54 protein-coding genes (1 of these 54 running past the window's edge) are annotated in these 57,263 nt (G+C 61.2%); 20 read left to right on the forward strand and 34 right to left on the reverse strand.

From position 1 onward, the window contains the following. On the forward strand, positions 1-222 hold a 222-nt coding region (locus tag LB558_RS23465; protein ID WP_224699724.1), incomplete at its 5' end, for a Crp/Fnr family transcriptional regulator. 16 nt (positions 223-238) lie between these two features. Continuing rightward, positions 239-505 (forward strand): DUF6894 family protein, encoded by a 267-nt coding sequence (locus LB558_RS23470; RefSeq protein WP_224699725.1) that lies wholly within the window; start codon positions 239-241, stop codon positions 503-505. Between the two features lie 773 nt (positions 506-1,278). Here LB558_RS23470 and LB558_RS23475 read toward each other — a convergent pair. Together LB558_RS23475 and LB558_RS23480 are read right to left on the reverse strand one after the other, a co-directional pair. Further along, positions 1,279-1,572: a helix-turn-helix domain-containing protein gene (locus tag LB558_RS23475; RefSeq protein WP_224699726.1), complete on the reverse strand. Its 294-nt coding sequence runs from the start codon at positions 1,570-1,572 to the stop codon at positions 1,279-1,281. 2,179 nt (positions 1,573-3,751) lie between these two features. Beyond that, positions 3,752-4,171, reverse strand: coding sequence for a hypothetical protein (locus LB558_RS23480; protein ID WP_224699727.1), 420 nt, complete (start codon positions 4,169-4,171; stop codon positions 3,752-3,754). A gap of 556 nt (positions 4,172-4,727) precedes the next feature. On the opposite strand from LB558_RS23480, the gene LB558_RS23485 reads away from it, so the two are divergent. Further along, complete coding sequence (locus LB558_RS23485) at positions 4,728-4,982, forward strand: MAPEG family protein (RefSeq protein ID WP_224699728.1); 255 nt, start codon at positions 4,728-4,730, stop codon at positions 4,980-4,982. An 83-nt stretch (positions 4,983-5,065) separates the two neighbouring features. Here LB558_RS23485 and LB558_RS23490 read toward each other — a convergent pair whose 3' ends face one another. The 6 genes from LB558_RS23490 to LB558_RS23515 form a co-directional block, all read right to left on the reverse strand. After that, positions 5,066-6,052, reverse strand: a complete 987-nt coding sequence (locus tag LB558_RS23490) for an ABC transporter permease (RefSeq protein WP_224699729.1) — start codon at positions 6,050-6,052, stop codon at positions 5,066-5,068. A 4-nt stretch (positions 6,053-6,056) separates the two neighbouring features. Further along, entirely contained in the window at positions 6,057-7,061 is a 1,005-nt protein-coding gene (locus tag LB558_RS23495) for an ABC transporter permease (protein ID WP_412033494.1), read from the reverse strand. After that, on the reverse strand, positions 7,058-8,605 hold the full coding sequence (locus LB558_RS23500; RefSeq protein ID WP_224699730.1) for a sugar ABC transporter ATP-binding protein: 1,548 nt from the start codon (positions 8,603-8,605) through the stop codon (positions 7,058-7,060). Before LB558_RS23500 ends, LB558_RS23495 begins: the two co-directional genes overlap by 4 nt. Before the next feature lie 60 nt (positions 8,606-8,665). Then, complete coding sequence (locus tag LB558_RS23505; protein WP_224699731.1) at positions 8,666-9,646, reverse strand: ABC transporter substrate-binding protein; 981 nt, start codon at positions 9,644-9,646, stop codon at positions 8,666-8,668. A gap of 98 nt (positions 9,647-9,744) precedes the next feature. Next, positions 9,745-11,364 (reverse strand): GMC family oxidoreductase, encoded by a 1,620-nt coding sequence (locus tag LB558_RS23510; RefSeq protein ID WP_224699732.1) that lies wholly within the window; start codon positions 11,362-11,364, stop codon positions 9,745-9,747. Beyond that, entirely contained in the window at positions 11,361-12,083 is a 723-nt protein-coding gene (locus LB558_RS23515; RefSeq protein WP_224699733.1) for an FCD domain-containing protein, read from the reverse strand. The genes LB558_RS23510 and LB558_RS23515 overlap by 4 nt, the downstream gene beginning before the upstream one ends. A gap of 222 nt (positions 12,084-12,305) precedes the next feature. Here LB558_RS23515 and LB558_RS23520 point away from each other — a divergent pair, with 222 nt between their 5' ends. Beyond that, positions 12,306-13,409 carry a mandelate racemase/muconate lactonizing enzyme family protein gene (locus tag LB558_RS23520; RefSeq protein ID WP_224699734.1) on the forward strand — a complete coding sequence of 368 codons (1,104 nt, stop codon included), beginning with the start codon at positions 12,306-12,308 and terminating at the stop codon, positions 13,407-13,409. 1,186 nt (positions 13,410-14,595) lie between these two features. Here the strand turns inward: LB558_RS23520 and LB558_RS23525 are convergent. Genes LB558_RS23525 through LB558_RS23535 form a run of 3 tightly spaced genes read right to left on the reverse strand, consistent with a single transcriptional unit; the run spans position 14,596 to position 16,009 of the window. Next, complete coding sequence (locus tag LB558_RS23525; RefSeq protein ID WP_224699735.1) at positions 14,596-14,760, reverse strand: hypothetical protein; 165 nt, start codon at positions 14,758-14,760, stop codon at positions 14,596-14,598. After that, a complete protein-coding gene (locus tag LB558_RS23530; RefSeq protein ID WP_318011666.1) occupies positions 14,757-15,185 on the reverse strand; it encodes an NAD-binding protein in 429 nt (142 codons plus the stop codon). The genes LB558_RS23525 and LB558_RS23530 overlap by 4 nt, the downstream gene beginning before the upstream one ends. Next, positions 15,182-16,009 carry a DUF2243 domain-containing protein gene (locus LB558_RS23535; protein WP_224699737.1) on the reverse strand — a complete coding sequence of 276 codons (828 nt, stop codon included), beginning with the start codon at positions 16,007-16,009 and terminating at the stop codon, positions 15,182-15,184. The genes LB558_RS23530 and LB558_RS23535 overlap by 4 nt, the downstream gene beginning before the upstream one ends. A 307-nt stretch (positions 16,010-16,316) precedes the next feature. On the opposite strand from LB558_RS23535, the gene ctaD reads away from it, so the two are divergent. Then, positions 16,317-17,975 (forward strand): cytochrome c oxidase subunit I, encoded by a 1,659-nt coding sequence (gene ctaD / locus LB558_RS23540; RefSeq protein WP_224699738.1) that lies wholly within the window; start codon positions 16,317-16,319, stop codon positions 17,973-17,975. 64 nt (positions 17,976-18,039) lie between these two features. On the opposite strand, the gene sdhD is transcribed toward ctaD, so the two are convergent. Further along, positions 18,040-18,429, reverse strand: a complete 390-nt coding sequence (gene sdhD, locus LB558_RS23545; protein ID WP_224699739.1) for a succinate dehydrogenase, hydrophobic membrane anchor protein — start codon at positions 18,427-18,429, stop codon at positions 18,040-18,042. Positions 18,430-18,932: 503 nt separating this feature from the next. Beyond that, complete coding sequence (locus LB558_RS23550) at positions 18,933-19,451, reverse strand: metallophosphoesterase family protein (RefSeq protein WP_224699740.1); 519 nt, start codon at positions 19,449-19,451, stop codon at positions 18,933-18,935. Between the two features lie 650 nt (positions 19,452-20,101). Between LB558_RS23550 and LB558_RS23555 the strand changes: the two genes are divergently transcribed. Beyond that, a complete protein-coding gene (locus LB558_RS23555) occupies positions 20,102-20,326 on the forward strand; it encodes a hypothetical protein (protein ID WP_224699741.1) in 225 nt (74 codons plus the stop codon). A gap of 170 nt (positions 20,327-20,496) precedes the next feature. On the opposite strand, the gene LB558_RS23560 is transcribed toward LB558_RS23555, so the two are convergent. Continuing rightward, positions 20,497-21,045, reverse strand: coding sequence for a hypothetical protein (locus LB558_RS23560; RefSeq protein WP_224699742.1), 549 nt, complete (start codon positions 21,043-21,045; stop codon positions 20,497-20,499). Between the two features lie 9 nt (positions 21,046-21,054). Continuing rightward, a complete protein-coding gene (locus tag LB558_RS23565) occupies positions 21,055-22,230 on the reverse strand; it encodes a zinc-dependent alcohol dehydrogenase (protein ID WP_224699743.1) in 1,176 nt (391 codons plus the stop codon). A 1,068-nt stretch (positions 22,231-23,298) separates the two neighbouring features. On the opposite strand from LB558_RS23565, the gene LB558_RS23570 reads away from it, so the two are divergent. Continuing rightward, positions 23,299-24,177: an SIR2 family NAD-dependent protein deacylase gene (locus LB558_RS23570; protein ID WP_224699744.1), complete on the forward strand. Its 879-nt coding sequence runs from the start codon at positions 23,299-23,301 to the stop codon at positions 24,175-24,177. 35 nt (positions 24,178-24,212) lie between these two features. Continuing rightward, a complete protein-coding gene (locus LB558_RS23575; protein ID WP_224699745.1) occupies positions 24,213-25,400 on the forward strand; it encodes an NADH-quinone oxidoreductase subunit D in 1,188 nt (395 codons plus the stop codon). 193 nt (positions 25,401-25,593) lie between these two features. Here LB558_RS23575 and LB558_RS33250 read toward each other — a convergent pair whose 3' ends face one another. From LB558_RS33250 to LB558_RS23600, 5 genes are all read right to left on the reverse strand, one after another. Next, entirely contained in the window at positions 25,594-25,764 is a 171-nt protein-coding gene (locus LB558_RS33250; protein ID WP_412033495.1) for an SPW repeat protein, read from the reverse strand. A 504-nt stretch (positions 25,765-26,268) separates the two neighbouring features. Continuing rightward, positions 26,269-27,036 (reverse strand): NADH dehydrogenase ubiquinone Fe-S protein 4, encoded by a 768-nt coding sequence (locus LB558_RS23585; RefSeq protein WP_224699746.1) that lies wholly within the window; start codon positions 27,034-27,036, stop codon positions 26,269-26,271. Positions 27,037-27,107: 71 nt separating this feature from the next. Further along, entirely contained in the window at positions 27,108-27,617 is a 510-nt protein-coding gene (locus LB558_RS23590) for an Hsp20/alpha crystallin family protein (protein ID WP_224699747.1), read from the reverse strand. Between the two features lie 71 nt (positions 27,618-27,688). After that, positions 27,689-28,162 (reverse strand): Hsp20 family protein, encoded by a 474-nt coding sequence (locus LB558_RS23595; protein WP_224699872.1) that lies wholly within the window; start codon positions 28,160-28,162, stop codon positions 27,689-27,691. 230 nt (positions 28,163-28,392) lie between these two features. Next, positions 28,393-28,743 (reverse strand): hypothetical protein, encoded by a 351-nt coding sequence (locus LB558_RS23600; RefSeq protein WP_224699748.1) that lies wholly within the window; start codon positions 28,741-28,743, stop codon positions 28,393-28,395. 286 nt (positions 28,744-29,029) lie between these two features. Between LB558_RS23600 and LB558_RS23605 the strand changes: the two genes are divergently transcribed. The 3 genes from LB558_RS23605 (at position 29,030) to LB558_RS23615 (ending at position 32,644) form a co-directional block, all read left to right on the forward strand. Then, positions 29,030-30,370, forward strand: coding sequence for a Do family serine endopeptidase (locus LB558_RS23605; RefSeq protein ID WP_224699749.1), 1,341 nt, complete (start codon positions 29,030-29,032; stop codon positions 30,368-30,370). 958 nt (positions 30,371-31,328) lie between these two features. Then, positions 31,329-31,670, forward strand: coding sequence for a cyanophycin synthetase family protein (locus LB558_RS23610; RefSeq protein WP_224699873.1), 342 nt, complete (start codon positions 31,329-31,331; stop codon positions 31,668-31,670). Then, on the forward strand, positions 31,652-32,644 hold the full coding sequence (locus LB558_RS23615; RefSeq protein WP_224699750.1) for an alpha/beta fold hydrolase: 993 nt from the start codon (positions 31,652-31,654) through the stop codon (positions 32,642-32,644). Before LB558_RS23610 ends, LB558_RS23615 begins: the two co-directional genes overlap by 19 nt. On the opposite strand, the gene LB558_RS23620 is transcribed toward LB558_RS23615, so the two are convergent. The 5 genes from LB558_RS23620 to LB558_RS23640 form a co-directional block, all read right to left on the reverse strand. Beyond that, positions 32,634-33,116, reverse strand: coding sequence for a DUF2269 family protein (locus LB558_RS23620; protein ID WP_224699751.1), 483 nt, complete (start codon positions 33,114-33,116; stop codon positions 32,634-32,636). The two genes, LB558_RS23615 and LB558_RS23620, sit on opposite strands and share 11 nt — an antisense overlap. Then, on the reverse strand, positions 33,116-34,402 hold the full coding sequence (locus LB558_RS23625) for an SDR family oxidoreductase (RefSeq protein ID WP_224699752.1): 1,287 nt from the start codon (positions 34,400-34,402) through the stop codon (positions 33,116-33,118). Before LB558_RS23625 ends, LB558_RS23620 begins: the two co-directional genes overlap by 1 nt. A gap of 1,082 nt (positions 34,403-35,484) precedes the next feature. Next, positions 35,485-35,658, reverse strand: coding sequence for a hypothetical protein (locus LB558_RS23630; RefSeq protein WP_224699753.1), 174 nt, complete (start codon positions 35,656-35,658; stop codon positions 35,485-35,487). Between the two features lie 410 nt (positions 35,659-36,068). Further along, positions 36,069-36,659, reverse strand: a complete 591-nt coding sequence (locus LB558_RS23635) for a Crp/Fnr family transcriptional regulator (RefSeq protein WP_224699754.1) — start codon at positions 36,657-36,659, stop codon at positions 36,069-36,071. Positions 36,660-36,884: 225 nt separating this feature from the next. Continuing rightward, positions 36,885-37,202 (reverse strand): ArsR/SmtB family transcription factor, encoded by a 318-nt coding sequence (locus tag LB558_RS23640; protein ID WP_224699755.1) that lies wholly within the window; start codon positions 37,200-37,202, stop codon positions 36,885-36,887. 1,115 nt (positions 37,203-38,317) lie between these two features. Here LB558_RS23640 and LB558_RS23645 point away from each other — a divergent pair. The 3 genes from LB558_RS23645 to LB558_RS23655 all read left to right on the forward strand — a co-directional run bounded on the left by LB558_RS23645 (position 38,318) and on the right by LB558_RS23655 (position 43,213). Further along, a complete protein-coding gene (locus tag LB558_RS23645) occupies positions 38,318-39,805 on the forward strand; it encodes an ATPase domain-containing protein (protein ID WP_224699756.1) in 1,488 nt (495 codons plus the stop codon). Then, positions 39,805-40,842: a sensor histidine kinase gene (locus tag LB558_RS23650; protein ID WP_263495387.1), complete on the forward strand. Its 1,038-nt coding sequence runs from the start codon at positions 39,805-39,807 to the stop codon at positions 40,840-40,842. Before LB558_RS23645 ends, LB558_RS23650 begins: the two co-directional genes overlap by 1 nt. A 1,024-nt stretch (positions 40,843-41,866) precedes the next feature. Continuing rightward, positions 41,867-43,213 carry an NAD(P)/FAD-dependent oxidoreductase gene (locus LB558_RS23655; protein ID WP_224699874.1) on the forward strand — a complete coding sequence of 449 codons (1,347 nt, stop codon included), beginning with the start codon at positions 41,867-41,869 and terminating at the stop codon, positions 43,211-43,213. A 57-nt stretch (positions 43,214-43,270) separates the two neighbouring features. Here the strand turns inward: LB558_RS23655 and LB558_RS23660 are convergent, their stop codons facing one another. The 6 genes from LB558_RS23660 to LB558_RS23685 all read right to left on the reverse strand — a co-directional run bounded on the left by LB558_RS23660 (position 43,271) and on the right by LB558_RS23685 (position 49,697). Next, complete coding sequence (locus LB558_RS23660) at positions 43,271-44,539, reverse strand: D-tagatose-bisphosphate aldolase, class II, non-catalytic subunit (RefSeq protein WP_224699758.1); 1,269 nt, start codon at positions 44,537-44,539, stop codon at positions 43,271-43,273. Continuing rightward, positions 44,539-45,525: a sugar kinase gene (locus LB558_RS23665; protein ID WP_224699759.1), complete on the reverse strand. Its 987-nt coding sequence runs from the start codon at positions 45,523-45,525 to the stop codon at positions 44,539-44,541. Before LB558_RS23665 ends, LB558_RS23660 begins: the two co-directional genes overlap by 1 nt. Positions 45,526-45,686: 161 nt before the next feature. Continuing rightward, positions 45,687-46,316 (reverse strand): HAD family hydrolase, encoded by a 630-nt coding sequence (locus tag LB558_RS23670; RefSeq protein WP_224699875.1) that lies wholly within the window; start codon positions 46,314-46,316, stop codon positions 45,687-45,689. Beyond that, the gene (locus tag LB558_RS23675; RefSeq protein WP_224699760.1) at positions 46,316-47,836 is read right to left on the reverse strand and encodes an FGGY-family carbohydrate kinase; all 1,521 of its coding nucleotides are present in this window, start codon (positions 47,834-47,836) and stop codon (positions 46,316-46,318) included. Before LB558_RS23675 ends, LB558_RS23670 begins: the two co-directional genes overlap by 1 nt. 160 nt (positions 47,837-47,996) lie before the next feature. After that, positions 47,997-48,797: a BtpA/SgcQ family protein gene (locus tag LB558_RS23680; protein ID WP_224699761.1), complete on the reverse strand. Its 801-nt coding sequence runs from the start codon at positions 48,795-48,797 to the stop codon at positions 47,997-47,999. Between the two features lie 39 nt (positions 48,798-48,836). Further along, on the reverse strand, positions 48,837-49,697 hold the full coding sequence (locus LB558_RS23685) for a DeoR/GlpR family DNA-binding transcription regulator (protein WP_224699762.1): 861 nt from the start codon (positions 49,695-49,697) through the stop codon (positions 48,837-48,839). Positions 49,698-49,862: 165 nt separating this feature from the next. On the opposite strand from LB558_RS23685, the gene LB558_RS23690 reads away from it, so the two are divergent. From LB558_RS23690 to LB558_RS23715, 6 genes are all read left to right on the forward strand, one after another. Beyond that, positions 49,863-50,663 carry an SDR family NAD(P)-dependent oxidoreductase gene (locus LB558_RS23690; protein WP_224699763.1) on the forward strand — a complete coding sequence of 267 codons (801 nt, stop codon included), beginning with the start codon at positions 49,863-49,865 and terminating at the stop codon, positions 50,661-50,663. Between the two features lie 167 nt (positions 50,664-50,830). Next, positions 50,831-52,006: an ABC transporter ATP-binding protein gene (locus LB558_RS23695; protein ID WP_224699764.1), complete on the forward strand. Its 1,176-nt coding sequence runs from the start codon at positions 50,831-50,833 to the stop codon at positions 52,004-52,006. Then, a complete protein-coding gene (locus tag LB558_RS23700; RefSeq protein ID WP_224699765.1) occupies positions 52,003-52,833 on the forward strand; it encodes a carbohydrate ABC transporter permease in 831 nt (276 codons plus the stop codon). The genes LB558_RS23695 and LB558_RS23700 overlap by 4 nt, the downstream gene beginning before the upstream one ends. 95 nt (positions 52,834-52,928) lie before the next feature. Further along, positions 52,929-54,224 (forward strand): extracellular solute-binding protein, encoded by a 1,296-nt coding sequence (locus LB558_RS23705; RefSeq protein WP_224699766.1) that lies wholly within the window; start codon positions 52,929-52,931, stop codon positions 54,222-54,224. A gap of 113 nt (positions 54,225-54,337) precedes the next feature. Then, positions 54,338-55,252, forward strand: a complete 915-nt coding sequence (locus tag LB558_RS23710; protein ID WP_224699767.1) for a carbohydrate ABC transporter permease — start codon at positions 54,338-54,340, stop codon at positions 55,250-55,252. A gap of 60 nt (positions 55,253-55,312) precedes the next feature. Next, entirely contained in the window at positions 55,313-55,846 is a 534-nt protein-coding gene (locus LB558_RS23715) for a hypothetical protein (RefSeq protein WP_224699768.1), read from the forward strand. 44 nt (positions 55,847-55,890) lie between these two features. Here the strand turns inward: LB558_RS23715 and LB558_RS23720 are convergent, their stop codons facing one another. The 3 genes in view from LB558_RS23720 to LB558_RS23730 are tightly spaced (each overlapping or abutting the next) and all read right to left on the reverse strand, a layout consistent with a single transcriptional unit that may run on beyond the window. Continuing rightward, complete coding sequence (locus tag LB558_RS23720) at positions 55,891-56,484, reverse strand: hypothetical protein (RefSeq protein ID WP_224699769.1); 594 nt, start codon at positions 56,482-56,484, stop codon at positions 55,891-55,893. Next, positions 56,481-57,071 carry a L,D-transpeptidase gene (locus LB558_RS23725; RefSeq protein ID WP_224699770.1) on the reverse strand — a complete coding sequence of 197 codons (591 nt, stop codon included), beginning with the start codon at positions 57,069-57,071 and terminating at the stop codon, positions 56,481-56,483. Before LB558_RS23725 ends, LB558_RS23720 begins: the two co-directional genes overlap by 4 nt. Beyond that, positions 57,055-57,263, reverse strand: the final stretch of a protein-coding gene (locus LB558_RS23730; protein ID WP_224699771.1) for an AAA family ATPase. It continues 955 nt past the right edge of the window; only the last 209 of its 1,164 coding nucleotides appear in the window; the start codon falls outside the window, past its right edge; the stop codon is at positions 57,055-57,057. The genes LB558_RS23725 and LB558_RS23730 overlap by 17 nt, the downstream gene beginning before the upstream one ends.

Consider the following 57,263-nt stretch of genomic DNA (forward strand, 5'->3'; position numbering starts at 1 on the left):
ATCAAGGATCACGTGGCGAACCTTCCGATCACACAGGCGGATCTTGCCGACGCGTTGGGCTTATCCACCGTGCACGTGAACCGAACGCTTCAGGACCTTCGACGGGACGGGTTGATATCTACCGAGGGCTCGCAATTTCACGCTGTTGATTGGGCCGGCCTCGTTCGAGCAGGAGATTTCGACACGACCTACCTGCATCAAAGGAACGCCAAAAAGGTTTGAGGCAGAGGTGGGCTCGATGGCGAGATATTTCTTTGATTGCGGCGACAGCGATGCGGTCATCAAAGATGAGGTAGGCATCGAATGTGATGGGATCGAGGCGGCACGTCGTGAGGCCATGGAAGGCCTGATCGACTTGGCCAGAGAATCCCTGAAGAATCTCGACGACCAGCAATTGTTCATTCAGGTCCGGGACGAGAAGGGCAAAAAGCTGGCAAGACTGAGTCTTTCTCTTCAAATGCAGCCGAGGACCAATGAGCTAACCGACTCGAGCCTACCTGCATGACGGACTCTACCGCAGCGTGCTAACGCCCGCGCTACGGCAGGCGCGCATTACGTCGGACCTGTCACATTAGGCTTTGGTCTCGATTGCTGGTTGTCACAACGTAACCGCTGTTCTCAGGCCACGGCCTAAAGTGGGAAAGAGATGTGCCGGTATCACCTGCTCCGACCACTGCCGGTTTTCGTCAGCCAATCGCTCGTGAACGCCTGTCGCACACACTGCGGGAACAAACATTGGCTCCGTGCCGGCACATTCGCCAATGGCACTCGCGCGGAGCGGCGCCAAGCGAATAACTGCTGTGGAGATAATGCATATCGCCCGGCCATCGCGCTCACGGTCCTCGCCGTCATCGTAGCTCTCCGCCACAATCCGCGCCTTTTTCTCCGGCAACCATTCGCGCCGTCGGCCGGAACCCGTGAACACCTTGAAACGTCGCGCCGGCTCAGGATCGTTGGACTTAAGCGTAGGCTGAGAAATCGTCATATGTCGAAGCCCTCAAAGGCTCCTAACATCGCGGCTCACAACCACGCGCGAAGGCGGCGCTAGGACAGCGCTTACGTCACAACTGGCTGCCAGTGGCGCCTGTCAGTCGGCGGCGCGACCTATCGCTGCCAGCGACCTCGCGCACCAGATGACCATGAAGAGTCTGGAGGGTATCCGAACATGCATTACAGCAACGAAGCCTCATCAGTTCGACCGGTTTCTTGCCTCGCCTTTAGGTGGGCTGTGGCTTGGTCAAGCGGACTGGTAATACGCGGCTTCAAGGACCTTCATTGCTATGCTTGTCTCTGCCGGCGGCGCCACATTCTATTGGTGGTGGCGGGACCGCTATGACCTTCACGGCAGGCTAGCGATGGAGCGCCTTCGAGGGTGAAAGTAATTCCCGCGTACTCAAATGCCTGGCGCATGGCCGCCATCTTGTGGGGAGGCGGATTTCGAATACCGTTCTCAAAATCTCTGACCGTCATTTCGCTAAGACTGGCTTTTGCGGCAAGGCGCACTCGGGACCAGTTCAGCAAAGCGCGTGCTGCTCTCGATTGAGCTGCTGAGAGTTGGGTTTGGCTGTCCATAGGATTTGAACATTCGATACGTCTAAAATGTTCCTTCGATCTATGCGACGATCGGAGGATCGATTCCGCGCTCGGGGACGGTCGTCACGGGCGATGTCTCAGCAATGCATGCGATAGGCTATAGGCGGGCACCTGGACGAGGTGTGGGTGGCAAGCAGTGGGCGGCTGAAACGAGCGCTGCGGGTTGGCTGGCGTCCGCACGCTACCGCAACCAACCCTGTCGTGGCTCGTTGACCCATGCTGGTTGGTCCCAGCACACTTCAGAACCTGCCCGCCACCACTTCCCGGTGGCGGGCAGCCGCTCTGGCGAACGACACGTCGGGGGTAATCATCCCGCCTGTCCATCGAGGACCACCACCGCCAATAACAAGGCGAGGCCCGACCTTCCAACCAAATTTGATTTGAGCGTTGTTGGCGAAATCGACAGAAGAACTAGGGGGAATGGTTGGCGGTACCTGGGATGTCCGAGTGCACGGCTTCGAATTCATACTGTTTCAGGGGATCCGGGAAACTTGATTATCCTTCCACGGTCTTCCGGCTCCAGCCGCTCGTGGCCAACCCGTTCTTGTCCGGCGCCAGCCACGGTTCGGGACACTGGAAGCATCGTACTGGGTGGAACCTTCCGCAGCCCGTCGCGTGGCACCGGCAAACGAGTGCGAGACGCTGCCTCTCGTTTGAGCCTTGGGACCTGCGGCCCGCTGCCTATTGAGGCGCCGGCGGCGGACCCTGTTTAAGCCGCTGCATCCACGGGGAATCGACCGCTCAGAGGGTCAATGTTCCACTTGAGGGTCAGCTCCTTTGGTTGAGGCAAAGGAGGGCCGGTTATTCCACAACGACAAAGAGCGGCTTGTGCGGCTTTTCGTGCCAGATGCTTGGCGAAGCTCACGCATGTCAACCTGCTCACCGCACGTCGGGCAGGTTAGGCTGAGGGGCAAATCGCGCCTGATAGCCAGCCCCGGGTTCCGACCTGGATTGGCGCAATGCCCGATTCGTCTGAAGGGCCGCTCAATTTCTGACCGAGTCGAGATGCAGACTATCATAGTTGATTGTTGCTGCTGGTGACCTAGCGTAATCAAAGGCTCACTTAGCTTTCCAACAGAGGACGGTATGTTGTATCCAGGTCGATTTTTGGAACCGAGCGATATTGTGATGCTTGCCCGTGTTTGTGAGACGGTCTGCAAAGAGCGCGGCTTACCTGTTGCTTCGCGGGCCGGAGAGCGCACAGCTGCGCACGTACTCAGGCTGTTTATGAACGGCTTGACTGGGGAGAATGAGCTGCTCGATGCCGAGAGGAACTGGGCTCGAGGGAGTGATCTGGCTTTCGAGCAGGCTCATGTCAGCTACGAAGACACAAGAGAGGCCGCGTGATTCAAAGCTTCCTGAGAATTGAAGTAACGAAGAAACTGCTCGCTCCACGGGGCGAGCCCCAGAGGCACCTTCTGTATAGGAGGAGGGGGTGTTGCTTGCAGTTCAGGTGAGCGCAAAACCTCCGCACCCAGCCCCATCAGTGGGCGATTTTCTCTTCCTGGAAGTTGGGTGGTCAGACTAAGGAAGATCGATGCGTAGTGTGTTCCGGGCGATCTTCCAGGCCGACTCGACATGCCGCCGCGCTGCGGCTTGCGCCGCTTCCGGCTTGTGCGCGCGGATCGCATCATGGTCTTGTTCATCTCGGCCATCGCCGCTTCGCGCCGGTCGGTCGAGACATCAGGCAAGCGCATCTTTTTCGATCCCGGCTCGGCCTTCTTGTTTCCGGCCTGAAGGGCCGGATTGGTAAGGTCACGTCGATGTTGGTCAAGGTCCGAAGAACCGCGTCTTTATATCCGTGTTTAACGCTGCCGATCCGCTCCTGGCCCAACGCCGACGGACTGCTTTGCGCCGCATGCGGGACGGGTTCAAGGGAGCACCTGGTTCCCGCGCTTGCGCTCGCCGGCCGCGTTGCTGAGGCGCAGGAGGAGGCCCGCCTGTTTCTCGCGGGCAACCCAAATTGAGGGTCGGGGATCTGGTTGCGAACTCTCCTTCAAAAGCCCGAGCGATGGGCAGCCGTTTGTTGATGGCTGGCGTCTGACGGGGCTGGGGGAATAGCGCGTTGGCGCAAGGCTGAAAGGGTGCTTACGGCCGCCTAGCAGCCTCCTTCGGCGCGACGCCAGGCGCTCGCCGCGCGGTCAGTTTCAAAAGGCGGCTACGGCATGTCCTCGTTATTAGTCCCATGCTTGCTGGAGCCATGCATGTACGACTGGGTTTCGTCCAGATCGATCTTGCCGTCATCATTCTCATCGATGCTACTGAGTATCCTGCCGACTGCGCCTTGAACCTCGCCCTCTGACAGCGACCCGTCGCCATTGGTGTCCAACAGCCCGAACATCAGTCGCATGCCGGTACCCCACATCATCCGATGATGACGGTGTCCAGCGATTCTGTGGCCACGTCGGCGGTCATCGGGGTTCTGCCAACGGTCGTGGCGGTTGGCTTCGTCGGGGCGATCAGCATTGCCGCCGCCCTGGTCGTTGTAGCTATCTTCCTCATCGCGGTAACCTTCCTCAGCGCCGCGATCCTGCTGCATTCGCTCTTGGACTGCTTGCTCAACCATCTGGCGGATCATTTCGCGTGTTGGTCCGTCCGCCTGTCCGCTCGCATCCGGCCCGGCGCCGGGCTGTTCAGTCGCCGGAGCGGGTGCAGGCGTCGAAGGCGCCGGTGTTCCGCTTGTCTGGGCGAAGGCGGGGGTGGTCAGGACTATGAAAGCGGCGGCTGCGGCCGTCGTGCTGTGTGGAAATCTCATGGGATGCTCCATATCGGTCGTGTCTGCTTGGACCGCCAAACTGGAGGTTGATCTGATTGTTCCCTGACGGGCACCAGGTCACGGCGAAGTTACAGCGGCATGTACCCGTCCGGAGCCCAGACCACGGTTCTTCGCCTGGAAGGTAATTTCGGCGTATTTGGCGCTCGGCATCGCGAACGACTGCCTGGAAGCGCACATACTCAACCGTCACTTGATCCCCTAAGCAGAACGACAGGTGCGAGAACCGGAGGCAGCACATGTCTGCAAGTGCCTGTGCATTGACTGGATTCATATCGTGGGGGCTGGCCCTGCTAATTCTGATGGAAGTCACCCGGACCTATCTGGTGATTTCCGGGAAAGTCGCGGATGACGGCCCTTTGTGCAGCGGCTGGCCCGCGCCCACGCCAACTGCATTGAAGGGCTTCCAATCTTCGAAGCCCTGATGGGCGTCGCAATTATTACTGGCAAGACAGATATCACCAACCCCTTGGCCTACACACTTCTAGCCGCACGACTGGTCCAGTCGACAATCCATCTCGTCTCCACCAGCGGGCTTGCGATCGGTCTCCGATTCACGGCCTTCGCGGTGCAAATGGCGATCGGGACTTATTGGTCCGTGATGCTGTTGACCTAAGCGCGCGGCGACCCCAGAACCACGCCCATTTAAGGTAGAAGGATCCACAGCAGGGTCTGCCTGCGATTGGACCCTTGCGGCGCTCATACGTAGCTTCTCGTTCCGGGCCGGGTGCCGCGCCTTCCGGTAAGCCGCGCCTGAAGCAGCACTACGGCCAGCAGGAAGAGCCCCCGGATAACGGACTGCCAGTAGGCCGAGAGGGAGATCCAACCCATCCCGTTTTCAAAGTTCAGGATGTTGAAAAGGATGCCGAGCAGGAGCACGCCGGCTAGCGTGGTCAAGATCGAGCCCGAGCCGCCGGTAAGCAGAGTGCCGCCCACCACCACGGCAGCGATGGCAAACAGCTCCCAGCCGACGCCTTCGATCGGCTGGCCGGCGCCAAACTGCGAAGCGAGAACGACGCCGGCGAGCCCGGCCAGGCACCCGCTCGCCACATAGACGAGAAACTTGACGCGGTCTGTGCGCAGACCCATCAGCCGCGACGCATCCTCGCCGCCGCCGATTGCCAGCACCGTCCGTCCCGTGCTGGTGTAGTTCAGGACGACCGATCCGACCCCATACGCGACCAGGGCGATGACCGCCGGAATCGGGAAGATCCAGAAATTCCCTTGGCCGATTGCGGTGAAACCTGAATCGTAGGACACCGACACCGTCTGGTTGCCGGCAAGAAGCAGCGCCGAGCCGCTTGCGGCCAGCATGGTGGCAAGCGTGGCGATGAAAGGCATCAGGTTTCCTCGCGTCACCAAAAGCGCGTTGATCAGGCCGGCTGCCAGCCCCGCGCCCACGCCCGCCGCAAGGCCGGCCGCGATGCCGTGAGGGCTAGCCAGGGCCGAAGCGACGCTGCCCAGGGCAGCAACCGAACCCACGGACAGGTCAATGCCGCCCGTCATGATGACGAAGCACATGCCGAGCGCGACGAGCGCGAACATGGAATTATAGCGGAGCACGCTCATCACATTGAAGAAGCCCAGGAAACGCTCGTAGCGCAGGAATCCGAAGAGGACGAGCGCCGCAAGCGCGATGACGACACCGTAGGTGCCGATGATGCGGACCAGTCGAGCGCTGTTCATGGATTTACACCCTGTGTTGCTGCTGCAGCCAGACGGCGAACGCGATGATGCCGGCCTTTGCCACGAGTGCCGCTGCGTCGGGCACGCCATTGGCGAGCAGCGTGTAGCGCACCAGCTGGATGGTAAGGGCGCCGAGCAGCGTGCCGATGATCGTCGCCTTGCCGCCGCTGAGCAGCGTGCCGCCAACCGCGACGGCCGCGATGGCGTCGAGTTCCATGCCTAGCCCGACAAGATTTGCGTCGCTGGAGGAATTGATTGCGATGACCACCAGGCCGGCCAGCCCTGCGCACAGGCCGCTGATCGCATAGACCGCGAGCTTGATCTTCGATACCGCGATGCCGGCGAGTTCCGAGGCCTTTTCATTGCCGCCGACCGCCAGGATGCTCCGTCCAAACACCGTGCGGTGAAGCGCCCACGCCGCCGCCGCGACCAGCACGGCCATTATGATGACCTGCGCAGGGATGCCGAGCGGGCGGGCAAGCCCAATCCATTGGAATTGGGGCACGCGGAAGGTCTGCAGATTGCCGTTGGTCATCACCTGGGCAATCCCGCGCCCGGCGATGAACAGCACCAGCGTTGCGACGATCGGCTGGATGCGGAACCGGGAAACCAGCCAGCCATTGAATAGCCCAAACAGGCCGGCAACGAGGATCGATGCGATCATCGCGAGGGCCACCGCCAGATAGATGTTGCCGACGGGGAAAATCGTTCCCAGAAAGATCATCGGTGCCAATGCGCCGGAAATCGCCATCAGCGACCCAACCGAAAGGTCGATGCCGCCTGTGCCGATTACCAGCGTCATCCCGACCGCGACGATGACTATCGTGCAGACCTGGGTCAGGTTGACGTTGAGCGTCTGCAGCGTCGCGAAATTGCGCGTATAGGCAAAATTGAAGGCGATGAGCAGCACCAGCGCGATCACCGTGCCGTAGCGCGCCAGAAAGCCGAACAGATTGAAGCCGCGGGTTGCGGCGTCGTGGGCTGCGGATGGCCTGGTCAGATCGCTCACGCTGCCGCCTCTTCCGCCGAATTCCCATGCGCCATCGCCGCGAGCACGTCCTCCTCGTTGGCTGCCTGGCCTTCCAGTTCGGCCACGCTCACCCCCTCGCGCAGGACGAATATCCGGTCGGCTCCTTCCATCACTTCCTCGAGTTCCGAGGAGATCATCAGCACGCCGAGCCCGTCATCGGCAAGCTTGCGGATGAGGCGCTGAATCTCGCCCTTGGCTCCGACATCGATGCCGCGTGTCGGCTCGTCGAGAATCAGCAGCTTCGGGTTCATCGCCAGCCAGCGGGCGAGCAGCACCTTTTGCTGATTGCCGCCGGAGAGTTCCCGGACCTTTTGATTGGGACCAGAGCATTTGATGCCGAGTTCGCGAATGAAACGCTCGACGATCTCCCGCTGCCGGGCTTCGTTGAGGACGCCGTTGCGACTGATCTTTGGCAGCAGTGCCAGCGTTATGTTCTCTGCCACCGTCATCTCCGGCACGATGCCCTCGGCCTTGCGGTCCTCTGTGCAGAAGCCCATTCCGGCGGCGATGGCGTCGGCGGCTCGGGCGGGCCGGTAGGATGCCCCTTCCATCGCCATCTCCCCGGCCTTCAGGCGGTCCGCGCCAAATACAAGGCGGGCTGTTTCGGTGCGGCCGGCGCCGAGCAAGCCGGCAAAGCCGGCGATCTCGCCTCGGCGCACGTCGAAAGTCACATCACGAACCGACTGGCCGGCCGCCAGCCCTTGCGCGGTAAACAGCACGTCGCCGATCCTGGATCGATCGCGCTCGCCGAATGCGGTCGCATGGCCCTCGACCGCCGCGACATCGCGGCCGAGCATGGCCGCGACCAGTTCCAGCCTGCCGATATCGCTCATCTCTGCGCTGCGCACAGTGCGGCCATCGCGCATGATCGTGACCCGGTCGCAGACCTCGTAGAGCTCGTCGAGCTTGTGGCTGACGAATAGAACCGAAACGCCCTCGGCCTTGAGCTGCCGGATGACGCTGAACAAAACCGAGACTTCACGCTCGTCGAGTGAGGACGTCGGCTCATCCATGATCACGAGGCGGGCGGAAAAGCCGATGGCGCGGGCGATCGCTACCATCTGCTGCGTGGCGGTGTTGAAGTCGCTGAGCGGGTGGCGCACGTTGATGCGGATCGAGAACCGGCTGAGCAGACGCTCGGCTTCCGCATGCATCGCGCTCCAGTCGAGCAGGCCGCGGCGACGTTTCTCGCGTCCGAGGCAGATGTTCTCGGTCACCGAGCGGAGCGGGACGAGATTGATCTCCTGGTAGATGGTGCTGATGCCGCTGACCTGCGCCTGATGCGGAGAGCCGACCTCGAATGGCTTCTGCTCGAACAGGACCTGGCCCGCATCCTTGCGGTAATAGCCGGTGAGCACCTTGATAAGCGTCGACTTGCCCGCGCCATTCTGGCCGATGAGGGCGTGGACCTCGCCCGGCCGAACCTGGAGCGACGCGTCGGCGAGGGCAGGGATGCCGGCAAAACGCTTCTGGATGTCAAGCATGTCCAGGAGCAGCGCGGCTGGGTCCGGCTGAGCGGTCATCGGCGAACTCCGAAACCCTACCCGCCGAAGCGGGTAGGGAAGATGGCAGGAGAGTGGATATCAGAATGCAATAGCGAAGTCCTTCTTCGCATTCGTCGCGTCGAAGAAGGCATCCTCGTTCTTGATGAAGGGCGGGATCTTCTTACCGGCGGCATAGTCGGCCATCGTGGCGAAAGCCTTGGGCCCGAACAGCGGGCTGCAGGCGCAGATGGCCCCGATCTTGCCGTCGATGATCGCCTGCACGCCTTCCTTCTCGCCGTCTATCGACAAGATCAGCACATCCTTCCCGGGGGTCTTTCCGGCAGCCTCCAAAGCAGCGATCGCACCCAGCGCCATCTCGTCATTATGCGCGTAGATGATATCGGCGTCGGGATGCGCCTGAAGCAGCGTCTCGGCGACCTGCCGGCCCTTGTCGCGCGCGAAGTCGCCGGACTGGGACGCCAGGATGGTGAACTCCGAATGCTTGGCGATAAAGTCGTCGAAGCCTTTCTTGCGGTCGGTGGCCGCCGAGGCGCCCGTCGTGCCTTCCAGTTCGATGATCTTCGACTTGCCATTGGCGTTCTTGACCAGCCATTCGCCGACGCGATTCGCTTCCTCGATGAAATCCGAACCGATGAAGCAGACGTAGTCCTCGCCCGGCTTGGCCATCGTGTGGTCGACGTCGCGGTCGACCAGGAACACCGGTATGCCGGCATCGCGCGCCGCCAGGATGACTGGCACCAGGGGCTTGTCCTCGCGCGGCGGCAGGAAGATGGCGTCGACGCCCTGCGCGATCATCGAGTTCACGTCGGAGGCCTGCTTGGCTGACGACCCTGCGGCATCCGTGTAGACCAATTGATGGCCTAGCTTGGCGGCTTCGTCCTGCATACTCTTGGTCTCGGCAAGGCGCCACGGATTGTTGCTTTCCGTCTGGGCGAAGCCGACCTTGTACTTGTCCTTCTTGGCAAGCGGCGGGAGCGCCGCGAAGGCGCGTGAGCCGAGGGTCAGCGCGACAGCGCCGGCGGCGGAGCCTACGAGTAGTTTTCGACGGGTAATGATCATGCTCTTTCCTCCTTGATTGTCGCTGTGCGACTGTGGACTTTCCTCACGATTTCGGCCCGACGGTCTTTGCATGCTGCCGTCGGCAACCTGGATCAGTTCTATGCCGCCTCCAGGATGAGGTCGGCGCAGCGGTCGCCCAGCATCATCGCCGGCGCGGCAGTGTTGCCGGCATTGATGTTCGGGCAGGCCGACATGTCGGCAACCCGCAGATTGTCTATCCCGCGCACGCGCATCGCTGCGTCCAGTACCGCCATCCGGTCGCTGTCGGGGCCCATTCGGCATGTACCGGCCGGATGATAGTTGGTCTTGACGAAGCGCTTGCAATGGTTTGCCAGCGCCTCATCGCTGAGATCGTCCTGACTTGGCACGGCGATGGCCTTGACACGATCGGCGAGGGGCTTGGTCTGGAACGCCTGCAGGAAATAACGCTGACCAGAGATCATATCGCGCATGTCGTCTGGATGTTTGAGCAGATTGGGCGAAACGACTGGCATGTCCTTGGGGTCCGCCGAACGCAGCCTCACGAAACCACGCGACTTCGGCTTCACCACAACCGTCGTGACGGTAAGCCCATAGGTGTTCTCGACCAGAGCCAGGATATCGCGGTCCAGATAGACGTGCGGAACGCAGAAGGCCTGGATCGTCGGTTCACCATCCGGATCGGCCGGATTGACGAAGGCGCCGGCCTCGACGCCGGCCGACAGGATCGTGCCGGTGCCGAAGAGTTTAAAATGCAGGCCGTTCCTGATCATTCGCCAGCCTTGGCCTTGCCTGAAATAGCCGTAAGGGCCGTTTGCCGTGGCGATGATCGGGACCTCGGGATGGTCGATCAGATTCTCGCCGACCCCGGGAAGGTCGGCGACGCAGGCAATGCCACACCCGGCAAGCGCGTCGGCCGGACCGATACCGGACAGCATGAGCAGTTTCGGCGAGATGAGGGCACCGGACGAGACAATCACGTCGGCATCCGCATAGATGGTATGCTCGGTGCCCGATGAATCGGAGTAGACGACGCCGGTAGCCCGTCCGTTCTCGATCAGAAGCCGGTTGACAGTGCAATGGAGCTTGAGGGTTAGCTTAGGGTCATTCGTCAGCGGCTCGATGAAAGCGTAGGCGGCACTGCTGCGCTTTCCGCGCCGGTTCATGAACTGGTAGAAGCCGACGCCGCGCTGCGACGGCCCGTTAAAATCATGGTTGTACGGCAGTCCCAGCCCCTGGACGGCCTGGACGAACCAGCGCGAAACATCATCGATGTGGCCGGGATCGGAGACCAGCAGCGGACCTTCGCTGCCGTGCAGTTGTCCGCCGAGCCGATTGTTTCCTTCCATGCCGGTGAAGTGCGGAAGCACCGCCTGCCAATTCCACCGTACGCCGGCATTGTTGCCGCGCAGCATCTCGTCCCACTCGTCGTAGTCGGCCGAGCGGCCTCGCATATACACCTGGGCGTTGACCGAGGTGCCGCCACCCAGCACGTTGCCTTGCGAGATTTCATGAACGCGGCCGTCGAGGTGGGCTTGCGGCTCGGTGCGGTAATAGCGCATGAACTTCGAGCCGTTGATCATCTTGAAGATGCCGGGCGGCATGTCGAGCAGGGGGTGATGATGAGAATGGCCGGCCTCCAGCAGCAGGGTTCGCCTACCTGCTTTGACCAGCCTTGCCGCGGCGACGCATCCGGCTGCCCCGCCGCCCACCACGATGTGGTCGTAAGACTGTGTCATGCCTCCGGCGCCTCATGTCTCTCGAAAGTGCCGCGCACATACTCCCAGGCCGCCGAAAGGTGGTTGAGCAGCGCCCGCTCGGCGCCGTCGGGATCCCGCTCAATGATGGCCATGCAGATTTCCCGGTGGCTGAGGAAATTCATGCCGTTGCGCTCGGGCGATCGAGGCATGCGCATCCACTGCGGCGACAGCCAGGCGGTGAATGCCTTGTGCACCACAGGAAGCACCGGGTTTCGGGCGATATCGTAAAGCGCGGCATGGAAAGCCACGTCGGTTGCGTAGAATTTCTGCGAGTCCGCAATAGCCGCCTCATTCATCGCCAGCGCGGCCCTGAGTGCGGCGATGTCTTCCTTGCGGGCATGGATCGCCGCGTTGCGAGCCAGGGACGCCTCGAGGAAGACGCGCACGTCGTAGAGGTTCTTCACGCCTGCCTGGTCGCTTAGCAGATGGCCGACAATGCCCTCAAGCGCGCCGAGCGCGGCATCGAGGCCCGGCCGGCGCGCAACGGGCCGGAAGCGTGGGCGCGCTTCCACCAGGCCGCGGCTGGCCAGGCGCGCAATCGCCTCACGCACAACGCCCCGGCCCACGCCATACTCGATCATCAATTCGCGCTCGGCCGGCAGGTAGCTGCCGTCGCCAAGCCTTCCCGAGGTGATGTCGGCCTCGATGCCGGCCACCATCGCGTCGGCCGCCCGGGCGGCGATGGTGACCGCAGGCATCCCAGGACGCTCTCCTGTATCCAGCAAGTCTGCTTCCTTCCAGTGTGATCCCATTAGAAAGTAAATCAGACCAAAGCACAAGCGCGATGATGGTTTTGTAGGACCAAATGGCTGGCCCCGGCTAGCCATTCGCAAAGCAATTTGCCAAATTTGAGCTACGCGATTGCCAGTTAATTAGCTTGGTGCAATTATGGTCCGACGAAAAAACCGATGGGAAGCAGCATGAAACGTACCGAGATCACGGAGGTCGAGACCCGGCTGTTCCGGGTCCCGCTGCGTGAGGTGATGACCGATGCCAAGCACGGCGCACACACGCATTTCGAGCTGGTGACCGTCACGTTGAGGCTTGCCGATGGCACCGAGGGCACCGGCTACACCTATACCGGCGGCAAGGGCGGCTATGCCATCAAGGCCATGATTGAGCATGACCTCGCGCCGTTCCTGCGCGGGCGAGACGCAACCGGAATCGAGACGCTCTATGACGGCATGCTGTGGCACATCCATTATGTCGGGCGCGGCGGCATCGCTTCCTTCGCGATATCGGCGATCGACATTGCGTTGTGGGATATCAAGGGCCGGCGCAGCGGATTGCCGCTGTGGCAGATGGCTGGCCGGGCAGGGAAGACCGCCAAGGCCTATCGGGGCGGCATCGACCTGAATTTCACCCTCGATCAGCTTCTGACCAGCATCGATTCGTATCTGAAGGCCGGCTTCACGGCGGTAAAAATCAAGGTCGGGAAGGACAATCTCGCCGATGATGTCGCCCGTGTGAAGGCGGTGCGCGAGCGTATCGGACCCGACACCACTTTTATGGTTGACGCCAATTATGCGATGGACGTCCCGCGAGCGATCGAGGCGGCGAGAGCGTTCGCGCCTTACGATCTGCTGTGGTTCGAGGAACCCATCATACCCGACGACTATGAAGGTTACGCCAGCATTGCCAAGGCCACGGGTATGCCCCTGGCCATGGGGGAGAACCTGCATGTGATCGAGGAGTTCGAGCATGCCTTTGCTTGGTCGAAACTCGGCTACATCCAACCTGACGCCTCCAACTGCGGCGGAGTGACGGGCTGGCTGCGCGTGGCAGCGCTCTCCCGCAAAGCTGGCATTCCGGTCTGCAGTCACGGAATGCAGGAACTTCATGTCAGCCTCGTTGCAGGTCAGACAAATGCCGGCTGGGTAGAGGCGCATAGTTTCGATATTGACCAGTACACCATTGAGCCGCTTAGACTTCAGGATGGTTTGGCGATAGCACCCGACGAGCCTGGCGTGGGCGTTGTCTTCGATTGGCAGAAATTGGCGGCCTTCACGAACACGCCCGCCTGAACCGCAGCACACGCCAAGACTTCGACGGCGTCAGTTTGCCTGGGCGCCTCTCATTGTGCAGATGTTGCTGGTTTAGTGCTCCCGGACACGTCGCCGAGCGCAATGCCTGAGGCGAGCCTCCAGCTCCGCACGATTTCGGGCCCGGTCGGCGGCAGGGGCCTATCGTTGGGTACGATGAGGGCAGTTCTGAGCAACCAGACAGTGACCCTGCGCGATTGGAATCGGAATTGCGACCGTAGCACGCCTTTCAGGCGTCAAGTTTTCAATCACTGAACAGCAACCGCAGCGTCGACGAAATCTGAATTGGGCTGTTGTCACAGTTGATTGCGAGCCTCCGGCAACCTGGGTAAGTGGGATGCAGCTTTTCAGGAGAGCGGCACGTTGGACCCGTGCCATTTTTTGGAACCGAACGAAATTGAAATGCTTGCCCGAGTTGCTGAGATGATTAGTAACGAGCGCGGTGTCGCGTCTAAGTCGCCAGGAGCGCTTGGCTGCACACGTGCTCAAGCTGTTCGTGAACGGCTAGATAAAGAGCATGAGTTGCTGGGCCCGCGAAAAAACAGGGCTCGACCTCAGCGCACGATCTGGTCTGATCGGCCTGCGCGGCTGATTGTCGAAAGACCTAAGTGTCTTTTATGACCCTCGCTGCTCGCACAAGCGATGACCAGTCAGCGCCCATAGCTGCGACAAGGTCACGAGCATCTTCGTCGGATATTCCGGTGTGGTCTGCTAGCTTCCGTGCCAGCAACTCGAACGCTAATTCTACAATTGTCACAGATCGGACCCTTCCGAAAACAGTCACAACGATACCATGCGAAAAGGGCTTGCGCATTTGCACATGTTAAGCGCCGTCATGAATGTCTCATGTACCGCAGAATGTGTGTAGGACGCGTTCATCCGGGCGTGGCGGGTCAGCATAGCGTTCCATCTCCGGCTGCTCATCGAAGGGCCGGCTCACGACCCTCAGAAGCTCCTCGGACGAAGTCGCTAGGTTTCGTTTGCGGGGTCGCGTTTCAATTGGCATGTCAGGTACTCCTGTTCGCTCGCCGGGAAGGGCGCCTGTATCCGGTGCCGTTGCCGTTCTCGGGGCGGGCTGTTCCACTGCGGGCGACGATGGTGAATCCGGTTCGATCCGTTCCTCGGCGATCAGCCTGGCGCCGCGTTCGTATGTGAGGTAGCGCCAGAGTCATTGGACCGAGACCTGTACTCGGTGTTGGAAACCCACGAGTAGGTAAACATGGATGACCGCCCAGGCCGACCAGGCGAACCAGCCTTTCAGTTTCAGGCTGCCGGACTCGAACGACAGCAGCAGCCGCGACCGGATCGTGCGGGCATCCTCGATGGTCTTCAAGCCCGAACAAACCCGAGCCCAGCTGTCCTGGCCGAAATAGAATGGCTGCGAACCGGTTGCCAGGACCAGTATGTCACAGGTAACCTTGGTTCCATCGGCCAGCACCAGTACCCTGCCCTCGGTGCCGATCTCGGCGACATCGCCGAAGAGGACCTGAACCGAGGGATAGCGGCCCAGTATCTTGCGGATTGGCTCGGCGATGTCAGGCGCCGACAGGGCGGCGGTTGCAACCTGAAGAGCAGGGGCTGGAACAGGTGGTGATTGTGGCGGTCGATGATCGTCACCCCGATCTCCGCCTTTCCGAGCGCCTTGGCAACCTCCAGACCGGCAAAGCCTCCGCCGACCACGACAATGCGCGGATCCAAGATCCGCCCAGGGCTGTTGGCGAGTTGCATGCTTGATGCTCCTGTCCGGTTCGAAGTCATAGGCTGTCAGGTATGGCTCGCAGCGGGCTGAAGCCAGCGCTCGCTCCGGCGGGATCGGTCCAGGCGAGGCATCCGGCAATAACAGGGGTCGAGCTGACGACCAGGGCGCCGCGCGCGTAAAGGATTTTCCACCCGCGCCACGAGACGCGGTCAACCGCCCAGACGGTGCCGCTGCCGTCGACCCATTTCACACGGGCGTCGGCGACTTGAATGGCCCGCATCATCGTCGCCGGTTCCGTGCCGCCTCGAAAAACGATGATGGAAATGGCGGCACCGTTGAAGAGCGGGCCGGCGCCCGCTGCCAACCCTGCAAGCAAGACGATGCTTGTCAGCACCGCCGAGGCACCGCGTGCTGGTCCGCCGCGGTTGGGCAGCACCACCACCAAAAGCAGGGGCACGATGCCGAAGATGACGAGCCACGCAATATCCCAGGCGAGCGGCATGTCGCTGTTCATCTTGATCCGATGCAGCCCCAGCAGCCAATGGAACATAACGGCATCAAAAACATGCCAGACGCCGAACCCGACCAAGGCGACCCGCAGGATCTCAGTCGTGGTCCCAGGCCGCGCGCCGGCCGCCCTCGCGGCCACAAGCAGCACTGCGCCGGCCACGGCGAGCACATACATGAAAAGGTGAAAGAGGCCGTCGGCCATAATCTGGAAGCGCAGGTTTGAGCCCGCCGGGTCGGCCAAGCCAGAGAGAAGATGATGCCATTGCAGGATCTGATGCAGGACGATGCCGTCGAGAAACCCACCGAGCGCGAAGCCGAGCAGCACCCACCCTGCTCGGATTCTCCGATCGAACGTCTCGGTAATCGCATCCATGTCAGGACCATTGCCTCCAGGCCGGGGTGGGCCGTCGCGTAGGCGTTGACTTGTCCGGCGTTGGGTCGTGGAGACCGTGACGCGCCTCAGTCGAGAAGGCGGGCATCAGCCCACCAACCACCGTCGTCAGAACCAGTGCCGCAGCAATTATCGCCAGCATGGATGCCGATCCTCCTCCGCACGTAATGCTGCGCTGAGCCAAACCATGGCTTCCGTTGAATGTTCCCGACGCCGGTCTGTGGTGGGAACATTCAACTGTCAGCACGGTTCGGGTGCTGGTTGACGGACGGCTCAAGCGGAGACAGTCATGAGTGAACATATGGCAGCAGATCTGGGCAGTCGCGACGACCACAAGCCAAGCGGCATCACCAGGTGGCTGTTCTCGACCAACCACAAGGACATCGGCACACTCTATCTGATCTTCGCTTTCCTCGCGGGCGTCATCGGGATGCTTTTGTCGGTGAGCATGCGAATTGAGCTGCAGCAACCCGGGATCCAGTTTTTCCCCGGACTGGCATCGATGATCTACGGCTATCAAGGCGACGAGGCCATCGATGCGGGCAAGCAACTCTATAACGTCTTCACGACGGCCCACGCGCTGATCATGATCTTTTACACCGTAATGCCCGCCCTGATCGGCGGCTTCGCTAACTGGATGGTTCCGATCATGATCGGCGCCCCCGACATGGCGTTCCCACGTATGAACAACGTCTCGTTCTGGCTGCTGCCACCGGCATTCATGCTGCTTTTGTTGTCGATCTTCGTCCCCAGCGTCCCGGGCGGCTATGGCCCCGGGACCGGCTGGTTCCTCTACCCGCCACTGTCGACCTCCGGCCATCCCGGTCCAGCGGTCGATCTGGTTATCCTATCGCTGCACATTGCGGGTGCCTCCTCGATACTGGGTGCTATCAACTTCATTACGACTATCTTCAACATGCGCGCGCCGGGGATGACGCTGCACAAGATGCCCCTCTTTGTGTGGTCGATCCTCATCACCGGCTTTCTGCTGCTGCTAGCTCTGCCGGTGCTGGCCGGCGCCATCACCATGCTCCTGACCGATCGCAATTTCGGAACCACTTTCTTCGCGCCGGACGGCGGAGGCGACCCGCTGCTTTACCAGCATCTCTTCTGGTTCTTCGGCCACCCGGAAGTGTACATCATGATCCTGCCGGCCTTCGGCATCGTAAGTCAGGTGATCTCGACTTTCTCGCGAAGGCCGATCTTCGGGTATCTCGGGATGGTATACGCAATCGTAGCGATCGGGGCGATCGGCTTCGTCGTCTGGGCACACCACATGTACACAAGCGGAATAGGCCTCGACACTCAGCGCTACTTCACCTTCGCGACGATGGTGATCGCAGTGCCGACCGGGATAAAAGTGTTCTCCTGGATAGCGACTATGTGGGGCGGTTCAGTCAGCCTGCGGACGCCGATGCTCTGGGCGCTCGGCTTCATCTTCCTGTTTACTGTTGGCGGGGTGACGGGCGTTCAACTCGCAAATGCGGGCCTCGACCGTGAATTGCACGACACATATTTTGTCGTCGCGCATTTCCACTACATACTCTCACTCGGAGCGATCTTCGGCATATTCGCGGGCTGGTATTACTGGTTCCCGAAAATGACCGGATATCTGTACAACCCGCTTCTGGCTGGAATCCATTTCTGGACGACCTTCGTCGGTGTCAACCTCGTCTTCTTCCCCCATCACTTCCTTGGCCTGGCAGGCATGCCGCGGCGCTATGTCGACTATCCCGATGCATTCGCCGGCTGGAACATGGTATCATCCTACGGATCATATTTGTCGGCCGCGAGTGTCGTGGTTTTCCTCTTCGGCATCTTGGAGGCTTTCTCCCGGCGAAGGGCGGCCGGCATGAACCCATGGGGGGCAGGAGCCACCACATTGGAGTGGGAGTTGACCTCTCCACCCCCTTTCCATCAATGGGACAGGCTGCCGAAAATCGAATGAATCGGCTCGCCGCGCGCGACAGGTGGCAGGACGGTGCTGAGTTGGAAGGCGCGCCGCGCCGGGACTATCGGAAGCTGATCACGAGCACGGCGAAACAGCTGACGAGAGCTACCGCCCAGCAAAACAACCAGTTGGCGATCAGGAGAACCGATTTCAACACGGTAGCGTGGCAGTAGTCTTCGATGATCGATTGCATGCCCAGCCGCATGTGGATGCAGTTGACCAAAATGAAAGCGATGAGGGCGGGTGCGACATAGATCGACCCGACGACGCGGACGACGACATCTCGAGGCTCTCCGATCAGCCTTATAACGACCGCGACGATGTAAATGACCAGGATTAACAGTGCAGCAGATGTCAGCCGTTCCAGTATGAACGCTTCGGTCCCATGTTTAGCCGATCCAAGGCCCCGCACTCGAGCCAGCGGAGTTCTGATTGAGGGCCTATCAGCCATCTTGCTTCCCCATAATCACCTGGTCCGTTGGGCTTAACCCAAGCTGTTGCTGTTCAACGCCCGACCGGTGGATAGCTCGCAAGCACGCTCTCAAGCCTAGCGAGGCGGGCTTTTTGGGCTGTTAGCTCATACCCTGAACGCCATCCAATGTTCCTAGGTCTGCCAGCTTTCCATAACTCGCTTTCAAGCAGCGAAATGCTGAGGCGAGTCGCATCGATCTGCTTGACCAGCGCGGCCTTCACCGATTTTCTAGTCTGCATGGCTGTAGTTCCGGTGCGAGGGTGGCGCAAAACACAGGGCTTGTGAAAATGTTCCCGTTGGCAGTCTAGCGCGCTGAAAAATTGAACGCCTCGATGGTGCGAGGCAGGGCCCGCTCCAACGGGTCGCCACGAGCCCAGCGGGGCAGCCGGCAGCCGGGCAGCGTAGATCTGTAGTTTCACGCCACCCTTGCAGGCCCCGCGGGAATACAGACGGCCTCTCGTCGGCTCGAATCCCGCAAAGCGTTAGCGGGGCGTCATTCGGGGCTGGTCTCGGCGGCGACTGGCCTGAATGGCAGCAAAGGTGACCGGACGAAACCCCCAGGCGTCGACGCCGACATCGTGCTGACGCGTCATCGGCTTCAGACGGCCGTGCGAATGGCCGTGCAAGTTTACGGATCTTTTCCCGATCTGATTCCAGGTCCGGAAAGGATAGTGGCAGAGAACCAGCAAGCTGCCCTCGACGGTAAGCTCCATGTAGTGGTGCACGCTGGTCCAGCCCGCAGCGCCAAGGGTGGCAGCGCCGTCATTGTTGCCAATAATCAGGTGCTTGGACCCGTTAAGAGACGACAGCAGTGCAGAAACGGTCTCGGCCGGACCTTTGGCGAAATCGCCGAGGTGCCAGACCTCGTCGTTCGGGCCTACTGTTTCGTTCCAAAGGGCAACCAGTGCCCGATCATGCTCCACCAACGAAGCAAAGGGGCGTCGGTCGAGACGCAGAATGCGCGCGTCGTTGAAATGCGTGTCGGAGGCGAAGAAGATCATGCCCCGCGGCCGGCTGAGACGGGCGATCGACGATCGCTTCTGGGTTCGGTTGCCGGAGCGCCCTTCGGGTTCCGTGCCTCGTCCTTGGTGAGGCCGCACCTTCGCGCAAGTAGAGCGCCTCGATCGCCTTTTTCACCATCAGCCATGTATTCTGTCTGCTGTTCGGGCTTTTTGCCCATCGTTCTGTCTCACTGTCCGATGCCACCGAACCATCCCAGTGTCGGGTTGTTCCTATGCTCGGATCTGCTGACCTGAAGAAACGGTTGCCTGATGTCGCCGACAAACGACATTCCTGCAGCCGCGAACAGGCGGGCATCAACCGTGAGCCATTGCAGGAGGCCTCGCGCCGATATTGGTGACCCATTCCCTGTAAATCGCCGCATCGAGTAACAGGACCGCTAGATGGTCTCAGAGATTATCCAAAGCCCGCGAATGAGAACTTCAGAGGCTGAGATTGGCGACAAGGGCGACCTGTTTAGGTTGAGCCAACTGAATCGCCCAGAATGTCCCGGAACGGGGAAGGAGCATCGCCTCGATGCGGACGGGCAAAACGAACCGGCGGGGTCCTGAGCCGGAACAAATCATCGACGATCCGGTTCGGCAGAATCCGACGATACTCATTCATATGGACAGACGAAGGGAAGCTGAAGATGTCGAAATCTCCCGACCGCGCCGTTCCCGGCGAAGGCGAGATCGAAACCGGCCCGAAAACATCTCCGCAACAGGATCCGGTCGAAGGCTCGCGCGAGACAATCGATCGCGAACTTGAGCGCACTGACGACGAAAATAATTCCGACGAAGCGGAACGCTCGCGCCGAGGCCTGCGAGAAGAGGTGGCGGAAGAGACCGACTTGCCCAAAAACGACTCGGCCTGAGAATCGCCGGACCGTTGCCGCGCCAAGAGACATGAGGGCTCAACCGTGCCTGTATCGCTACTTCGGCGTGAAGCTTTAAACGCACAGGACGGCCACTCCAACCACGCCTGGGGGTGCAACCTGTCGATGCGACCTGTCGGGGGCTTCATAGGCCCGGTCTCGGCAAGTTGTCAGGCTGCGCCGGCCTCCCGGCCGCGCTGCGAGCGTGCAAGGTCTCGGGCTGCGGCGGTGCCTCGTGGAAAGCCACTGCGATCGCTGTAGTCGCGTGGCTTGGTCCCGTTGCGTGAGTGGCGCGCGGTCACGCCTTTCGCACCGAGGATGTCGAGCAATGCAATGCCGGCGACCATGGCAAGGGCAAGGCCCACATTGTTGCGCTTTGGGTTGTCATGCCGATACGCCGTCAGCAATGTCGCTATATCCAGGCCGTCGCCAGCCACCCGACTCCACAGCCCGGCCTGCTTGTCCACTGAAAGCGAGAGTATGCCGCTGCTTATTTCCCTCGCCCCATAAGCGCGGATCAGCCCTTCCTTGCCGCTCATGCCGAGCGCGCCGGCAATTCGCTCGGCGCCAACCACCTCGACGGCACCCAGCACGATGCTGAACCAGCCGAGCTTGCGGGCAAGGCCATCGGAGGCGCCGACCACACTCGGCCCTGCTTTCAGCACTTTGGGATCGCCAGGCGATCGGGTGATGTTGGAAAGTTTAGCAAGCACGTTCATGACGATTTCCTACGGTTTCAATACAACCTTGATGCAGCTGTCCTGCTTGTCACGAAATACCTTGTACATCTCGGGCCCCTGCTCGAGTCCCACGGTATGGGTGATGACGAAGGATGGGTCGATCTGGCCGTCTTCGATGCGGCGCAACAGATCCTCGGTCCAACGGTTGCCATGTGTCTGCCCCATGCGGAAGGTGAGCCCCTTGTTCATTGCCGGTCCCATCGGAATCTTGTCGACCAGGCCGCTGTAGACGCCGGCGATCGAGATCACGCCGGCCGGCCGGCAGACATAGATCATCTCACGCAGAACGTGCGGCCGATCATTTTCCATCAGCATCAACTGCTTGGCGCGATCGTAAATGGTATCGGGCCGGGCCAGCGAGACGTGGCTTTCCATGCCGACGCAATCGATGCACCCCTCCGGGCCCTTCCCACCGGTGAGTTCCTGCAGGCGTTCGACGACACTTTCCTCGGCGAAATTGATCACGATGGCACCGCCTGCCGCGGCCATCGACAGCCGTTCAGGCAGGCAATCGATCGCCACCACCTGTTTCGCGCCGAGCAGCAGGGCGCTGCGTATCGCCATCTGCCCAACTGGGCCGCAGCCCCACACCGCAACCGTATCGGTGGCCTCAATGTCGCACTGTGCCGCCGCTTGCCATCCGGTGGGAAAAATATCGCCTAGGAAGAGGACCTGCTCGTCGGTAAGGCTGTCGGGCACCTTCACGTGCGTGGCGTCGGCAAACGGCACCCGCATGTACTCCGCCTGTCCGCCGGGATAGCCGCCGGTCAAATGAGTGTAGCCGAACAGACCCGCGGTGGTGTGCCCGAACACCTTGTCACCGAGATCCTTCTTGCGGTTCGTGCGTTCGCAAACTGAAAAGTTCTGTCGCTTGCACTGGTCGCACTCACCACAGACTATTGTGAACGGTACGACGATCCGGTCTCCCTTCTTCAGAGTCCCGTTGACGCCCTTGCCGACCTCCACGACCTCTCCCATCATCTCGTGGCCCATGATGTCGCCGGGCAGCATGGCCGGCACAAAGTTGTGATAGAGGTGAAGGTCGGATCCGCAAATCGCACAACTCGTCACCCTGACGATCGCGTCACGCTCATCCTCAATTTCCGGATCCGAAACCTGGTCGCAGCGTATGTCTTCCTTGCCGTGCCATACCAGCGCTCGCATAGCTCGCTCCTCTGTCCGCAAGATCTGTGGGGCGGGACCTCGCGCCTGTCCTAAGCGGGCCGCTGCCTGTTTGGATCAAACTGTGTCCGCTGCCTGTCGAACCGCAAGGGCGGATCGATGTTCCGGAGCGTCGAGAGAATTTTTGAGCCATTCCAGACCGGGCGCGTTGGAAGAAACCGTCGAGGCACGCAGCGGAGTGCTTAGGATTGGAGCGAACCGCGGCTGCTTTATCAGCGTGGTGAGCGACTCTGGACCGCTTGCAAGCGCACGTTGCGCCCTTCCTCAAATAGCGCAACGTCTTCATCTTCGCCCTCGCTTCTAATCCTGGGTAAGCGGCCCCCCTTTGGAGAGCGCCCTCAACTGCTCTGCAGCCGCTATCAGGACGGCGCGGTCCCTTCCGGTCGCCTTGATCAGATCGCGAACCTGTTCCACTGTGACGCCGGTTTGCCGCGCAAAGTTGTTGCAAGTTCCAGGTAAAAGGGATGTCCTTGCTTACGTCGTGGGCGAGTAGTCCTCATCAGGACCTGCGGCTGTCTTTGACGTGGTCCGCGAAGGCCCGGACCCACTATCCGCGCATCTCCGGCGATGAAGAAGCACCAGCTCCTTAGAATATTTCCGGGTACATGGAACATCTTCGGTCACTGGTGTTTAGGCCGGAATGACAATCATCTCTGTTCTTACGATGATCTACTTTTTCGCCATCTTTATCGGCGCGAAGCGACGCAACCTATTGGTCAATGCGAAACTCGATAGCATCAGGCGCAATTTAGCTGGCGCAGAACTGGAACAACGTGACCAATAAGCCGCCACGGCGCCGTTTCCCTCTCACAACCAATGTCGTCGCGACCGTCGCTTCAGTTCGGGAGGGAGGGTCGGCAGGAAAGCAAGAACCGACTCCTACCGGCCGGCCGGTGCATGATCGAGCCGATTTGGTCCAAAGCGGCGAAGCACCCTGTTGGCGCGGTTCGCCGCGCTGACCCGAATCGTGGAGCCGCGTTCATCGTTCGCACCGGGCACCTTCCATGCACCCAGGTTCGACGGGCGCGACCGGCCTCGAAGGACCTAGCCATGAACGATGATTCGATAGATTCGCTTGCCAATGCAATTCGTCATCGCAGCGCAATTTTGTTTGTGGGCGCCGGGGTATCGATGAGCGTCGGACTTCCCTCTTGGGAGAAACTCATAGAACGAATGGCAAAGGAACTCGGCGTCGACGATGAGTTTTCCAGGCGCCGCGATCGTTTCCAGACCTTGGCAGAATACTATCGAATCAAGCATGGCAGCATCGGGCCACTTCGCAGTTGGATGGACAGAAATTGGTCTGTCCCTAACGAACGGATCGAGAAATCGGAATTGCACCGTCTCATCGTGACGCTCGACTTTCCCGTCATCTACACGACGAACTATGACAGAAACCTGGAACTCGCGTTTGAGATTTACGGTCAAGAGTACGTGAAAGTGGCCAACGCACGTGATGTTGCCCAGGCCCGTCCAGGCGTCACGCACATTGTGAAGTTTCACGGTGACTTCGACGAGGACTCGTCTCTTGTCCTCACTGAAACGGACTATCTTGATCGCCTGTCCTTCAACTCTCCCCTCGACGTGCGCTTTCGCTCCGATGCGCTCGGCAGCACGATCCTGTTCATTGGCTATAGCCTTTCCGATCCAAACATTCGGTTGCTGTTGCACCGGCTTTGGCAGACGTGGCACCGCTCTGGATACGAGAAGGATCGTCCGCCTTCGTTCATCTTCATGGCCAGCCGCAACCCTGTGGAGGAGGCGGTGCTTGGGCGGTGGGGCATTTCGGTGCTCGTTGGCGCAGCAGGTGACGATCCTGAAGCCGGCCTAGCGGACTTCCTCAGGCGTCTGGTGGAAGCGGTGGGCGATAATGCAAGGAGTGGATCGTCGGTCCTGAAATGCACTCCCCCTAGCGGAACAACGGCTTAGACGAGAGGTTAGGCAGACTCCCGAGGAGTGCCCGCATGGCAGAGAATTCCGTCCGAAATTTCAATATTAATTTCGGCCCCCAACATCCTGCCGCACATGGCGTGCTTCGTCTGGTACTCGAGCTCGATGGGGAGGTCGTCGACCGTGTTGACCCCCATATAGGCCTGCTGCATCGCGGGACTGAGAAATTGATTGAAACCAAAACTTACCTTCAGGCCCTGCCTTATTTCGACCGCCTCGACTACGTGGCCCCGATGTCTCAGGAGCATGCCTGGTGCCTCGCAATCGAAAAACTGATGGGCCTGGCCGTTCCGCGGCGTGGGCAGTTGATCAGGGTTCTCTACAGTGAAATCTCGAGGATCATGTCTCATCTGCTGAATGTGACAACTCAGGCCATGGACGTGGGCGCGCTGACGCCGCCCTTATGGGGATTTGTTGAACGCGAGAAGCTGATGGTCTTCTACGAGCGAGCGAGTGGATCGCGCATGCATGCTGCTTATTTCCGGCCAGGCGGCGTGCACCAGGACCTTCCGCCAGACTTGATCGTCGACATTGGAAACTGGATCGACCCCTTTCTTAAGACCGTGGATGACCTGGACAGGTTGCTCACCGATAACCGCATCTTCAAACTGCGCAATGTCGACATCGGACGGATCTCGCAGGATGAAGCCTGGGCCTGGGGCTTTTCCGGCGTGATGGTGCGTGGATCAGGTGCTGCATGGGACTTGCGCAAGTCCCAGCCATACGAGTGCTATCCAGAGATGGATTTCGACATCCCGGTCGGCAAGAATGGCGATTGCTACGATCGCTATCTGTTGCGCATGGAGGAGATGCGCCAGTCTGCAAAGATCATGCGCCAGTGCGTCGACCTGCTGACAAAGGGGGGAACTGGACCTGTTTCCAATCTCGACGGCAAGGTCGTCCCTCCGAAACGTGCGGCCATGAAGCGGTCCATGGAAGCGTTGATCCACCACTTCAAGCTGTACACCGAGGGTTTTCGGGTGCCAGCCGGCGAGGTTTACGCCGCGGTGGAAGCCCCGAAAGGAGAATTTGGCGTCTATTTGGTATCGGATGGCACGAACAAACCCTACCGATGCAAGCTGCGGCCTCCGAGCTTCGCTCACCTCCAGGCGATGGACCACCTTTGCCGCGGCCATATGCTGGCCGACGTCACCGCAGTCCTTGGGTCTTTCGACATCGTCCTGGGCGACGTGGATCGGTAGCTTCGCCCATTGCCAGCAGCGCGCAGTGTCCTACAGCTACCACGAGGCATTTGGCATCGCAGGCGGAGTCACGGCAAGATATAGGTGGCGAACCGGAACGGCATCAGCATCAATCGTCGGTCTGCGTAAAAAGAGCGGGCCTTGGATATTCGGACCCGCCAGCGGCGATGATCAGGTTGCAGAGAGCGGTCGGTCATTCGCGAGCCAAAGGCTGGCTGCTGCCAGGGCAGCCAACCACAGCGCCAGCGATGGCGTGCGACCACATTGCTGCCGCCAGGCCGGCAAAGCCAAGCACCCAAGGTGCGGCCACAATCCACAGGCCGACGACAAGGTTCGCCCATTCCTCATATTTGTGGAACGCCACCAACGCGCGCGCTGCGATCAGAACGGTGATTACGCCCGCGATGAGAGCCAGGGCGAGAGCGCCAGCGCGATGCCGGCAAGGATGTTTACGACATCGAGCGCCGGCCTGCTGCTGTCGGAAGTGAGATTCTTCAACATCGTCATTCTTCTTTCCCGCGTTTCAGTACGTCAATGTACAGCCCTTGAGTCGAGGGCGGGTGCGGCAGCGGGCCTGTTCGGCCCGATGCCGCAAAGCGCTTCTTGGGTCCGGATTTGGTACGGACGTGGTCCCTTGGCGGGTTCGATCCAGTCAGGAGGAAGAGTTCGATCTCCTGAGGTTCGAAAGCACTGCCCGCAATCTCACTCAATGCGAGATGCGGCGGGCTCTTCGGGCTGGACGGAAGCCGGGGCCCTGCGCCGCGCGCTAATGCGCGCCCGCCCTGCTGCCGCGATGGCCAGGCCGAAGGGGTTCGGGATGGCCCGTTGGGGCGTCGAAGACGATCAGTGGGTCCATTATTGCCTCCAATCATGCGGCTATCCGGGAGCGTACCGGGCTGAGCCGAGTCTGGAATCTCTGGGTACTGCCTTGCAAGGCCAGCAGAGCGAGTTCAACCTCGTCCAATCGCGTGGGACGTGAAGTTTCCGGCATGCCTTCAGCGGTGGCCAGGTCGATCAGGTACTCGTTCCAGGCCCAGTTCTTGAGCACGGCACGTTTCTCGTCGGGTGCGAGTACCGGGTCATCCACCACCTCCATCGGAGAGGCGTAGAATGTCTCGGGCTCGGAAAGCGCCGTCTGCATGTGCGCTGCCTGTGCACCAGCGCAATAGTTGTGGCTTGCCTGAACCCATGCCAGTTGCAGCCGTTGCCAAACCACGTCGCAAAAGGCGTGCTTCTCCTCCGATGCTTGGCGGCTGCTGACCTTGGCCTGGGAGCCAGAAGATGGAGCCTGTACCAAGTAGTTGAGGCCTTGGCGCTCCGCATAACGGATCGCCATTTCCAGCGTCGGAAAATCCAGCCGAACCTGGGTCAGGGTGTCTCGGCCGCCCGTATAGCCCATCAGCGGCTCGATGAACGGGGCTGTGCGAGGTTCGAAGACCAATCGCCAGTGCTTGCGGGGCTTTGCCGAGGTCATGGCCGAGCGGCATGGCTGGTAGATCCGTGCCGTCCCGCCATCCGGAAACACTGACCGCCCCATTGACAAAGCCGGCTCGTCGAAACGAGGCCGATTGTCATTGTCCGGCCGGACGGAGGTCCTGGTTGGGTTTCTGATGTCGCTTCTTTGAACTGTCTCCATTGTCTTTCCCTCCCTATCATGAGGGTGGTACGAGCAGCGGCCATGACGGCCGCTGCTCATACTGCCGTGCGTCATTTCTTGCCGTTTATTGCGATCCGCTTGGCCTTTGCCTGCGCCCTCTCGGTCTTGGGCAAGGTCACGGTCAGCACCCCGTTCTTGAAGGCGGCGTTGACCTTGTCTTCTTCGACCTCGTAGCCAAGCGGAATGAGGCGCTCGAAGCGACCGTAGAAGCGCTCGGAGAACTGCCGGTCTTTGTCCTCGGTCTCGGAACGCTTCTCGCCTTTAAGCTTGAGCGCCCCGTTGTCCAGCAGGACTTCTATGTCGCTCTCGTCGAGGCCAGGTATTTCCGCCGTGACGCGGACTTCCTTGTCCGTGTCGGAAATTTCTACACTGGGCCAACCGGCGGCAAAGGGGGGACCGAAAGCCGGCAGTCTGGCGCCAACGCTACGGAAGGCGTCATCGAACAGCCGGTTTACCTCCCGGTGGAGGGAGACGAAGGGGTCTCGATCTCCGTCGTGGAAGAGACTGGGCGCCGAGTTCCCGTTGCCCCGGCCCCATGGGATCAAGTCACGTACGCTCATTGTCTTTCTCCTTTGTAGGTCTTGAGCCGGGCCGGACGGCCGGCTCAAGCGATGCCTTCATGGTGGATTGCTCAGGCAACCAGCTTCTCGGTCTCGACCTTGGGCGCTTCGATCTTCGGCATGGGAGTCCCGGAGATCTCGACCTTGCGCGGTTTCATCTCCTCGGGAACCTTACGCTTGAGATCGATGCTCAGCAGCCCGTTCTCAAGGCTGGCGCCAGCAACTTTGACATGATCGGCCAGTTCGAACCGACGCTCGAATGCGCGCCCGTTAATGCCGCGGTAGAGATACTGGCCGTTTGCATCGCCCGATTGCGACCCGCTCACGACCAGCATGTTGGGCTGATAAGTTATGGTCAGCTGGTCCTGCGAGAAACCGGCGACCGCCATCGTGATGCGATAGTCATCATCATCAACCTTGACGATATCGTATGGCGGCCAATTGTCGAACGAGGCCACACGGCTCGCATTTTCAAGCATGTCGACCATGCGGTCGAAGCCGATGCTGGACCGGTACAGGGGGGTAAAATCGAGGTTCATAACCACATCCTCCTTTGAGCAACATGGATCATAGGAGGCGCCAAGAGCCTTGCCGCCTCCTGGTCTTACCGGCCCCATCAGGCGACCGGCGACCATCAATTTAGAATCACCACTTGTACCTTCAAGGGGTATTAGGAAATTTTCAGCGGCAATCCGGGCGAACGCACCGATGCCACCCTCCCGCCGGCGGGGTCACTCGCTTACGGGTCCATGGTGCACGAACAATCAGGTCGCGCTTAAACCCGGTCGATGAATGGCACGAACCCGGCCACCACCGCGCCGTCACTGCCATCAGGACCGGCAAGCTCGTCCGATTGATCCAATTGTTGCAATGCATCCAAGATCGCATCGAAGCTGACTTGTTCACCGCCCCCGTGCATGCGAAGCGCTGGCACGGATTCTACCGCGCAGGCATCCGACGCCCATGACGAAAGGATGGCGCGCTTCTCCTGACCGTCCAGGGCAACGTCGGCCAAAACGTCGTGGGGATATTTGAAATGCCGTGCCGGATGCAGCAAGCGGTCCAGAAAACCATCGGGGGCCACGGGTTCAATCGAGGCAAAATGGGTCGAAATGGCTGCTTCCATTGATTGTCCTCCGCTTCAGACAATCTCCTGCGTGTTTAAGTTTGGCGTCTCTCGCGATTCCCGCCAGACGAAATTTTGGGACGTTTCAAGCAAGTTTCAATGGCTTGGCACGGGTCACATTTCCCGTGGTCAACGCCTTAGAACCATTTTGTCGGGCCGGTGAAACAATCGGCGAGAATCTCAGTTCTGACGTCGGGCGAAAATCAAGGACCCGAATCCGGCAGGAGAACCAGTCATGTCTTACCTCTCTAGGAACTTGTGCATTGGCTTGATCGCAGGAGCCCTGATGCTCTCGACTGGCGGCCTTGCTCCGGCCATCGCACAGGAAATTCCGAACGACTTCAGCGCAATCGTGCGTCAGAAGCTGCCCGCGGTTGTCGCCATCACGACCAGGCAGATCATCCAGGATCAAACGACGCTCAACGGCTTTCTCAATCCCTTCGACGGAGGAGGGCGTATCCAGCCCCAGGTGCGGGAAGCACTCGGCTCCGGCTTTGTGATCAGTCCCGAAGGCTACATCGTCACCAATAACCATGTCGTCGCCGACGCAACCGAGATTCACGTCGTGTTCTCCGACAAGGAGACGGCGCCCGCCCGGGTGGTGGGCCGCGATCCGGCAACCGACATCGCGGTATTGAAGGTCGATCCTCGGCCCAACATGACGGCGACGGCCTGGGGGGATTCGGACGCGATGCTACCAGGGGCCTGGACAATCGCCATCGGCAGTCCATTCGGTCTCGGGGGCACGGTCACTGTCGGCGTCCTTTCTGCCCGCTCTCGCGATATCCAGGCCGGTCCTTACGACGATTTCCTGCAGACTGACGCCTCGATCAACAGAGGTAACTCGGGAGGTCCTTTGTTCAACGCGCGCGGCGAGGTCATCGGAGTCAACACGGCAATCGTGTCGCCGTCAGGCGGTAGCATAGGCATTGGGTTCGCGGTGCCCTCGCGCACAGCTCGGACTATCGTCGACCAACTGATCAGCACTGGCCGCATCGAGCGCGGCTTCATCGGCGTGCGTCTTCAGGAGATCACGCCCTCCATCGCCGAGGCGCTCGGAATGCCGGGCGCCAAGGGAGCGCTGGTTGCCTCGGTCGAGGCCGGCAGCCCGGCGCAGAAGGCGGGAATCCAGGCCGGCGACGTGATAACCCGGTTCAACGGCAAGGACATCCAAGGCGTCCATGACCTGACGCTGGCGGCAGCAAGCCAGAAGCCGGGATCGAAAGTGGCCGTAACAACGAACCGGGGCGGCACAAACCAAGAATTGTCGCTGACTGTCGATCAACGCAGGGACCGGGAGGAACAGACCGGTGCCATTCCCAGCCTGGGGACTGAGGACCAGCGCCTTGGTATGTCGCTGAGCGCCATTCCGGACGAAGCGCGCCAGGAACTCGGCCTGCAGGCCGACACCACGGGCGTGTTCGTCCAGGATGTCGCTCCCAACAGTCTTGCGGCCGAAAGCGGCATCCGGCCAGGCGACGTTATCGTGTCGGCCAACAACCGAAACATGACCCAGCCGTCCGACGTCCGCGAGGAATGGGCGAAATCCCGTCAGCAGAAAAAGCCAGTGCTGTTCCGTATCGACCGGCAGGGACAATCGCTTTTCGTTGCCGTGGCAAACTCTTGAATGGCTGGCCAGACGCTGCCAAGACAATCAGGCCGACCTGAATACTTTGCGTGCCAACCTCGTTCCTGCCGGCGACCCGCTGAGTCGTGCCTGTGCGGGATCGGCTTTTCACTCGATACCCGCGTAAACGCTCGTGGAACATTGTCGCTTCGAAACACTTCGAGCGTTGCACCGTTCCCGTTCGGTGCGTGTGTTCCCGATCTGTTGGACTGGCCGGCTGCCGAAAGGTAGCCGGCAATTTTTTTGCACTAGGGGAACCTGAAATTTTGCGGCTTGTTGATGAGACAGCAGCGAGTGGTCGCTGCTGGTCGAGGTCCCGCAAGACTCGGCCGGGCCCGCATCGCCTCGCCAGTGGGTGCGGGCCCACCTCAACATAACGGCCGAGAGGGCAGCGCTCCCGTCGCCCAGAGTCAATCTGGAATCACCTCGCCGAAAGGAATTACGTGTCGGTTCTGCCGGCCTCCATCGGTGATGTCGAAACTGCAATCGGACCGGCTGCGGATGGTGTCGCTTGGTGTTGGAAGTTCGTCGCCCCCTTCGGGGTCGGGAATCAGTCGGCCAGGGTATCGAACATTCACGAAGTAGCGCACGTCCAGCTCATCCGCCTCGCTCTGGAACTGTGTGGCGCAGTTCCGCACTTTTCGCGCCACGCTGCTCGGGGTCAGCCTTAGCGGCCATCGCGCCGTGCTGCGCTATGCCTTGGAAGAAGTTGCCGGAGGACTGGACTGCGGCGTCCCGAGGGTACTTTCCACAAGAGTTGTTCGCACGAAAACATATGTTAACGGAACTATTGTTTCTCTCTCGTGCAAAAATATTTGCACTGTATAGCCGGGAACTGATCGACCCTCCGGAGGTTGCGGGGCTAGTCAGGAGAAAACAGACCTCGCGTTTTCGCGCCAGCATCCGCGTCGTGGACGCTCGCGTGTTCCGTGGATCCCATCTTTACAGCATGACACCAATGTTCCAGATCCGGATCGACCTCGGAGCCCTTGACGCGTTCCCGACAGACAAGGTGCCCGGATTTGCCGATGCCATCGTTCGCCTGTTGCCCGGCCTTGCGGCCCATGGCTGCAGCTATGGCGTCGCTGGCGGGTTCGTCCGCCGCATGCAGGAAGGAACCTGGCTCGGCCACGTCGTGGAGCATGTCGCCCTCGAACTGCAGAGCATGCTCGGTCACCGCGTGACACGCGGGAAGACGCGGTCGGTCAACGCCCGATGCGGATGGGCACCGCGATGCGCTCACGGCGGTGCCACCGTGCAGACCCAACGCAGGAGTTCAGTATGTTTTCAAAGGGAATAAAGCTCGCCACGCTGCTTGCGGCTGCCGCCCTGTCGCTGGCGGCATACAATCACGCACGCGCTAGGAAGGCCTTGGCGCCCCGTTCGACGAGACGCACTCTGAGGGTCGATGGGGTGGACCTGAGTATCATCGAGAAGGGCAGCGGACCTCCATTGCTCCTGTTACATGGCAATGGCTCGGTTGCGGAGGATTTTGCGATCAGCGGTGTGCTCGACCTGGCGAGCGCCAAACATCGGGTCCTCGCCTTCGACCGGCCTGGCTTCGGCGGAAGCACGCGACCGGCCCGAAAGCGCTGGTCGGCGTGCGAGCAGGCCGATCTCTTCCACGAGGCCGCCGCCAGCCTCGGCGTTCACAAATACCTGGTGCTCGGACATTCCTGGGGCGCTTGGATCGCGCTGGAGATGGCCCGCAGGCATGCTCCCTCGGTCGCCGGCCTGGTGCTCGTCTCGGGTTATTACTATCCCTCACCGAGGCTGGATCTCGCTCTTGCAGCAGTACCTGCCGTACCGCTGATGGGTTCTGCATTCCGTCACACCTTGCTGCCCGTCGCAGTAAGGCTCGGCTGGCCATCGGCCATGCAAAAGATATTCCTGCCCGGGCCGATCTCGGACGTTTTTTCGGTGAACACAAAGGAGGTCGCCAGCCGCCCCTCTCAGTTGCGCTCAGTCTGTGTGGAGACAGCCCTGATGCTCGGCGCGGCGCTGTTTACGAAGCCCAGCTATCGGGACATCGACGTGCCGACCGGAATTGTCGCTGGAGCAGGGGACAGGCTGTTCAACGCCCGGCGTGAAGCGGAACGCTTGCTTGCCGAAATTCCAGGATCACTGATAGAAATTAGCCCGCATTCCGGGCACATGGCTCATCACAGTGACCCGCAGACAGTGCTCCGAATGATCGACCAAGTCACAAAAGATTCCTTTGCGCCCGACACAAAGTGGCCGACGAGGGAGACGAAGTCTGGTGCTACAAGCTGAACCAATCGATCGAAGGCCGCGAAATCATCAGCCAGAAGATGGCGAGCACAGCCGCGAAGGCAGGAAAGCCGAACGCGAACCAGAGGCGGAACAAGGTGTTATAGCGCTGCGGTGGAGGCTGCTTCGTTGCCGCGGCCTGCATGGCGAGATTGCGCATCTCCATCTGCATCCACACGACCGGAAGCCAGAACAGGCCGGTGATGAGGTAGAGCAGGATGGAAAGCACAATCCACCCCTCGGCAAGCGAATAGCCGGCATGCCAGGCGAGGAAGGCGCCGGTGACAGGTTGGGCAACGACGGCGCTTGCCGTGAACACGAAGTCGGCGATCACGACAATACGAGCGACTGCCGCGATAGTCACGGAGTTACCGGTCCGGTGAGCGAGCAGCATGAAGAATGCGATGCCGGCGCCGGTGCCCAACAGCACGGCCGCGCCGATGACATGAAGGAACTTGAGGATGAAGTAGATCATCAGCGTTCCTCCAGGACCGCCAGTGCGACAAAATGCAGAACAAGGATCGGCAGGATTTTCAAGAAAGGGCCGAGCGGCTCGTTCCACAGCTCGGGCCGCAGCACGGTCCCCGCGATCGCATAGAAAAGTGCCACCGCGATCGCCCCGAACAGACCCAGCCGACTGGTCGGTCGCCAGGCGATCAACGCGCCGACGGCCATGTCGGCCAGCGCTCCGGCGATGACCGCCGGTTCCGACAGGGGACCGATGGCAGTGCCGACCAGCAACTCGACCCCGCGGCGCCAGCCGGTGGTTAGGGAAATGACACCCGTCATGATCCAGAAGAACGGCAGGACGGTAAAGATCGCCGGCTTGACGAAATAGAGACGGGCGAACCATCGCTCCTGCACCGTCGCGGGGTTGAGCGTTAGCGCGGCTTCGAGGCTGGATGGTTGGATCCCTGTCGCTGCGATCCAGGGGTGGGGGTCGCCGACAGCGCCCCGCGCGATTTCCTTGGCCGCATTGCTGCGCATCGGCGGGCGCCAGCCGAGCAGAGCCGTCGCATCGCCGATCCAGTAGAGGCTGGCCGCAACGCTGCCGGGCAGAGTGAACTCTCTAGCCGGGCTCGACCCGAGCCAGCGGCGGTAGAGGCCGACCACCTTGCTCATCGGCAGCGCTTCAGGTCCGGCAAGATCAAGCGCAAGGCGCGATGCGCTATCGGGCCGGAGAAAATGCAGGACAGTGGCGATCACGTCGTCCAACTGTACGACCTGAAGCCGACCCGTGCTGGGCATCAAAGGCAACAGCGGCAATGCGGCCAGTCCGCGAAACAGCGCACTGGCGCCGAACGTCGGCCGGCCCAGCACGACCGAAGGACGCAGGATGATCCAGTCCAAATCGCGCGCCATCAATGCGTGGTCGCCAGCCAGCTTGCTGGCCGAGAAGGCGGACGGCTGCAGCCGATCGACCCCGATTGCCGAGAAGTGAATGACTTTTCTCACGCCCGCCTGCTCACAGGCAGCAAAGAGTGCCGATGCGCCGCCCGCATGCACACCGTCAGTGTTTTCTTGCGCGCTGTCCTGCAGCACGCCGGCGCAGCTGACGACCGCGTCAATGCCTATCAGATGCGGCCTCCAGTCCTGCGTCCGCAGCGCCTTTGCCATGTCGAGCACGACAGGCGGCAATCCTGTGAAGGGCGCGGCGCCGGCACGATGCAGCACGCGAACGATTTCATATCCATCGCCGGCCAGCCGCGCGCAAAGCGAAGCTCCGATCAGACCCGACGCGCCGGTGATGAGGACCCTCACCTCGCGTCCCCTGAAAACTGCCAAGGCGTTCGCGTCTCAATCTGTCCGCACGCGGAGCCAGACGAAACAACAGCGCTGTCTTCGCGCCCGGTCGAGCGATCCGGGATCCGCGCGCCTCGCTGAGGGGAGTTGGACGCGAAAGTCGACCCGGCGCTCGCGGCACGCCCGGCCAGAGCCCCGACGGTTCTTCGGGCTACGCTCTGGAGGAATGGTACCGAACAGAAGCACGGGTTGATTGTTCCTTTGGCCCTTTTCATGGGATGTTCATCCTAAGCTGTCGCCCATGTTCCTGCAAACCAAGGCGAGTTGTCCGCGCAAGATCAGCATGCCTCGGACGGTTGCGTGCAAGCGATCGTACCACTGCGCCGCTCAATACGCGTCCAGCTAGGCGGCATCCTGCAATGCCCTTTCGTTTCGCTGGTCTCTCCAAGCTGCGTCAACGCCTCGTCCCTTGCCCTTTCTTCATCGAACATCTGCTGCAGCAGCGGAACCGCGTCATTCGAGCCAAAGCAGCCTGGCCGGGAAATCACACAGTGCTTCACGGCTTGGGCCTGCTCTGGGCACTTTTGTTGTCGCCATGTCCATCTACCACAATCGAGTTCATTACGTCGCGGTTATACGGCTCCAACAAAGCAGGCCATGTGTTGTTCCGCGCCCTCAAAGACATGGTGGGACGCACAGCAGGGACCCGGGGGAACCGGTCCGTTCTGGTCCGTACAACCGGGCCAAACCGCGCATATCGCCTATGCGCCAGCCTAGCACGCGGCCGCTGTCAAGGCGCCTGCCGCGCGTTAGCCCGCGTTCGCGCCTGGATGATCAAAGTCGATTGCAGGCAACAGCCACAGCGCTTCAGCGAACATGTTGATGAGACGGCGGTTAGGGCCGCGCGCCGGAACGACCTCTTCCATAGTTGAGGGCAAGCGACCAGACCGCGCCGCTTTTCGGCTGCTCACACATCAGTGGCATTGCCGGCCCGCCGCACTGATCGTTGAAGCGATGGTTGAAAGATGGTTGAAAGGTGTGTCGGGGGTGAGCTAGATCATGCGCAGCCATCGGTTGCGATGATCTAGCAACGAATGCTTCTAGCGGTCGCCTGACCGCAGTTTCGCTTCTTCATCGATCCTGCGACCGGCTTTCTTGAGAATCTTGAGTGCCTCGTCCTTGGTGAGGCCGCACCTTCGGGCAAAGTAGTTCGCCTCGATGGCCCGTTCGCGATCCGGCCGAGACTCGGTGTTCTGCTTGGCCTTCTTGCCCATCGGCATCGCCTCGATCAAATCGCCTGTTGACGGTCGAGCGCCCGCGCCGTGGGAGGCCCACGCGGGGAGCGGGCAACCAATCTTGCAGCTCCGCTGCATTGCTCAAACTGTGGTTTGGCGCGATTGTTCCGAGATCGCAAATGGCGAGAGATGCCTGGCGCCGGACTTAGCCGTGGCCATTCGGGATCTGTCGTCATCTCATCGCTGTGACCTGCAGACCAATGCAGAGCCTCAGCAGTATTTCGCCGCTTTCATCCCTGACCTCGACGAACATTGCTGTCCATCGGACTCCTTCAACGCGTCTCTCGCCAAGTCTTTTAAACCTTCCAGGCCGGCGCGGCGCGCCTCCTCCAGCCCCCTTCCAATCGATACCCACCTCGTCTCTGACGACATGCTTTAAATCGCCACTGTCAAAGAAATGTCTTGCCTCGAAGCACTTCCGTCACTGCCCAGGCAGGTAGGCCCTCTCGAAATCCCCTGCGCGGACGAGAGCTGGCCCAGTTGAGAGCATGCACTCGAGGGCCCGATGTGGCAATAAGCCCCTTGCGACGCAGTTCCTGCAGCATTCTGTTCACATGCACGGTCGATAGGCCCAAAGCGTCGCCAAGCGCCGCCTTAGTGATCGGAATTTCCGCTACATGGTCTTCGATGCGTCCGACGGCGCGTAGCCGGTAGATCAGCTCACACAAGATGTGAGCCATGCGCGTGAAGGCCTCGCGCCGTCCGACATTGGTGACCCATTCGCTGTAGATCGCCCCGTCGATCAGTGTCGACTGCCAGAACGCTGTCGCGATGCTGGGGTGCTGTTCGCAGATGGCGCGCAGTGTGTCGTGCCGCATGAATCCGACACGCGATGGCGTCAGGGTCGAGAAGGTGCAGTCCATCACCGACAGATAAAGACCCTGCAGATCCGGAATTTCGCCGGTCACGAAGAGGGATGTGATCTGCCGCTTACCTTCCCCGGTATACTTGGTCGAGCCGACCGGGCCGTCAATGAGCAACCGCACGGTGCTGGTGGACCCAGGCACCCGGAAAATCATCAAGGTTTACGACTGAACGAACTAATCCAACCCCGCCGCCAGTGGGGTGACGGGGTTTGAGTCTACCAAAACTCAACAATCCGGACGAAGATGATCAACCTTGAAGTCGAGACATCGCAAGCTCTGGCACGCCGTTTCGGCAAGAATGCGGTTTCCGAGACGAAACCTTCCAAAAGGTCTCGGGCTCTATGGATGACGGTCGCGGCCAGGCAGAGTCTCCCGCTCAATAAGCCAGTCGAGAAGCTCGAGGACTTTCAGGGCAGGATCTGTGCACGAGTAATACGCTTTTTGACGCTCCTGCCTCCGGGTGACCAGCCAAAATTCTCGCATTATGCCGAGATGTTGCGAGAGTGCTGAGTTGCTAAGCCCTAACCGCGGCGCCAGATCAGAAACGGACATTTCTCCGTCAGTAAGAATCATCAGAGCGAGAAGGCGCTTTTCATTAGCCATGGCACCGAGCAACTCGGCGGACGGCCTATAAATCCTGGGGTTTTCGGCCTTCATGATGTTTCCTCGCGGACGAGCCGAGCGGGGCTTTGGGCAGGCCCTCAAATGTAAAGAACCCGCCTCCACATCACGGCAGCGGCGGGCGTCACAAGGAGAGCGTGCCGGACTCGTCGGGTGCCCTGGCGCGCCACAACTATTAGCGTGGTATAATGTTCCGTCGCTGTCTGACGACCAGCGTCGGCTGCTAAGCGCCTTAGCTCCTGGATGGCCCCTTCTTCAAAGCCTGGGCACCCTTGGCTTCGGCCGCAAGCCGTTGTTCTCGAAGTCGCGCAGTTTTTAAATAACGAGCTTCTCTCTCGGCCGCGTTAGCAACTTTTGCCTCACGGTCTGCGCGCTCCAATCGGTCCTTGTCGACGCTTCGCTGGGACACTTTGGCCTCCTACCAGAGACCGTTGAATTTACTGTTCGCTAAATTGTTCCCGTCAATTCGGCGACTGCCTTCCTGACGCGGGGGGCACCAACAAAGCAAAGCCCGACACCGGGTATTAGCGGGGCTATTTGAGAGGCAAGCGAGTTGACGAGAAGGGTACAACTAGCTTCCGCCATAGTGCTTCCCGCATCAAAGGGCCGGACCGCGACGCCGCATGTCGGCCTGGAGATTAGTTTCCTCTCGTTGTGAAGCAGGCGTCGACAGCATCGACGGCCGGAAGTGAAGGCAAGGACGCGATGCGCGTTGTCGCGGACGAAGCGAGCCAGCAACTCGGCTTGCAAGCCGACACCACGTGTTCGTCAAGAATGTCGCTCCGAACAGTCTTGCAGCCGAAAGCTATCCGGCCAAGCGACGTTGGCCAACAACGAAACATGACCCAGCCGTCCGCGAAGAATGGGCGAAATCCCATTAGCAGAAAAAAGCCAATGCTGTTTCCGTATCGACCGGCAGGGACGATCGCTTTTCACCGCTGTGCCAAACTCTTGAATGGCTGTGCTAGGCCCAGCGGATCGTGTCTGGCTCAGGCGCGACGCTGACGCCGGTCGCTTTTGCTAACCTCAAGCAACCACAAAGCCGTAGGCGCCGGATTATACGTACCTACAGTGTCGCCGATCCCTTGCAAGCCTGGGAACCATTGAAAATTCTGGCCGTTAGGTGGTCCTGGTCAGCGCGAGAGGGCACTTTGGAAACAGATGATGCATCACCGATCACTTCTGGCGTCAAGGGTCTCGATCACATCCTGAGAGGTGGTTATGCCAAATACCGGTCACACCTGATCGAGGGCAGGCCTGGATCCGGCAAGACGACCCTCGGGTTGCAGTTTCTGATCAACGGCGCACAGAACGCAGAGAGGTGCCTTTACATCACGCTTTCGGAGAGCAAGCGTGAACTTCTGTCGGTCGCCCATCGTCATGGGATGTCACTAGACGGCGTAGACATTCTGGAACTGGTACCCCCGGAGCTCAGCCTCGATCCGTCTCAACGCCAGACACTGGTCCACTCATCCGACTTGGAACTGGGCGAAACGGTTCAGTCCGCACTAGATGCAATCGGCCGTCTCAAGCCGGATCGTGTCGTTTTCGACTCCCTGTCCGAGATACGTCTCCTATCCCAGGGCTCCTTGCGCTACCGGCGCCAGGTGCTGGCGTTGAAGAGCTTCTTCCTTCTTAACGACGCAACGGTTCTGCTCCTTGACGACCTGACCGCCGAATTTCACGATTTAAACCTGCATTCTATCAGCCATGGGGTTATTCGCATGGAGCAGTTGTCACCCGTGTATGGGGGGGAACGCCGCCGGTTGCGGGTCATCAAGATGAGAGGTGTGCAAATTCGTGGCGGATACCATGACTTTGTTATCCGGCCAGGTGGGGTGTCGGTCTTTCCCCGGCTCGTGGCCGGCGAACATGACGAAGGCAAGCACGGCCCGCCAGCCCTAAGTGGTACTTCCCTCGATAACCTGTTGGGCGGCGGGCTGTCACGCGGCACCAGCACCTTGTTGATCGGGCCATCAGGTATAGGCAAGTCAACGATTGCTTCAACGTTCTGCCACGCCGCGCTTTTGCGCGGTGAGACCGTGCTGGTGCTTCTGTTCGACGAAACGAAGCGTATATTCCTGGCACGCGCAGCGGGGCTTGGATTGGACCTGGAGCCGTTCATCAACAGTGAGATGCTTCTCCTGGAGAAAGTCGAGCCAGCTGAACTGTCACCCGGAGAGCTGTCGTCTCGGATCCAAGCCGCCGTGGACAATTCGAATGCGCGGCTTGTGGTGATCGACAGTCTGACCGGTTACCTGAATGCGATGTCGGAGGAACAGCATCTGGTCCTGCAAATGCACGAGATCCTTACCTATCTCAATCAAAAGGGCGTCGTCACAATCCTTCTGCTCGCCAACCACGGACTGCTCGGGCAGATGGTTGCGCCGGTGGACATAACATACCTCTGCGATTCGGTAATGTTGTTGCGCTTCTTTGAAAATGGCGGAAGGTTGAGGCGCGCGATCTCGGTGGTGAAAAAGCGGGTCGGCGCCCATGAAGACACCATCCGCGAATTCAAGATCAGCGCCGCCGGCCTTGCCGTGGGCGAACCTCTTGAACAGTTCCAAGGCATCCTGACGGGCGTGCCGTCATATCAGGGCAAGCAGGGCGACCTTCTCAAAGATGAATCATCGTGATGCCCACCGATCCCGGAGTGCTCATCCTCTCACCAACGGGGCGTGATGCAAAAATCGCAGCCTCGATCCTCGCGTCGAATGGAATTGCGACGCATACTTGTACCACTCTTGCTGAGACGTTGCCGCTGCTGGACATTGCACAGTGCATGGTAGTTGCGGAAGAAGCATTGCTCACTTCGGACCGCAATCCATTCGCCGCCTGGCTTGAAAGCCAGCCGGCCTGGTCTGATTTCCCGATCGTTCTGCTCACGATGCGTGGCGCTGAGTTCGACGAGCGGTTGAGATTTCTCGACCGTTATCTCATCGTTCTGGAACGGCCTTTTCTGGCATCAAGCCTTGCCAACTCGGTGCGTTCCGCGCTGCGCGCCCGCACGCGGCAACTCGAAGTCAAATCCTTACTCGAGCAGAAAGAGGAAGTGGCGCATCGTCAGAAGCTGTTAATCCGGGAGCTACATCACCGTGTCAAGAATACCCTTGCCAATGTGAGGGCGATGATGGGAGCAACAGCCCGGTCAAGCGGCAATGTGGATGATTTCGTCCGCAATTTCTCGGCCAGGCTGGTCTCTCTGGCTGACACCCATTCGATGCTGACAGACGATTATTGGCAGACGGCATTTCTGCACAGAATGCTGGAAGCTGAGCTTCGGCATTACGACACCACCGACAGGTCCCGCATTTTCTTGGAAGGGCCTGATGTCGCGCTCGTGGCGGATCTCGCAATACCGGTGGGTATGGCTTTCCATGAGCTGGCGTCGAATTCGTCGAAATTCGGAGCGTTGTCCTGGCCCCAAGGACGGCTTGAGGTACGCTGGTCGCTGGCGCAATCCAAAAATGCTCAAGTCGTTCATCTTGACTGGCGTGAACGCGACGGGCCTGAGGTGCACCCGCCCCAGCGAAGTGGTTTTGGCACAACATTGCTTGAGAAGGTTGTCGCCGTGCAGTGCGACGCAAACGTCAAGCTGCAATACCATCCTGAGGGTTTGCAATTTGCAATGGACTTACCCCTTCGGGAAACCAGGCTTGTCCCTGCCTACTAGTCTAAGCACAGGTCACGGTTCGGGGTCGCTCTTGGCGACAAAGGCCTATCCTCGCGTCAGAAGCTCAACCAGTGGCGTGTCGGGTCATGCACCCGCAGAGCGAGGACCCCTCACTGAATCCACCAGCCAGTGCGCTACGGCAAGGATCAGACTGCGGCAAGAGTCTGAATGCCCTTTCGGGTCTGCCACCGGGTCGGGGGTTGGCACCAATTGTGAGGCGCAACTGGTCGTTCGTGCCGGAGCCTCGTACGTCCGCGGCCGAGATTGTGCTACCTATTGTGATACGTATTGTGATACAAATGAGACCCCGGCAGGAGTGAAAAACATAACAAAAACAGTTGGTTGAAGGGCGAGCTGATCCCAGCCAACGGTACCATAAATAGTCAAATAATCTCAAAGACTTAAAGATTTCTGGCTTAGCTAAGCTGGCTTGGGGGGCAGTGCATCCTATGGACGTGTACCATTCTGGTACCATAGGTAGGTAGTCGAGCTATGCCTATGACGGTCAACAAAATTGGCGGCAAGCTGGGAGCGAACCCTGCCAACGTCGGCCGTCGTTTTCGCTTGAGATCTTTGCGCGGCCAAAAATTGCCGGCGTCCATAAGAAGATGAGGGCATCGTGTTTGCGCACGGCTTGCCCGCGGATGCCTGTTTCGTGCGGGAGCAGGTCGGCGAGGTCGAGGCTCGGACAGTATTTCCGGCCAACAGGATCAGACTGCAGCCGGGATATGTCTCAACCAGCCGCATGGCCGTCGCCAGGCCGACGATGCCGCCGCCGATAACGCAATAGTCAGGGCACGGCTTGCACAGTCGCCAGCCTTTTGGCCGGCAGTTTCAGAACTCATTGTCCGGAGGGGCGTTCCGACCCGCGATCTGTCGCCGTCGTTCCCGGCAAGCAGTAGCTGACGATCAATCTCCTCGCGTGGTATCGACATTCCACGGCGGCCAGATATCGCTGCCCCGATATCGCTCCCAAGTGCGTAGACCGGACGCCGCCACGGCATACCAAGAAGGACAGTGCTCTTTGACAATCTTCCCCTTCACTGAGGCGACCCCGATCCAGTTCCAACAGCCCCTGCCGAAGACGTCGGACGTCGTGATCATCGGCGGCGGGGTCATTGGCGTGACCACGGCACTCTTCCTGGCGCGACGGAACATCTCGGTGACGCTGCTGGAAAAGGGCCGCATCGCCGCCGAGCAATCCTCGCGCAATTGGGGCTGGATCCGGCAGCAGGGCCGCGATGCCGACGAACTGCCGATCGTCATCGAAGCGCAGCGCCTCTGGCGGCAACTGGCCGAGGAATGTGGCGAGGACATAGGACTGAAGCAGACGGGCGTTACCTATCTTGCGCGAACAGACAAGGAGATGGCCGGTTTCGCGAAATTCCTGAAGATCGCCCAGGCTCATGGCGTTGACACGCGTCTCCTCGACCAAGGTGAGTTGGCAAGCCTGATCCCGGCCATGGCGCTGCCGTTCAAAGGCGCAATGATCACCCCATCGGACATGCGCGCCGAGCCTTGGGTCGCTGTGCCCGCGCTTGCTCGCCTGGCGGCCCGCGAAGGCGTGACGATCATCGAGAATTGCGCGGCACGTATGCTCGACATCTCCGCGGGACGCATCAGTGGCGTCTGGACCGAGAAAGGGCTCATCGCGACCTCGAGTGTCCTCGTCGCCAGCGGCGCCTGGACGTCGCTCTTCCTGCGCGCCCACGGCATCTCGATTCCGCAGCTCAGCGTCAGGGCGACCGTCGCTGCGACAGCGCCGATGGTGGAAATCCACCCCGGTGCCGCCGCGGACGAACGCATCGCTTTCCGGCGCAGGCAGGATGGCGGGTACACGCTCGCATCGGGAGGCAGCAACCAACTCTACATAGGGCCGGACGCATTTCGCCATGCAGGCAAATATGTCAGCGCCCTGATGGCCAACCCCTTCGGCACACGCTACCTGCCGGCCGCGCCGCGAGGCTACCCGGACGGCTGGTCGACCCCGCGCAGATGGAACGCGGATGAAGAAAGTCCTTTCGAACGGATGCGCGTCCTCAATCCAGCTCCCGAGACGTCGGCGCTCCGCGCCATCGACCGCGGGTTCAGGGAGCTTTTCCCTCAGTTGGCGACTGTACCGGTCAAGGCGAGCTGGGCGGGCATGATCGATGCGATGCCTGATGTCGTGCCCATCGTCGATCGCGCCGCTGCGATCCCGGGCCTCGTTGTCGCGACCGGGATGAGTGGCCATGGCTTCGGCATAGGACCCGGAATGGGCCGCATCCTGTCCGATTTGATCCAGGGCAACGAGACCGGGCACAATCTCCACAGGTTCCGTCAATCCCGTTTCAGCGACGGCAGCCCGATCCGATTGGGACCATCGCTGTAAGCATTTCTGCCGCCCGTCAGCCCATTCGCTCTGGCCTTGAAGAACCGGACGAGGGGTTCAGGTGCCGCATGCCCGGGCGTAGACCTCGATGCTTCGCTGGACGTGATCAATCGCGATCTCCTCGCCGTCGCAGGCTCGGTCGGCGCAAGCGAGCGCCGAAGGCAGGTGCTGGAGAAACAGCGTCACCGGCACCTTGCGGCCCTTCAGCGCATCGATGAGCAGGTCGCAGGCGGCGCGGGCTTGCGGGGTCGCCCAATAATATCGGATGCGATCGGAATAGGAGTAGTGGCGCAGCGTCCGCTTGTCGGCATCGCTGCCGTGATAGTGGCTTGCCCAGTTCCTGGGAGCATCGAGCATCAACTCTTCCATGGCGTGGTAAAGCGGCCGCTCGCCATAAAAGGGCACCAGATCGGAAGCGATCAGGTCGAGCGCGTACAGCGCCTCGCGCAGTTTGAAGGTCAGCTCGGGGCCGACCTTGAGGATGGCGAAGCCGTCCTCGACGAGTTCACGCAGCGGCCTCTCGCCCTGATAGTCCGTCGAATGGGCTTCGAAAATGAGCGATGGCAATCCGTTCAGAGTTGCCGCCAGATCGCGGGCCTTCGCCCGATCGTAGAAAATTACATTCTGGTTGCCGAACTCCACGCCCGGCTGCACCACAAGGCCGATGACGCGGGAAAACGCGCTTTCAAGCCCGGCGGCCCGGAATGCTGCCGCGTGAATGGCATATGTCTGGCGCGCCGCCTCCGGACTGGTCAGGGTGATCGCATCCAATGCGTGATCGGCGCCGCCGGGCGGCGGCACTTCCGTCCCGATGATGTAGACCGGGCGTGCCCCGCCGTTCTGCGCTGCCCCCTGTTCCGCGGCGCCCGCCAGCCTGGCCGCACGCTCGGCCACCGTGTGGTCGTCGAGCGCCGCCGGCTCACCCGCGCAGCCCATAGAAGCATCGAGGTGGATCTTGCGGAAGCCGGCGCGGACATAAGCATCGACCATGGTCACGGCCTGCGCCATCGCCTCCTCGGCAGGCCGGTCTTTCCAGGGATTGGGGCCGAGATGATCCCCGCCAAGCACGATCAGCTCCTTTGGACAACGCTCGGTCGCCGCGAGCGCATCCACCATCGCCGCGAAATCGGCCGGCGTCATGCCCGTATAACCGCCCAGATGGTTGACCTGGTTGCACGTCGCCTCGATCAGGACGGTGGTGCCGGTTTCCCGGCCGTGGCGCAGTGCAGCTTTAAGCACCAACGGGTGTGCCGAACACACCGAGGCCACCCCGAGCTTCTTGCCTTCCCTCTGCAGGGAAGGCAAATCTTCGATCGCCACGCGCATCAGCTTCTTCTCGCCGTTCTTGCCATGAAATCTTCCAGTTCGGCACGCGTGCCGGCTCCCTCCATGGGGCCGAGGCGTGTGACGTTGCGCGCCCCCGCCGCATTGGCGAATTCAAGCGAAGTCTGCAGCGGCATGCCCAGCCGCCGGCATGCGACATAGGCTCCCCCGAAACAGTCGCCGGCACCGGTGGGGTCCGTTTCCTCCACGATGAGGCCGGGACAATCGGCGCTGGCGCCCGTGCTTTGACGGGCTGACGCGCCACGCTCACCACGCTTCACGGCGATCTCCTTGACCCCTCGTTTGAACAGCGCCTCGATTGCGCGTTCCTCGCCATCCATGCCGGCGGCCAGGAACAATTCATTGCCCGACGGCAGCAGCAGGTCCGCTTCGTCCACCAGACCGGCGAATTTCTCCTCGGTCTGGCCGTGCGCCAGCAATTCCTTGCGCACGTTCGGATCGAGCGACATCGTGCCGCCGCGCGCCTTGATCAAGGGGATCGCGCGCTCGGTAATCGCCCAGGCGGCGGGGCTTGCGAACACCGTTCCCATGACGTGGATATGCCCGCAACGCGCGATCAGCGCCTCGACCTGTGGGGTCCATTCCAGCCGAGCGGCGGCGGATTTGGCGATGTTGTAGACGAAATCGCGACTTCCGTCCGTGCGGTAGCGAACAAAGGCGCTGCCGGTCGGATAATCCGCGGAAACAGCGATGGCGGAAGTGTCTACGCCGTCTCGCTTCAAGCGCTCCATGTTGACGACGCCGAAATCGTCGTCGCCCACCACGCCCACCATCGCGGCCGCTCCGCCCATACGCGCGCATTGATCGATGAAGATGGCGGGCGCGCCGCTAGGAAAGGGACCAATGAGGTCGATAGCTTCCCGGAAGCCGGTGCCTGTCTGCCTCGCGACGATCTCTACCAGGATTTCTCCAATCGTCACGGTTGGTCCGAGCGAGTCCGGTGCAAGCGTTTGGGGGAGGTCGTTCATCAAGCGTCCAATCCTGGGTGTGGTGTCGTTTGCGGTTTCACGACGCCGAGGCGCAAGGGGATTCTTACCGGATCGATGCGAATCGACCAGACGCCATCACGCAACGATCCTCTACCGGCATGGCCAAGCGCACACCTGGGAGGTCGCGTCGCGCCGAACCCTCAGCCGTGAAACAGATCCAGGATCGACGACAGACGGTTGGTACTGAGATCGACATCGCCGAGCAGGCCGCCGCTGGGGAGATAGCCAACCACGAACAGACCGGCGGCTCGTGCGGCCTTAGTGCCGGTGCGGCTGTCTTCCACGGCCACTACGGACCCTGGAGCTATGGCGAGCTGCCGGCAGGCCTCGCGATAGGGCGTTGGGTCGGGTTTGCCGACCGGAACGTCGTCGAGGCTGATTGTGAGACTCATATGGTCGAGCACGCCGAGCGCAGCGAGATTGGCATTGACGACTTGCCGGCCTGAATTTGACACGCAGACCTGCGGGACGCCGCGGTCAGCCAGGGTCCGGATCGTCTCGACCGCCTCAGGGATCGGCACGGCGTCCGCCCGGTTGGCGACGTAGTGGGCATTGACGGCGGCGAGCCACTCCGCGTGGTCGAGCCCGACTGGGAGGCGCGGACGCAGCATTGTCCAGACGTCGCCCATATGGATGCCGCGAAAGGCCTGGTCGGGCAGGTCGTCAAGATCGACGTTCCAGTTGCGGCAGCCGGCGAGGAGAGATTGATGATGCAACGGCTCGCTGTCGATCAACGTTCCGTCGATGTCCCAGGCGACGGCGCGATACATCACGATGACGATCCCGCTTTGGTCGCGCCAGGAGCCGACAGGCGCGCATAAAGATCGCGATAGCGGCGATAGCCATCGCGGTAGATATCGGCCTTGCGCGGGTCGGGATCCAGCCGGTCGGCGAAGCTGACGAAACCGGAAACGCCCGACCAGTCGTCGGTCAGGCCGACGCCGATCGCCGCCGTCCAGGCAGCGCCGATGCAAGAGCCGGGGTGCCCGGTCAGGCGTTGGACCGGCTTTTGCAAGACATCCGCGACAATCTGCATCCACACCTTGCTGCTTGAGCCGCCGTCGGAGGCGAGATAGCGCTCGGTCCGGTGGCCCATGTCGTTGAGCACCTCGACATGATGCGCGATGGCAAAGGCATATGCCTCGAGCAAAGCGCGCCAGACATGGCCGATATCGTGCGACAGCGTCAGCCCATCGATCACGCCACGGGCCGCTGGATCATGGATCGGCGTCTTCTCGCCAAGGAAATAGGGCAGGATGATGAGGCCATCGGCACCGGCGGGACGCTCTGCCGCCAGCGCATCGAGCCGCTGGTGTACCGAAATTCCCTCGGCCTGTGCCGCGGCCATCTCGCCGCCGGCGAAATTGCGTACGAACCAATTGAGGCCCGAGCCGCCGGTCGACATGCAGCCATTGGGCATGAACAGGCCCGGCACCAGATGATAATCGAGATACATGCGCGGATCGGGCTTGATCTGATCGGTAGCGATCAGGATATCGACCGAGCCGCCGAATTTCAGGAGCACATCGCCTGGCTTGGCGACGCCGGCACCGAGCGCGGAGGCGATCATGTCGGCCGCACCACCGACCACAGGTGTTCCCGCCATCAGGCCGGTCTCATCCGCGGCCTTCGCCGAGACGGAACCGAGGATCTCATGCGAGGCGATCTTTCGGGGCACGACCGAGCGCGGTATGTGCGCGAGCGCCACCAGATCGTCGTCGATCCGGTGCGTCGAAACGTCGACGAAGCCGGCCTCCAGCGCCCAGTTCTGCTCGACCGCACGTTCGCCGGTGAGGCGCCAGTTGATGTAATCATAGGAGCCGAAAACGGTGGCGATGCGGCTGAACACCTCCGGCTCGTGACGTTCTATCCAGCGCAGTTTTGCGGTGACGAGCTGTTGGTTGATGCCGTTGCCGGCCTTGGCGATGAAAGCCGTCTCATCGCATTCGGTCCGCAGCTCGGCCACTTCGGCGCCACAGCGGCCGTCGCTCTGCTGGATGCTCGGCCGCAGCACCTCGCCCTGGTCGTCCAGAAGAACGACCGCCGGCAGCATTCCGGTGGTGCCGACCGCCACGATCTCCTCGGCCTTGATGCCGCTGGTCCTGAGCAACTCCTGCACGATGTCGCAGACATTGGTCCACCATTGCGCGGGATCTTCCTCGGCCCAGCCCGCATGCTCGGAATGCAGCGTGACGGGGCGCGAGGCGAGGCTCAGCACCTGATCGGGAAGCCGGATCAGAATGCCGATCGTCGAGGTGGTGCCGATATCCAGACCTAGAACGAACGCCATGTCGAATCCATTGAAATGCTGGGAAGGGCAGGCGGGCGAACCTGTCTGCCTCGTTGTGTCCCGCTGCTCGATACCAGTCGATCATTCCGGACCGGACCGCAACGATCGATATGATCACCGCGAGCCGGCGCGGTGGCCGGCATCGCCGTGGAAGCCGTCCTCAGCGCAAAGCCGCGACAACGTCCATGAAGCGCTTGACCCGATCGCCGTCGACGGCGTTCCAGGTATTGCCATCGATCTTGAAATGGGTCCCGATCACGACGCCGCTCGCCAGCGAAAGGACATCGCGGACATTGTCGATGTTCACGCCGGTGTTGGCGAAGACCGGCACGTCCTTGATCGTCTCGCAGACGCTGCGCAGGTGGGACTGGTCGGCCGGCTGGCCAGTGATCGGACCGGAAACGAGGATCGCGTCTGCCATCGACGAGAACACCGCGCTCTTGGCGCGCAATTCAATCGGGCGCTGGTCGAGCGAGTGTGCGAACTCGGCATTGATATTGAAGAGAAGCTTCATGTCATCGCGACCAAGATTGTGCCGCAGGCGCGAGGCGGCGGCGCAATCGGGCTCCCACAAGCCCATGTCGGAAGCGAACAGGCCGGTGAAGATCTCGCGCACGAAACGGGCTCCGGTGGCGGCCCCGATCGCGACGCTGGCGGTCGGATCCCAGAGATAATTGACGCCAAACGGGACTTTCAACTCGGGCTTCACCGCCTGGACGATCGCAGTCATGGCGGCAATGCCTTCGGGCGGCGCCTTGAAGACATAGGGGCGGTCGTTCTCGTTGCCGAACATGATGGCATCGACGCCGCCGCTCTGCAGCTTGCGGATGTCGGAGAGTACGCCATCGATCAGCTTGTCGAGGCCGCCATCGGCATCATAGAGGGGCGTTCCAGGCAGGGCACCGATATGTGCCATCGAGATGACAGCCTTCTTCTTGTCGCCGAAAAATTCAAATACCATCGAGTCTTCTCCTTGGGGATAAAGTGAAAATGTTGCGCCTCAGTCGCGCGTCAGTGGCGGCGCGATGCGCAGGTCGACCTTGGCCGCGGCGAGCGCCGCGGCGATCTTGCCCGGCGGTTCGGCGTCGGTGATGAGGATGTCGATGTCCGACAGTGGCGCTATCCGTACCAGCGACATGCGCAGGAATTTGGCGGAATCGCACAGGACGATCTTGGTGCCTGACCGTCTCAGATAGGCGCGCTTCATATCGGTATCATCGAAGGAATAGTCGAAGAGGCCGTCCGCCGTGATGCCGGAGACGCCGATCACGGCGACGTCGAACCACAGCGCCTCGAACTGGGCGATGGCCGCGGGCCCGCCGGTCGACATCTCGTCGGCCCGTACGCGACCGCCGGCAACATAGACTTCGGGCACGCCGCCGTTCAGCAACGCCGCGATCCTGAGGCTGTTGGTGAACACCTTGGCGTGCGGAAGGTCCCTGAGGTGCTCGGCCATCAGATAAGTGGTGGTGCCGACATCCATCGCGATCGTGCGGTATCCCGAGACCAGCGCGGCTGCGGCCGCGGCAATCGCCGCCTTCGGGTCTCGGCGCTGGCGCAAGCGCGAATCGAAACTCGGCTCCTCACTGTCCATGGCGACCAGCGGTGGGGTGTCGGCCTCGATCGCGCCGCCATGGATTCGCACCAGCCTGCCCTCGCGTTCCAGTTCGACGAGATCGCGGCGGATCGTCATGTCGGAAACGGCAAGTTCGGCCGCGGCCGCAGCGACAGTGAGCGACCCCGTCCGGCGCAGGAAAGCCAGGATGCGTGCCTGTCGATCGTGCGCGAGAAGGCGCTGACGATCGGCATCACGCGGTGCGCCGTGCGTGGACGATAGAGGAGGGGCGGTGTCGTCTGCCATCGATGTATCCGGTGGGTAAGCCGCTGATGAAGCGATCTGAAGTTTTCACTCTACCGCACGATCAAACATTTTCAAACAAAAATATGTTTGCAGTGTTCGAATTTATTGGTATGCATCTCCATATCAACAGAGCGCATTCCGCCATCAAGCAGAGAGAATACGACCATGCCGGCTGTCTCCGTCACGCCTCCAGTGCTTGCCGAACTTGCGGGCAAGCGCGCCTTCGTGACAGGGGGCGGCGCGGGGATCGGTCGTGCGATCGCGACCGCCCTGAGGCGGCAGGGCGTCGCCGTGGCGATCGGTGATCTGGATCCCGACGCGGCACGCAAGGCGGCCGAGGAGATTGGCGGCGGTGCCACGCCTGTTGCGGTCGATGTTCGCCGTCGCGATTCCGTCGAGGCGGCCTTCGCCACTGCGCTCGAGGCACTTGGCGGCTGCGACATCCTGATCGCCAATGCCGGTGTATCGACCATGCAGCACGCGCTCGATCTGACCGACGAGGAGTGGGACTTCAACTTCTCGGTCAATGCACGCGGTGTATTCTTGGCAAATCAGATCGCTGGACGGCATTTTGTCAAGCAGGGCACGGGCTGCATCGTCAACACCGCCTCGCTTGCCGCGAAGGTCGGTGCGCCGCTCCTGGCGCACTATTCGGCATCCAAGTTCGCCGTGCTCGGCTGGACGCAGGCCTTTGCCCGCGAGCTCGCGCCGAAGGGGATACGCGTCAATGCCGTCTGCCCGGGGTTCGTCAAGACCGGCATGCAATCGCGCGAAGTCGAGTGGGAGGCGCATCTGCGGCAAGTCACGCCCGAACGGGTGGTCGCCGACTATATCGCGCAGACGCCACTCGGCCGGCTCGAACTGCCGGAGGATGTCGCCGACGTCGTCGTGTTCCTCTGCTCGGATCAAGCCCGCTTCATGACTGGCCAGGGGGTCAACGTGACCGGCGGCGTCTACATGACCTGACGGCCTTTAGCGGCTTGAGCCGGATCCTGATGCAGGCGCGCTCCATCCAAAAAAGTGAACACATATGATCATAAGGTAGGCTTTTAATGTTGTATTTTGTTCTCTAAGATGACCGTTCGCTCGACTTCGGCGCTCAGCCGGGTCAGACGGGTTCATGAGGAAAGTCTATGGCGTCTATCGAGCTCGACCGCGTTTCCAAGCTCTACGGCAATGGGAATTACGGGGTGCATGAGGTCGATCTCACCATTCCCGATGGTGAATTCGTGATCTTTCTCGGACCGTCGGGATGCGGCAAGTCGACGACGCTGCGGATGATTGCCGGCCTGGAGAGTATTTCCTCCGGCGATCTTCGCATCGGTGGCAAGAGCGTCGCCAATGTCGCGCCGCGCGACCGCAACGTCGCGGTGGTGTTCCAGAGCTACGCGCTCTATCCGCATATGTCGGTGCGGCAGAATATGGCCTTCGGGCTGAAGATGCGCGGCACCGACGCAGCGGTCATCGATGCCAAGATTGCGGACGCCGCTAACCTGCTCGGTCTGCAGAACCTTCTCGGCCGCAAGCCGGCAGCGCTTTCGGGCGGCCAGCGGCAGCGTGTCGCGCTCGGCCGGGCGATCGTTCGCGAACCGGCGGCCTTCCTGCTTGACGAGCCGCTCTCCAACCTCGACGCGCAGCTGCGTGCCGAAATGCGGCTCGAACTCGTCAAGCTGCACCGGCGCCTTGGCCGCACCATCGTCCATGTCACGCACGACCAGGTCGAGGCCATGACCATGGGCGATCGCATATGCATCATGCGTGATGGTCGCCTGGTCCAGGCCGGCCGGCCGCTTGAAGTCTATGCCGACCCGGTCAACACCTTCGTCGCGCGCTTCCTGGCGACGCCGCCGATGAACCTCATTCCGGCCACGCTTCAGGCCGCACCTGGCGAAGGGCTCTCCGTACTGACCGACAGTGGTGCCGTGCTTGCCGTCCCCGCCCGCCACCGCAACGCTTATGGCGAGCGTGTCGGGCGCCGTGTCATTCTGGGCGTGCGGGCCGAGGATTTCCACGAAAGCCCCGACAAGCCGGACTGGCAGAAGATTGCCGTACGGGTCGTGGCCGTCGAGGCTCTCGGCGCCGAGAACGTCCTGATTGGCCAGATCGCGGGTCAACCCACCGGCAAGGATGATGCGCGCCCGACCGGCGATGATAAGCCGTTGGAGATCGCCGCGCGCCTCAGCCGTTATTTCACGGCGCCCGTCGGCTCGATCGTCGAGCTCTACATCGACCCGCTGCCGATGCACCTCTTCGATCCCAAGACCGAACTGGTCATCGCGCGGCCGAGCCTCATGGGGGCCGCTCGATGACAAGCACGGACAGAAACGAGCGGCCTGCCTTTCGTCGCCGCTTCGGCCTGCATTTCGGGCTGATTGTCGTTTGCGCCATCGTGCTGCTGCCGCCGCTCTGGGTGCTCCGGACGAGCTTCGTGCCCGAGCAGCTATCCTACAGCAACGAGCTGATGCCAGCCTGTACGACGGACAATTATTCGGCGCTGCTGTCAGGTCGCTTCGGTCAGTCCTACCTCAACAGCTTGATCGTCGCGCTCGGCTCGGTTCTGCTCGCTTTGCCTTTTGCCGCCACCACCGGCTATGCCTTCGCCCGCTTCCGGACGGGCGGTCGTTGGGCGCGTTTTGCCGTTCTGGCGACGCAAATGCTGCCGCCCGTGGCGCTGGTGCTGCCGACCTTCACGCTATTCCGAAGCCTTGAGCTCAGCAATTCGCTGACCGGGCTGATAATCGTCTATGCCGCGCTCAACCTGCCTTTCCTGACCTGGATCCTGATGGGCTTCTTCGAAGGCATTCCGGTCGATCTGGAGTGGGCGGCGATGACCGACGGCGCGACCGCCTGGGGTGCCTTCTGGCGCATTGTGCTGCCGGTGTCGATGCCCGGTATCGCGGCCGCCGGCGTGCTCGGCTTCATCCTGGCGTGGAATGAGTTTTTGTTTGCCCTGGTTTTGAGCGGGCCCAAGACGGCGACCATACCGGTTGCGCTCGCCGCGTTGCAGACCTCGAACGGCGTCCAGATCGCCAAGGTTTCTGCCGGCGTCGTCCTTGCCATCCTGCCGCTGGTCGTGGCTTCCCGCTTCATCCAGCGTTTCATCGTCCAGGGCTTGACGTTCGGCAGCGTGAAATAGGCCGGCCGCTCCGAGAGCCGACATGGCTCGCTAGCCGGTTATGAAATCGTGGCGGGATCACCGCCACGTCCAGAGGGAAAGAGGAGTAGAGAGTTATGACTTGGAACAAGCAGACCTTGATCAAAATGCTGATGACGGCCGTGAGCGGGGCAGCTGTTGTCAGCGCATCGCTTCCGGCCAGGGCGGCTGAGCCCATCACCTTGCACGCCTTGATGGAGGACGTGCCGGAAACCAAGATCATCGAAGCGCTGTTGCCCGAATTCGAGAAGCAGACCGGCATCAAGGTCGAGTTCGAGAAGATCGGCTATCCCGACATGCACGACAAGCTGGTGTCGCAGCTGACCGCGTCGCAAACCTACTACAATGTGCTCGAGGTCGACTTCCTGTGGGCCGGCGAATTTCCGGCGGCCGGCTGGCTCGCCGATCTGAAACCCTTCGTTGAGAAATCCAAATACGATCTGAGCCCCTTCATTCCCTCGACGCTTGACCTGCTTGGCCGAACCAAGGACCAGCTGTTCCTGGTGCCCATGTACAACTACTCGATGGGCCTCCTCTACCGGACCGACCTGATCGGCGACGAGAAGCTCAAGGCCGCCTACAAGACGGCAACCGGCAAAGAGCTCGCTTTGCCGACGACGCTCGAAGATTATGTGGCGATTTCCAAATTCATGAAGGCCAATGCCGGCGTCGCCGGAGCCGCGATGCAGGGCCAGCGCGGCGATCCCAACAGCATGGAATTCTCCAATTACCTGTTCTCCGCCGGCGGCAGCTATCTCAATGCCGACGGCAAGGCGAGCCTCGACACGGCAGAGGCCAAGAAGGCGCTCGATCTCTATGTCGACAACATCCAGCATGGCGCCCAGCAGGGTGCTGTATCGGCGACGCTCGATGACACCATGCGCCTGATGTGCAGCGGTTCCGCCTTCAGCATGGTCACCTATTGGTGGATGCTGCCGCAGATGGACGATGCCGTGAAGTGTCCGACGGTCGCCGGCAAGGTCGGCCTGTCGGTGATGCCGGGTGGCCATGGCGAAAGCGGCGGTTGGGGCTGGGGCATTCCCAAGAACACGTCGTCGGAAGAGCAGGAAGCCGCCTGGACCTTCATCCAGTGGGTGCAGAGCAAGGAGGTTTCGGTGAAGCGCGCGCTCGAGGGCCACGCGCCCGTGCGCAGCGATGTCTATGCCGATGCGGCGGTGCTGGCGAAATATCCTTTCTACAAGACCGCCGAGGATGTGGTGGCGACCGGCAAGTCGTTCCCGATCTTCACCTATTCGGCGCAATACGAGGACCTGCTCGGTACCCAGCTCTCGCTGGCGGCTGGCGGCCAGGCGACTTCGGAGGCGGCGCTGAAGGCGGCTTCCGACGGCCTGCAGGGGCTCCTCGACAAATAACGGTCCGGCTCGGCAAGGAGATCCGGCGCGGCGGTGTCAGCCGCGCCGGATCTTGACCAGACCCCGGATCTTGACGAGATCAGCAACGCCACCCCGACCAAGGCTCGGCCACGATGCACAATGCGATCAAAAAAGGATGGGCTGCCCGTGGCCGCGAGTGGCGAACCGGCTGGGCCTTTGCCTTGCCCGGCCTGTTGCTGCTGGCGATCGTGATGGGCTTTCCGCTGGCCTATGCCTGCATCCTCTCGATCTCCTCGATGACCCTGATCAAGCCGCAGCTTCTGCCGCTTGTCGGGTTCAAGAATTTCGCCTCGATGATCGGCGATGAGCTGTTCTGGAACGCGCTCTGGCTCACCGTGCGCTATTCGGCTGTGACGGTGGTCGGCGAGTTCGTGATCGGGCTCGGCATTGCCCTGATGCTCAACCGGACGGTCCGGATGAAGCCGGTCTATTTCGCGGTTCTGACCATTCCCATGGCGATGTCGCCGATCAGCGTCGCCTTGATCTGGCGCATGCTGCTCCAGCCCAATCTCGGCATCGCCAATCATCTCATGGAGACATCAGGCCTGCCGCGCCTCGACTGGCTAGGCACGCCAGGCATGGCGCTCTGGACGATGGCGGCGATCGACATCTGGCAGCAAATGTCCTTCGTCGTGCTGATCCTCGCCGCGGGGCTCGCCGCTTTGCCGCGCGATCCCTATGAGGCGGCTGAAGTGGATGGCGCGCGCGGCTGGCAGCAATTCGTCTACATCACGCTGCCGATGCTTCGGCCGGTCGCGGCTATCACCGTCATCATCCAGCTGATCAACGAGTTCCGGACCTACGATCTGCCCTATGTCCTGACCAAGGGCGGGCCGGGCAACGCGACCGAAGTGCTGAGCTTCTTTGCCTATCGCCGCGCCTTTCTCGGCCTTTCGCTCAACGAAGGCGCGGCAGCCGCGTTCGTGCTGCTGCTGATCGTCCTTCTGCTCACCGTGATCTTCTTCGCCGTCCTCGAACGCTCGCAATCGGCAGAGGGCAGGAAGTAGGGCTGTTAAGCCTTGAGCAATCTATGCGGTCTATCCTGGCTTGCAGATTGTCGAGGGAACATGAAACGCCAGCCGCTTCTGCTTTTCGCCTTTCCGTTTCTCATTCTGGCGGTCCTGGCAGGGGAGCGCATGGCGACCTTGTTGCTGGGCACCTATCCAGCCAGCCCCACCGCATGGTGGCTATGGCTTGAACTGCGCCCCTTGTCGGCGATGTTCTGGCAGCAGGTCGATGTCTATCTGGGCAGCTCCATGGCTCTCGACGCCGCCATCCTTGCCGCCGCATCGATCGTCTGCTGGATGGCGTGCCACGCCAAGCGGTCTGCTTTCGTCTTCCTCGCCAACCATGTCGCCCTGATTTTCGCCGGGCTGATGATCGCGGTCGGCAGCCATTCGGAAACGGCGAGCACGATCGCCGCATTCACCTCGCCCAGCGGTTTTCCATTCACGCTGACGGTTGATTTCACCTTGAAGAACAGCCTGGTGCTGCTTTTGGGCATCGTGGCCTGTGCCTACTGCCACATCGCCTTCCTCACCGAGGCGCGGGAGCGGTCCGTGCGGGCCATCCGTATCCTGGCGTTGCAGCGCGATCTCTAGACCGTTCGTCACTTACACCCTGCACGATCCAGGCTCTGCCGGGTCTAGTTGATCCGGCGGTAATAGACCTTGCCGTCGGGCTGCTGGATGCGCTGGTAGTTGGAACTTGGCGGGGGGGGCGAGGCCGATGCGATTCTCCTCCTGGGTGCGGGCGCTTCGATGACGCCGGGTTCGCTCGCGCTCTCGCCGTCGAGGGCTTCGGGCGCCTGCGCCAGCGTGCTGGTGGCGATCTCGGACGGTTCTTCCGCACCCGGCATGGCCTCGCCGCCGGCGACCGGCGCATTCTGCCCCAACCGCGCAATGCTGGCATCGATCTCGTTGAAGCTGCCTTGCAACTGGCTGTCCAGTTTCTCGAACCGGCTCTGGAAGCCGTTGTTGACCGTGTCGAGCCGGGCCGCGATCCGCTGCTCGAACGCGCCGAGCTGCTCCAGCCGCGCCTCGACGAAACGCAGGTCGCTCATGCCCCGATAGAGATAGACCGCGGCCGCCATGTTGATGCCGGTGATCAAAAGCGCGCCACCGGCGACGATGACGCCGATCGTCTTTGCCTTGCTGGGCTTCTCGGTGGCAGCCGGTTCGCGCTGTTCCTGGTTTCCGATATCGATCGCCGGCATGTCCGGTTCGCTGATCATCGTCATTGGACCACCACCTTTGCGCCGACCGCGACGCGTTTGAAAAGATCGATCACATCCGTGTTGGTGAGACGAAAACAGCCCGATGTGCCGTCGAAGCCGACACCCGACGGGTCGTTGGTGCCGTGTATGCGGTAGAGCGTGTCGCGCCCGTCCCGCGACAGGTAGAGCGCCCTTGCGCCGAGCGGATTGTAGGGGCCGGCGGGCACCATTTTCGGCAGCTCCGGCTGGCGGGCGCGCATTTCCTGCGGCGGCCGCCACTCCGGCCATTCGGTCTTCGCCCCGACCTTGACGGTGCCGGTCCAGCCGAACCCGTCGCGCCCGACGCTGATCTGATAGCGCAGCGCCTGGCCCTGGCGGGTCACCAGGTAAAGCGCCTTCTCGTTCTTGCGGATGATGATCGTGCCCGGCTGCTCGGCGGTTGCGAAGGCAACGGCCTTGCGCAGGCTGGGCCCCATCGCCGGCAGCGGCGGCCGCTCCGAAAGCGCCGACCGCGCCTCGGCGAAATCGTGGACGGACAGCGCCAGCGCCATGCCGAGCACGCAGGCGCCGGCGAGCTTTGGGGCGATCCGATATTTATCGGGCAGCGTCATCGAGCCGCTCTTTGAACATCCGCTTCAGATCCTTGTTGAAGCGCGCCCGCCCATCCACTTCCGATGGCGGGATGGCCCTGTTCAGCGCATCGGTCAGAAGCGCGTTGTCGAGCGCGACCGACTTGATGTGCGGCGCCTTGAAGATCTTCTCGAGCTCGCTGCGCGAAAAATGGTTCCCGAACCATTTGCGCT

It is taken from the genome of Mesorhizobium sp. CO1-1-8, assembly GCF_020164875.1.
Lineage (GTDB): Bacteria > Pseudomonadota > Alphaproteobacteria > Rhizobiales > Rhizobiaceae > Mesorhizobium.

Bases quoted from the DNA above. Each gene is read 5' to 3' on its own strand.
- LB558_RS23705 (WP_224699766.1), top strand. From the start codon at position 52,929: ATGACTTGGAACAAGCAGACCTTGATCAAAATGCTGATGACGGCCGTG.
- LB558_RS23510 (WP_224699732.1), bottom strand. From the start codon at position 11,364: ATGACACAGTCTTACGACCACATCGTGGTGGGCGGCGGGGCAGCCGGA.
- LB558_RS23710 (WP_224699767.1), top strand. From the start codon at position 54,338: ATGCACAATGCGATCAAAAAAGGATGGGCTGCCCGTGGCCGCGAGTGG.
- LB558_RS23615 (WP_224699750.1), top strand. From the start codon at position 31,652: ATGTTTTCAAAGGGAATAAAGCTCGCCACGCTGCTTGCGGCTGCCGCC.
- LB558_RS23530 (WP_318011666.1), bottom strand. From the start codon at position 15,185: ATGACTTCGAACCGGACAGGAGCATCAAGCATGCAACTCGCCAACAGC.
- LB558_RS23605 (WP_224699749.1), top strand. From the start codon at position 29,030: ATGCTCTCGACTGGCGGCCTTGCTCCGGCCATCGCACAGGAAATTCCG.
- LB558_RS23725 (WP_224699770.1), bottom strand. From the start codon at position 57,071: ATGACGCTGCCCGATAAATATCGGATCGCCCCAAAGCTCGCCGGCGCC.
- LB558_RS23720 (WP_224699769.1), bottom strand. From the start codon at position 56,484: ATGACGATGATCAGCGAACCGGACATGCCGGCGATCGATATCGGAAAC.
- LB558_RS23600 (WP_224699748.1), bottom strand. From the start codon at position 28,743: ATGGAAGCAGCCATTTCGACCCATTTTGCCTCGATTGAACCCGTGGCC.
- LB558_RS23715 (WP_224699768.1), top strand. From the start codon at position 55,313: ATGAAACGCCAGCCGCTTCTGCTTTTCGCCTTTCCGTTTCTCATTCTG.
- LB558_RS23500 (WP_224699730.1), bottom strand. From the start codon at position 8,605: ATGACCGCTCAGCCGGACCCAGCCGCGCTGCTCCTGGACATGCTTGAC.
- LB558_RS23535 (WP_224699737.1), bottom strand. From the start codon at position 16,009: ATGGATGCGATTACCGAGACGTTCGATCGGAGAATCCGAGCAGGGTGG.
- LB558_RS23555 (WP_224699741.1), top strand. From the start codon at position 20,102: ATGTCGAAATCTCCCGACCGCGCCGTTCCCGGCGAAGGCGAGATCGAA.
- LB558_RS23505 (WP_224699731.1), bottom strand. From the start codon at position 9,646: ATGATCATTACCCGTCGAAAACTACTCGTAGGCTCCGCCGCCGGCGCT.
- LB558_RS23665 (WP_224699759.1), bottom strand. From the start codon at position 45,525: ATGAACGACCTCCCCCAAACGCTTGCACCGGACTCGCTCGGACCAACC.
- LB558_RS23630 (WP_224699753.1), bottom strand. From the start codon at position 35,658: ATGGGCAAGAAGGCCAAGCAGAACACCGAGTCTCGGCCGGATCGCGAA.
- LB558_RS23520 (WP_224699734.1), top strand. From the start codon at position 12,306: ATGAAACGTACCGAGATCACGGAGGTCGAGACCCGGCTGTTCCGGGTC.
- LB558_RS23550 (WP_224699740.1), bottom strand. From the start codon at position 19,451: ATGATCTTCTTCGCCTCCGACACGCATTTCAACGACGCGCGCATTCTG.
- LB558_RS23690 (WP_224699763.1), top strand. From the start codon at position 49,863: ATGCCGGCTGTCTCCGTCACGCCTCCAGTGCTTGCCGAACTTGCGGGC.
- LB558_RS23585 (WP_224699746.1), bottom strand. From the start codon at position 27,036: ATGGAGACAGTTCAAAGAAGCGACATCAGAAACCCAACCAGGACCTCC.
- LB558_RS23695 (WP_224699764.1), top strand. From the start codon at position 50,831: ATGGCGTCTATCGAGCTCGACCGCGTTTCCAAGCTCTACGGCAATGGG.
- LB558_RS23680 (WP_224699761.1), bottom strand. From the start codon at position 48,797: ATGGTATTTGAATTTTTCGGCGACAAGAAGAAGGCTGTCATCTCGATG.
- LB558_RS23640 (WP_224699755.1), bottom strand. From the start codon at position 37,202: ATGAAGGCCGAAAACCCCAGGATTTATAGGCCGTCCGCCGAGTTGCTC.
- LB558_RS23650 (WP_263495387.1), top strand. From the start codon at position 39,805: ATGCCCACCGATCCCGGAGTGCTCATCCTCTCACCAACGGGGCGTGAT.
- LB558_RS23470 (WP_224699725.1), top strand. From the start codon at position 239: ATGGCGAGATATTTCTTTGATTGCGGCGACAGCGATGCGGTCATCAAA.
- sdhD (WP_224699739.1), bottom strand. From the start codon at position 18,429: ATGGCTGATAGGCCCTCAATCAGAACTCCGCTGGCTCGAGTGCGGGGC.
- LB558_RS23575 (WP_224699745.1), top strand. From the start codon at position 24,213: ATGGCAGAGAATTCCGTCCGAAATTTCAATATTAATTTCGGCCCCCAA.
- LB558_RS23610 (WP_224699873.1), top strand. From the start codon at position 31,329: ATGTTCCAGATCCGGATCGACCTCGGAGCCCTTGACGCGTTCCCGACA.
- LB558_RS23480 (WP_224699727.1), bottom strand. From the start codon at position 4,171: ATGATCCGCCAGATGGTTGAGCAAGCAGTCCAAGAGCGAATGCAGCAG.
- LB558_RS23565 (WP_224699743.1), bottom strand. From the start codon at position 22,230: ATGCGAGCGCTGGTATGGCACGGCAAGGAAGACATACGCTGCGACCAG.
- LB558_RS23590 (WP_224699747.1), bottom strand. From the start codon at position 27,617: ATGAGCGTACGTGACTTGATCCCATGGGGCCGGGGCAACGGGAACTCG.
- LB558_RS23570 (WP_224699744.1), top strand. From the start codon at position 23,299: ATGAACGATGATTCGATAGATTCGCTTGCCAATGCAATTCGTCATCGC.
- LB558_RS23700 (WP_224699765.1), top strand. From the start codon at position 52,003: ATGACAAGCACGGACAGAAACGAGCGGCCTGCCTTTCGTCGCCGCTTC.
- LB558_RS23515 (WP_224699733.1), bottom strand. From the start codon at position 12,083: ATGCCTGCGGTCACCATCGCCGCCCGGGCGGCCGACGCGATGGTGGCC.
- LB558_RS23620 (WP_224699751.1), bottom strand. From the start codon at position 33,116: ATGATCTACTTCATCCTCAAGTTCCTTCATGTCATCGGCGCGGCCGTG.
- LB558_RS23475 (WP_224699726.1), bottom strand. From the start codon at position 1,572: ATGGACAGCCAAACCCAACTCTCAGCAGCTCAATCGAGAGCAGCACGC.
- LB558_RS23685 (WP_224699762.1), bottom strand. From the start codon at position 49,697: ATGGCAGACGACACCGCCCCTCCTCTATCGTCCACGCACGGCGCACCG.
- LB558_RS23560 (WP_224699742.1), bottom strand. From the start codon at position 21,045: ATGAACGTGCTTGCTAAACTTTCCAACATCACCCGATCGCCTGGCGAT.
- LB558_RS23660 (WP_224699758.1), bottom strand. From the start codon at position 44,539: ATGCGCGTGGCGATCGAAGATTTGCCTTCCCTGCAGAGGGAAGGCAAG.
- LB558_RS23675 (WP_224699760.1), bottom strand. From the start codon at position 47,836: ATGGCGTTCGTTCTAGGTCTGGATATCGGCACCACCTCGACGATCGGC.
- ctaD (WP_224699738.1), top strand. From the start codon at position 16,317: ATGAGTGAACATATGGCAGCAGATCTGGGCAGTCGCGACGACCACAAG.
- LB558_RS23490 (WP_224699729.1), bottom strand. From the start codon at position 6,052: ATGAACAGCGCTCGACTGGTCCGCATCATCGGCACCTACGGTGTCGTC.
- LB558_RS23670 (WP_224699875.1), bottom strand. From the start codon at position 46,316: ATGTATCGCGCCGTCGCCTGGGACATCGACGGAACGTTGATCGACAGC.